The organism is Mycobacterium sp. (assembly GCF_035314665.1).
In the GTDB taxonomy this organism is placed as follows: Bacteria; Actinomycetota; Actinomycetes; order Mycobacteriales; family Mycobacteriaceae; genus Mycobacterium.
Window position 1 is genome coordinate 1 of the sequence record NZ_DATFZD010000004.1, and the last position, 44,488, is coordinate 44,488.

Sequence of the window (44,488 nt, forward strand, 5' to 3'; positions counted from 1 at the left end):
ATCGAGAAGATCCTCGCCGTCGACGAGGCGTTGGAGCCGACGCTGCCGATCGCCGGCACCACCGGTTACGACGCGCTTCGGGAGATCGGCGGACTGTTCATCGATCCGACCGGGGAACCCGCTCTCACAGCGCTTTACGAGTCGACCGGTGTCGACTACCGGGCCACACCCGCGCTGCTACGCGATCTCAAGGCGACCGTGGCCACCGGCACGCTGGGCAGCGAAATGGCCCGGCTCCGACGGACCGTCGCTGCCACCACCGGGACCGACCACCCGCAACTTCCTGACGCGGTGGCCGCGTTGCTCGGTCACATCGACGTTTACCGCAGCGACTACCGGGGGCTGGCGGCCATGATGCCGACTGCGTTGGCCGAAACCGATTCTGCCGCACCGGATTTGCGCGCACCGCTGCGAGTGCTCGCCGCCGCACTTGCCGCCGGCGGCGAACCGGACACCCGGTTGCAGCAACTATGCGGCGCGGTGACCGCCAAATCCGTTGAGGACTGCCTGTTTTATCGCGACGCGAGGCTGGTCTCGCTCAACGAAGTCGGGGGCGAGCCGCAGCGCTTCGGTGTCGGCACCGCAGAGTTCCACCTGGCCGCCGCCACCCGCGCTCGGCTGTGGCCACAGGCGATGACGACGTTGACCACCCACGACACCAAACGCGGAGAGGATGTCCGCGCTCGCATCGGGGTGCTGTCGCAGGTGCCGTCGCTGTGGACCGAATTCGTCGCGCGCTGGGAAAGCCTGGCCCCCTCGCCCGACAGTGCGACCGGGCTGTTCCTGTGGCAGAACATCTTCGGTGTCTGGCCGCCGACCGGCGAAGTCACCGACGAACTGCGGGACCGGCTGCACGGCTACACCGAAAAAGCGATCCGCGAAGCCGCATCGCATACCACCTGGAACGAACCGGACACCGAGTTCGAGTCTGCGGTGCATCGCTGGCTGGACTCGGTGCTGGACGGACCGGTGGCCGCACAGCTGACCGAGCTTGTCAGCCAGCTCGAACCGCACGCCGAGAACGACGCACTGGGCCAGAAGCTGCTGGCGCTGACCGTGCCCGGCGTACCCGACATCTACCAGGGCACCGAGCTGTGGGACGACAGCCTGGTCGACCCGGACAACCGTCGCCCAGTGGACTACACCGTCCGGCGGGATGCACTGAAGTCGCTGCAGCACATCAAGATCCGTGTTGTCACAGCGGCTTTGCACCTACGCCGCGCCCGTCCGGACAGCTTCCTGCGGGGTGGCTACCGCCCGGTGCTCGCCACCGGAACGGCCGCCGACCACGTGCTTGCGTTCCGGCGCGGCGAGGACGTGTTGGTCGCGGTCACCCGCTGGACGGTGCACCTGGAACAGACCGGCTGGGGTGACACCGTGGTAGAGCTGCCCGACGGCTCGTGGACCGACGCGCTGACCGGCGCGACAGTCACGGGGACGGTGCCCGCCGCCGAGCTGTTCACCGAGTTGCCGGTCGCGCTGTTGGAGCGTAGCGATGGCTGAATTCGCTGTGTGGGCGCCCAAACCCGAGCAGGTCCGCCTGGACGTTGACGGCGAGGTGTGTCGGATGACGCGGGGCGACGACGGCTGGTGGTGGGCCACCGTCGACGCGACACCGACCGCCCGCTACGGGTATCTCCTCGACGACGATCCGAAGGTGCTGCCCGACCCGCGATCACCCCGTCAACCCGACGGCGTGCACGGTTGCTCGCAGTTGTGGCAGCCGGCGGCGCAGGCATGGACGGACGGCGGCTGGACCGGCCGTTCGGTGCAGGGCGCGATGATCTACGAACTGCACATCGGCACCTTCACACCGGCAGGCACCTTCGATTCCGCAATCGAAAAGCTCGACCATCTGGTGGATCTCGGGGTCGATTTCGTCGAGGTGATGCCAGTCAACGCGTTCTCCGGCACGCACGGCTGGGGATACGACGGCGTGCTGTGGTACGCGGTGCACGAACCCTACGGCGGCCCCGACGGACTAATCCGGTTCGTCGACGCGTGTCATCGCCGCGGCCTGGGTGTGCTGATCGACGCGGTGTTCAACCACCTCGGCCCGTCGGGCAACTACCTGCCCCGGTTCGGCCCGTACCTGTCGTCCGCGAGTAACCCCTGGGGAGAAGGCATCAACATCGCCGACGCCGACTCCGACGAAGTACGTCGCTACATCATCGACTGCGCGCTGCGCTGGATGCGTGATTTTCACGCCGACGGGCTGCGCCTGGATGCCGTGCACGCACTGGTGGACACCACCGCGATCCACATCCTGGAAGAGCTCGCGGGCGAAACCGAGGCGCTCGCCGGGCAACTCGACCGTCCGCTGTCGTTGATCGCCGAGAGCGACATGAACGACCCCCGGATGATCACCCGCGCTCGCAGCGGCGGCTACGGGATGACCGCGCAGTGGGATGACGACATCCACCACGCCATCCACACCGCAGTGTCCGGGGAGCGCCAAGGCTACTACGCCGACTTCGGTTCGCTGGCCACGCTGGCAAAGACGTTGCGCAACGGCTTCTTCCACGCAGGCACATATTCGTCATTTCGAAAGAGGCGGCACGGACGGCCCTTGAACACAGCGGAGGGCTCAGGGATTCCGGCCACCCGGCTGCTGGCCTACACCTGCACGCATGACCAAGTCGGTAACCGTGCACTCGGAGATCGCCCGTCACAGAACCTGACCTATGGTCAGCTGGCGGTCAAGGCCGCACTGGTGCTCGGGTCGCCCTACACCGCAATGCTTTTCATGGGCGAGGAGTGGGGCGCGTCGACGCCGTTTCAATTCTTCAGCTCGCATCCGGAGCCGGAGTTGGCGCGGGCCACCGCCGAGGGACGCAAGAAGGAGTTCGCCGACCACGGCTGGGACGCCGACGAAATTCCCGACCCCCAGGATCCGCAGACCTTCCAACGCTCGAAACTGGACTGGGCCGAGGCCGACGTCGGTGACCACGCGCGACTGCGACGCCTCTATCACGACCTGATCGCATTGCGGCGCAGTGAAACTGACCTGGCCGACCCGTGGCTGGACCACATGGCGATCGACTACGACGAAGACTGGCACTGGCTCGTCATGCGCCGTGGCCGATTGGCGGTCGCCTGCAATCTGGGCGCCGAGGCAGTTGATGTTCCGGTCACCGGCGAGGTGGTGTTGTGCTCCGAGCTGCCCAACGCCACTGCCACCAGCACAGAACTGCGGCCGTATTCGTTCGCGATCCTGCGGTCTGTGGATAGCTGACTACCCGCGGCGTCGGCGACCGCCGATGATGCCCGGATGAGTCATCGCGACCTGTTGCCGATTCCGCCCATCGAGACCGCCAGCGATCCGATTCACTGTGCTGCCGATCTGCGCCAGCGGTGGCGGGCGCTGATGGGGCCGCTGGGATTTGACGAACGGCTGCTGTGGTTCGGCCTCATCGGGCCGGATCGTTGCTTTGCCAGGAAGCTGAGCCGCGTGCCGGTGCTCCCGCGGCCACAGGGCCGAATCTTGTGGAACCTGATGTCGGCGCTGCGCACGCTGCTCGACGACCTGGAACCGCGAAATACGGTGGCACTGCTGCTCACCCGGCCCGGGCGCGGCCCCGTCACTCCAACCGACCGGGTGTGGTCGAAAACGTTGACGGACATGGCCGAAAGGTTCGCGGTCCCGTTGGAACCGATCTTTCGCGCCAACGACGAATCGCTCGAACTGGTCGACGCGGCCAACTTTGGCAATTCCCGGCGCTGAACGGCGTCGCTGGCAACACCGATTTGCCGCGACTCCTCGGCGTAAAAAGCGGACGCCGAGGAGCCACGGGCAGGACGCGCTCATGCGACGATGGCGACCACTTCCACAACTGCCCCGACGACTTGGCCTGCTGCTTTGATCCCGGAAATGACGGAATTGACTGCGGCTTGCATGTCCCAGTTCACATGGGCGCTCCACTGCCAGTGCCAACCAGCAGCGAGCTTCGACCAGTTTTGCTTGATGGCCGGACTGACCTGGGATTTATTCCAGTTGAAGTCGCGAGAACCCGACTCGAACGTGCCATGCACCTTGCCGCTGGCGGTAAACGTGTAGGCGTTGCCACCCGAGTCGACGACCACCCAGGCGAATTCCACCTTGTAACTCGGCGCACCCGATACGTGGAAATGACCGCTGAATTGGCAGGTACCGTCGGAATGAAGCGTTAGCGAAGCAAAGCCTCCGACGGGTACACCGTTGTGGAACGTTATGGAGTTCGTGTTGAACGGTCCGATTGTGGTCGGAAGGGGGGCGGCTGTCGGCGCATGCAAAGCTTTTTTGAGATCAACTAGCTTCGCAATATGTGGGTGAGCGTCTTGAACTTCTCGCAGGCTCTTGAGCTGCGTTACTTCCGCCGAGCCGCCCGCACTGGCCGTGACAGCCAGTTGTGCCGCCGAGCGACGAGTGAGGTGATCTACCCGGGCCTCGCCGTCATGCTGACCGGATTTTGGCGTCGCGAGTTTCTGTGACATTTCTGTCGCCTCTCTTGCCTTTAGATACAACTCGGGCGATGGATTCCCGAGTGTGCCGGTGCTTCCGGCATCTCGAATGGTGAAGGCCTGGCGATCGATACGGCAGAGTAGTGCACTACTCGAATGAAAGAATCCGCATGACGTTAGGCACGGATAAGTGTCGGCTGCACCAGCGGGGACGGCGCATGGCGTCGCTGCAGCCGAAGCTTTCTCACACGCATCGGTGGGCTGGCACCGACAATCCTGGAGGTCTTCGGTACCAACGGGCCGCATCGGCTGGGGCGCTGAGCGGCCTTCTTGAGCCGATTACTCGTAATCTCCAAGCGTCAGCCTGCCGTTCGCCTGCCAGGCGTGCCGACTACGTGGTGGCCGGCATCGTCAATTCGAGTAGTTGGCTACGCGTGTCAACCCGTTGACCCAAGGGCATAGTGCTACTGAACACGCGCGCTGCGACACCCGCCGACCACCGAGAAAGGATGCCACCATGCCAGTCACCCGTGCCACCAGTGAGCTCATTGCAGTCAACGCATTCCGGGGGGATGCCAAGACCCTCCTCGCCTTCGATCTGAGCACACCCGCGGCACGGGATCAGCTGGCAGGTTTCACCATCGAAGTCCGGCCCCCGAGTGCCACCTCCTACTACGTCGAGAACAACCTGCGCCTGGGACCGTCACAGGGCCACGCTCAAGTTGCCGGCGAGTCGCCGTTTTCGAGCGTCAATGCTCCGATCCACAAGTTCCGATGGGTGCACGTGCCGGGACTGGTGCACCAGGACGGGTCGCCGACCGTCGGTACCTACACCTACGTGGTGACGCCGCGCTATTTCGACGACGCTAAAACGCTGCAGGCGTTGGACACGTCGACCAGCGTCACAGTTGACGTGGAGGTCGCCCCGTTCCAAAAGGGCTCTCTCACCGTGGGCTTCACTCGTGGTTACGTCCAATCTCAGGCCTTCGTAAGGCATTTCGGGCCCAGCATGCATATCCGGCCCGACGGCGATGACTTGATCTATGACACCGGAGCGGTTGCGGGCAGCAACGGTAGCGGCCAGACCTACAGCTACAACGACGAATACCAATGGCTCGGATTTACTGCCCGCCAACAGATCCTGGATGTCCTCGCAGAAGTTCAAGCCGACCCGACACTGTCGCTGGATATGTTCGCTTATGACCTCAACGAACCCGAGGTGTGCTCGTCATTGCTCAAACTGGGGGCTTCCGGACAGATCCGGATCATCCTCGACAACGCGGCGCTACACCACAACGCCGCGAAGCCCACCCCGGAGGACAACTTCGCCGACGAGTTCACGGCGCAGGCCGCGGATGCGCTCAAACGCGGCAAGTTCGGCCGCTACGCCCACGACAAAATCCTCATCGTGTCCGACAAAGATGGCCCGCGTACCGTCCTGACCGGCTCGACGAACTTCTCAGTGACCGGGCTCTACGTCAACGCCAATCACGTACTGACCTTTGACGATCGCGAGGTTGCCACCACCTACTCGAATGTGTTCAACGAGGCATGGTCTGATGACGTTAAAGCCGCTAAGTTCGCCGCCTCGACGTGGGCTGGCCAGACGTTCAACTTTGGCGGAGCAGCGAGTTCCACGCCGCCAACGTCGATCACTTTTTCTCCGCATCCTCAAGACGTCGCTGCGCAGATTCTCGGCGATCTTGTCAGCAGAATCCAAGCCGAGGCCGCAGTCGCGGCACCGCAGCATGGCTCGGTGTTCTTTGCGGTGATGGAGCTCAGCGGAGCCGGTGAGAACCCGGTGTATGACGCGCTCAACGACATCCACAGCAACACAGCCGTGTTCAGCTACGGAATCTCTGACGCCCCCAAAAGCGTGTCGCTATACCTACCGGGCAACAACACCGGCATCCTGGTCAGCGGACGCCCCGGCAAGGAGCTATTGCCGCCGCCGTTTAACCAGGTGCCGCAGTTCCGCGGCCACGAGATCCATCACAAGTTCGTGGTATGCGGATTCCGCGGAGATGACCCGGTCGTTTATTGCGGATCGTCGAACCTAGCGCTGGGCGGTGAAAAGGCCAACGGCGACAACCTATTGGCGATACGGGACGCCGACGTCGCGACGGTGTTCGTCATCGAAGCGCTGGCGTTGGTCGACCACTACGAGTTCCTGAACACCCTGAGCAACAAAACGGGCTCAACACCGGCCGCTGCCGCGAAGCAAACCGACAAGCGCGCCGCGGCCAGCGCCGCCGGGTGGGTGCTGGGTACCACCAACGCCTGGACCGAAAAATACTTCGACCCTAACGACCTGCACTACGCCGATCGCGAATTGTTTGGGACTTAAAGGGATATGGCGCCCCGATCAATCCGGTAACTTGCCGATGTGACGAGCCCATAAACCACCTGCAAGCGAGGGTCGCATAGTGAGCGATATTGACATTGCTGCCAGAGCCCGCCTCGACTACATCGAACAGCAGCTCCAAGCTCTGTTCCCCGATCGCTACGTCCCATTCGCGGCGGCCAGCGCCGTCGGGATGCCACCGGGGGTGGTCGAGCTTGCCCGCAACGGCAAGACGATCGCCGCGATCCAGGAATACCGCAACGCCACCGGCGCCGGGTTGAAAGAGGCAAAAGCGGCCGTCGAATCCATCCGCTGAACCCGGGCTATAGGAGATAGCGGTAGGCCGCCGAGCCCGGCTCGATGGTTTCGATTTGCATCTCGGTGGCACGCATCCGCTGCAACAGGCCGTCGAAGTCGGCGGCCGAGCCCAGCTCGATACCCACTAGCGCCTCACCGGTCTCCCGGTTGTTGCGCTTGACGTACTCGAACAGCGTGATGTCGTCGTTGGGTCCCAGCACCTCGTCCAGGAACCGGCGCAGCGCCCCGGGCTCCTGCGGGAAGTCGACCAGAAAGTAGTGCTTGAGACCCAGGTGAACCAGCGAGCGCTCCAGCACCTCGCCGTACCGGGACACGTCGTTGTTGCCGCCGGACACCAGGCACACCACGGTGCTGTCCGGCTCGACGTCGGCTTCCAGCAGACCGGCGACCGACAACGCGCCCGCCGGCTCGGCGATGATGCCCTCGTTTTGGTACAGGTCCAGCATGGCGGTGCACACCGCGCCCTCGTCGACGGTGGTGATCGACACCATGTTGCCGGCGGCGGCCAGCGTGGCATAGGTCACCGTGCCCGCCCGTCTGACCGCGGCGCCGTCGACGAACTGGTCGACGTGGTCCAGGCTCACCGGCTCCCCGGCAGCCAGCGCGGCCATCATCGCCGCGGCACCGGCGGGCTCGACGCCCAGCACCGCGGTGTTGTTCGTCCGCTCGGCGAGGTAGGTGGTGATGCCGGCGATGCAGCCGCCACCGCCGACCGGGACCACGACCAGGTCCGGTTCGCCGTCCAGCTGGTCGAGCAGTTCAACGGCGATCGTGCCCTGCCCGGCGATGGTGCGCGGGTCGTCGAACGGCGGGACCAGGGTGGCGCCGGTGCGCGCCACGTCAGCGTTCGCGGCCTCGGCCGCCATGTCGTAGGTCGATCCGCCGACGATCAGTTCGATGAAGTCCCCGCCGTGATAATGGATGCGATCCCGCTTTTGCTTCGGGGTCTTGGCCGGCACGTAGACGCGGCCGTGCACCCCCAGCGTCCGGCAGGCGAATGCGAAGCCTTGCGCGTGGTTGCCCGCCGACGAGCACACCACGCCCGCGGCCAGCTCCTCGTCCGACAGCTGCACCAACAGGTTGTAGGCACCGCGCAGCTTGTATGAGCGCACGGTTTGCAGGTCTTCGCGCTTGAGGTAGACGCTGGCCCCGGTCGTCGCGGACAACCGATCGCTGAACTGGAGCGGCGTGGGGGTCACCACCCCGGCAATTCGCTTGGCCGCAGCATCGATCTCGGCCGCGCATAGCGGCCCACCAGGCGGGGTGCCGGGGCTTTGGCTCAGTTCAGCGGACACCGATCAATGGTGCCACCCAGCTGCAAATTCAGTGCACAGGGGTGAGCACGAAGACCGGAATCTGCCGATCGGTGTTCTTCTGGTAGTCGGCGTAGTCCGGGTAGGCCGCCACCGCCCGCTCCCACCAAACGGCCTTCTCGTCGCCGAATACCTCGCGGGCGTCGTAGTCGTGGGTGACGCTGCCATCCTGCAGCTCGACGCGCGGGTTCTTGGCGACGTTGTAGTACCAGACCGGGTTTTTCGGCGCCCCGCCCAATGAGGCGACGATCGCGTACTCGCCGTCATGTTCGACCCGCATCAGCGGAGTCTTGCGAAGCTTGCCGGTCTTGGCGCCCACCGTGGTCAACAGGATGATGGGCATGCCCTTCATATCCGCGGCGTCAGTTCCCCCGGATTCGGCGTACTTCTCGGCTTGTTCTCGGGACCAATCCCACGGGCTAGGGGCGTATTCACCTTCAAGCGGCATGACTCCACCTTAATCGCGCTGAGGCCGGGGTGTGACGCCCGCCGTGTAGAGTCTGCAAGCGATGCCGGCGGCGTAACGCCGACAAAGCAGGTGCACCGGGACAGCAGCGCCCCGCTGAACTGAAGTCGCACAGATGCTCGACCCACGCGGGTGAACATCCGCCTAAACAGATCGGACGTGACCCGCCATGTTGGGGTGCTCAAATCGTGCCCGCGCGCCTATCAGCGCGCGAACACGGCGACCCGCCAGCCTGCCCGAATCCGGGTAAGCGTCGGTGGCCATCACCGAAGTACCCGAATACGCCCATCTGAGCGACGCGGATGTCATCGCGCTCGCGGCCGAATTGGACGCGATTCGTTGGGACATCGAGGAGTCGCGCGGCGCAGAAGAACGTGAATACATCCAGCGTGCTATCGCCTTTCAGCGAGGCCTCGAGGCCGCGGCAAGGCTGACCATCCTCGCCAGCAAAACCAAGGTCGGCTGGCTTACCGGAACCGTCGCGCTGGCTGTGGCCAAGTGCATCGAGAACATGGAACTCGCCCATAACATCACCCACGGTCAGTGGGATTGGATGAACGACCCGGAAATCCATTCCGCTACCTGGGAATGGGACATGGTGGGCCCCTCGTCGCACTGGATGTCTTCGCACTACCACCGACATCACAAGTTCACCAACGTCGTCGGCGTGGACGACGACCTCGGCTTCGGAGTCATGCGGGTCACCCGCGACCAGGAGTGGCGGCCGAGCAATCTATTGCAGCCGTTGCGCGCGGTGCTGCTGGCGATCGCCTTCGAATGGGGTGTCGCAATGCACGGCCTGTACTCGGTGCAGGATCGCGAGCACACAGAGGCCGGTAAATCAGCCCATAAGAAGACGATGATCCGCAAGATGGTCCGCCAGGCGATCAAGGATTATGTTGTCTTTCCTGCTTTGAGCCGCCGACGGTGGCGTCGCACACTGGGAGCCACCGTGGTGGCCAACGGACTTCGCAACGGATGGGCCTACGTCGTCATCGTTTGCGGGCACTTCGCCGACGGCGCCGAGAAGTTCACCGCGTCGGTTTTGGAGGACGAGACACAACCGGAGTGGTATCTGCGCCAGATGCTGGGTACCGCGAACTTCCGGGCCGGGCGGACGCTGGCCTTCATGAGCGGAAACCTTTGCTACCAGATCGAACATCACCTGTTCCCTGACCTGCCCAGCAATCGCTTACCCGAGATCGGCGAACGGGTCCGCGCGCTGTGCGTCACCTACGACTTGCCCTACACGACAGGGTCATTCGTTCGCCAGTACCTACTGACGGTACGCACGATCTGCAAATTGGCGCTGCCGGCCCGGTTTCTTTCCGCGTCCTGCGACGACGCACCAGAAACGGCTTCCGAGAACAAGTTCCGGAATGTCAAGAAGCGATCGGACGTGTCACATGTCGGGGACGATGCGCGGCGACGCGGGTTGGCGACGGCACTCCTTGCCCGCCGCAACCAACGCCAGCCCGGAGTACGCCCTTAGGCGGTCACGCCGGTTGCGCGGTCGATGCGTTCCCGGGCTCGTGCACATCCGGGCCCGGCTCGCTGGCATACAGTTCCTCGATCTCGTCGGCGTACTTGGCCATGATCGGCCGACGTTTGAGTTTCATCGTCAGGGTGATCTCGTCACCGCCGGGCTCCCACAAGTTGGGCAGCACCCGGAAGCGTTTGATCTGCTCAACGCGCGACAGTTTGGCGTTGCCCTCGGCCACGCCCGCCGCGATCCGGGCGAGCACCTCCGGGTGGGCCGCCAGCGCCTCGGCGGAGGCGTCGGCGAGACCGTGCTGGGCCGCATATGGGCCTACCGAGTCGGCGTCGAAGACCAGCAGCGCGGTGTTGTACGGGCGGCCGTCGCCGATCGCGAGCATCGCGCCCACCATCGGGCAGGCGGCGATCACGGTGGTCTCGATGTTGGCCGGCGACATGTTCTTTCCGGCCGCGTTGATGATCAGCTCCTTCTTCCGGTCGACGATCCGCAGATAGCCTTCGGCGTCGACGTCCAGGATGTCGCCGGTGTGCAGCCAGCCGTCGGGGTCGATGGCCTCGGCGGTCTTCGCCGGCTCGCCGCGGTAGCCTTTCATCACCAGCGGTCCACGCACTAAATATTCGCCGTCCGCGGCGATCTTGCCCTCCAGCCCGGGCAGCAGCCTGCCCACGCTGCCCAGTCGCGCATCGGCTGGATGACTCACGCTGGCAACGCAGCTCAGCTCGGACATGCCCCACACCTCGGCGATCGGGATGCCGATACCGGCGAAAAAGGCCAGCGTTTCGTTGGGAATCGGCGCCGCACCCGACACCGCCCACCGCAGCTGGTCCAACCCCAGCCTGGCGCGCAGCTGCGACAGCACCAGCTCGTCGGCTTTGTCCCATTCGGCGGCCGCGTCGTCCGAAAGTGGCTCGCCGGCAACCATCGCCGCGGCACGTTTCCCGGCAACCGACATGGCCCACTGCAGAGCCTGACGCTTGGTCTCGTCCTGCTCGTGGGAGACGGCGAATTCGATTGCCGCTTTGAGCTTTTCCCAGACCCGGGGCACGGCGCCCCAGATGGTCGGGCGCGCATCGGCCAGCGCCGCCGCGATCGCACGGGCATCGGAAACCACCGTGATCTGGGCCCCGAACACCTCTTGGTTGTACAGCGCCATCGTGCGGTCGGCGATGTGTGCCGTCGGCAGGAACGAGGTGACGCGATCACCGAATTGAACGCCCAGGACGGCTTCCAGCGCTTGGGCCTCGAACAGCAGGTGGGCATGCGTCATCTCCACGCCCTTGGGATTTCCCGTCGTCCCGGAGGTGTAGATGAGTGTCACCACATCGTCGGGCTGTACCGCCCGCCAGGTCGACTCGAAATCGAAGTCCTCTGTGCCGGCGGCGTAGAGGTCATCCAGCGAGAGCGTGCCGTCCGGCGAACCGTCGATGCAGACGATGTGCTCGAGCTGCGCGCCACTGGCCCGGATCCGATCGACGTACTGCTGCTCGCAGATCAGCACTTTGGTGCCGGCATTGTCGAAAACGTAGGTGAGTTGTTCGGCGGGCAGCGTGTTGTACACCGAGAACGAGGTGGCGCCGAGGTGCTGCGCACCCACTTCTAGCGGGTAGAACTCGATGCGGTTGGCCATCATCAGCGAAACCGTGTCGCCACGACGGATCCCGAGGCCGGCCAGGCCGGCCGCGACCCGGCGCACGTCGGCCGCGTACTCCCGCCAGGTCATCGTCTGCGTGTCGCCCGGGGTGCGCAGCGCGACAGCGTCCGGGTCGATCGCGGCATTGCGCTGAAATGCCTCGCACAGCGTGGTCGGCGGCTCGGAGGTGTATTTCGAATCGATCACCCAGCCGAGGGTAGTCCGGGAGTACCTTGCCGGTGTGACTTCTCTGACGGCTGAAGCCGCCAGCTTCTTTTCACGCCGCTTGGGCATGATGGGCCAGTCCGGCCCGCAGGATGTTGCGTGCGGCGTGTTCGTCTGCCGGTGCGGTGTGACCGCAGTGTTGGCAGGCGAATTCCGCTTGCGTGACGCGGTTCGCGCGCGCTGTGTGCCCGCAGCGCTCACACCCGTCGGAGGTGTGCTGGGGGTTGACCTCAATCCAAGCACGCCCAGCCTCTTCCGCTTTGGCGCGCAAAATCGAGACGAACTGGCCCCAGCCAGCGTCACTGATCGAACGGTTGAGCCCCGTTTTCGCCGTGGCTCCATTGGGCAGGAACATGCCGGGATTGTCGGGATCCGGGACGGGTCTGGCCCGGCGCAGCATGCTCGCGATCTTCAAATCCTCCACAACGATCAGGTCGTAGCGGGCGACGAGCTCGCGGGCTTGTTTATGATGAAAGTCCTTACGCTGGTTCGCGATCTTGCGATGCCGGGCGGCGACGGTTTCCCGTTTGGCCGCACAGTTCTTCCCACCACGGCGGCCTCGTTGGAGCCGCTGCTGGGCTGCGGCCAGCCGCCCCGCCGCAGCGCGCGCCCAGCGCGGATTGTCGACGTGTGCCCCGTCGCTGGTGGTGGCAAAGCTGACGACGCCGACGTCGATGCCGGCCTGACGACCGGTCACGGGCAACGGATTGGTGGGGACGTCATCGTAGGACAGCACCAATATCCAGCGCCGCCCTTGTCGTTTGATCTGGATCGTCTTCACCCGGCCCGCCACCTCGCGGTGCAGATCAACCTTGACCTGGCCGATGCCCTGCAGATACACCCGGCGCTGCTCGGGGAGCCAGCGGGCACCGTCACCGTCTTTGGGCCACTCCACACTGTCGAACCGGCCAGCACCCTTAAAGCGTGGATACCCCGCCGTCTGCCCAGCCTTGACCCGGCGGAAAAACCCGGCAAACGCCTTATTCAACCGCCGCAACGTCGCTTGCTGACTCGAGAACGACCACACCGCTTGATCCGGGCGCCCCGCGCGCATCTCAGTCAGCTGCGCCGACTGATCCCCATAGCTGACCCGAGTCTTGCTGGCGTGCGACCAGCCATCCCTGCGTTCCTGCAACGCCGCGTTATACAGCTCACGGTGCGCCTCCACACAGGCCGCCAACGCCACATGCTGGCGGCCGGTCGGCCGCAACCGAAACACGTACGCCCGCCTCACTACAGATACACTCCGCTACGAGGAAAACGACGGCTCAACATGACCGCACCCTATTCAACGACACCGACAAAACCTGCCAGGCCACGCTGTTCACCAGCCCAGACTCCCCCGACGGCTAAAGCCGCCGGCCCCCTCGGGGCACACTGATGGGAATTGCGATCACCAAGTTGACACCCGTCGAACGGACCGCGTTCGTGACCGCATACGCCCGTGCAGTCGACAGCCGTTGGCCGAGGCCGATACTCGGCGACACCCTCTCCGACGAGATCGTGGCCAAGATCGACTACGACTTCCAGGCGTTGGGCGTGCCAGCCAGCGCGATACGCCAGACCGCGCTGCGCGCCAAGATGCTCGACGATCGGACGCGCAGTTTCATCGCCGAACATCCCGACGGCGTCGTGGTATCGCTCGGCGCGGGGCTGGACACCGGCATGCAGCGGGTCGAGCCGCCGGCCACGGTGGACTGGTACAACGTCGATCTGCCCAACGTGATCGCGTTGCGGGATGACGTGCTGCCCGCCGATGAGCATGCCTACTCGGTGGCGGCGTCGCTGGCCGACGATGACTGGACCGACCAGATCCCGTCGGACCGCCCGACCATGCTGGTCGCCGACGGCTTACTGGCGTTTCTGTCCGAGCCGGTGATCATCAACCTGTTCCGCTATATTCCCGAGCATTTCCGGTCCGGTGAACTGGCGCTCAACGACTACGGACGCGTCAGCCGGTCAAGCCTGCTGGCGATGAAAGTTGTGTTCAGTGCGGTCGGAAACCAATGGGACTACCGGGGTTTCAAGGACGCCCGGGTTCCCGAGACCTGGAGTCCCCGGCTGACGCTGGTCGAGGAGACCAGCCTGTCCCACGCTCCCGAGGTCGACCTGTATCCGGCGGGTGCGCGCGTGTCGACCCGGCTGATGGGGATGACCAAAGGCGGCGCCCGTACGGCGCGAATCTTGCGCTACCGCTTCTGACACCCGACAGGAGACCACGATGGCGGCAACGCTGATCACCGGTGCGAACGTATGGGACGGCATCTCGGCCCAGGCTGCGCCGGGACAGGTGCTGGTCGTCGATGGCCGTATCCAGCAAGTCGCCGACGTCATCGAGGCGCCGCCCGACGCACGGGTAGTGGATCTTTCCGGGCACACCCTGACGCCGGGCTTTATGGACTGCCACGTTCACGTGACGTTGGCGCCACCGGTCGGCGTGATGATGGCGCTCGAATCGAGCAACGCCAAGACGTTGAAGTCGTTGCCGAGGCTGCGAGCCCTGCTGATGAACGGGTTCACCACGATTCGCGATTTGGGCTGCGGAGATGTCGATTACCCCACGATCGAACTGCGCAACGCGGTGGCGGACGGCATCGTCGAGGGCCCCCGAATGGTGGTGGCGCCGCACATGATTTCGGCGCGCGGCGGACACGGCGACTTCAGCGGAATGGTCGCCGACGAATACCAAGGATGTTGCAGACCACTGGAATTGGCGGCAGCCGACGGCGGCGACGAGATCCGCACCCGGGTCAGGCAGGAAATCCGGGCCGGCGCCAACTGGATCAAGTTCGCGGCCACCGGCGGGTTCGCCTCACCGTCGGACGACCCCGGCCCTGCCACCTACAGCCAGGAAGAGATGAATGTTCTGGTCGCGACGGCCGCCGACCTCCACATCCCGGTCACACCGCACAGTTACGGCGACGAAGGCATCCAGCGCGCCGTCCGGGCGGGGGTCCGCAGCATCGAACACGGCAACCTCGCATCGCCCGAGACGATGCGGATGATGCAGGACGCCGGGGTGTTTATGGTGCCCACCCAACACACCATCCTGTCCGGCGCCCGCCGCGACGAAGGCGACGCGTTGTGGGCCGCCATGCCGGAGCACTCGCGCCGCAAGATGCAGAAATACCGCGGCGCCTTGTTGGACGCAGCGGAGCACCTGGCGGCCAGCGATGTTCGGATCGCGTTCGGCACTGACGCCGGAATGTTTCCCCACCAGGACAATTGGCGTGAGTTTCCGATGATGGTGTCGACCGGTATCACCCCGTTGCGCGCCCTGCGCGCCGCCACCAGCGCGGCGGCCGAGCTGCTGCAACTCGACGATCTCGGCGTGATCGCCGATGGCAAGACCGCCGATCTGATCGCCATGCCCGGCGATCCCTTCGCCGACATCGAAGTCACCGGACAGGTGGACTTCGTCATGAAAGACGGTGTGATCTATAAGGATCCGACCAAGGCTAGCGACTCTTAGCCGCCCAAGCAGCCAGGGCCGAGCAGCGCCTTCAGATCGCCCATCAGCGCCGGGGACGGCGTCACCCGCAGCGATGCATCCAATTCGAGCGTGGTGATCCGGTCCCCGCTGACCAACCGCAGATGCACCTGCGACGTGCCGGGGTGTTGTGCCAGCACCTGTTTGAGCGCGCTGACCTTATCGATAGTGCATTGCCGCGTCGGCAGGCTGACCGCCAGCGGCCGGTTGACCTGCGTGTTGGAAAAGTCCGGCACCACAAGGTCGTTGGCGATCAGTGTGGTCCGGTCATCGCGGATCGCGACCTTCGCGGTGACCAGCACCACCGCGTCGTCGACGACGTCGGCACCGAAAGCGGAGTAGGTGTGCGGGAAGAACATCACTTCGATACCACCGGTGAGGTCTTCCAGCTGGGCTGACGCCCAGGGCATGCCGTTCTTGTTGACCCGCCGGTTCACCGACGCCAGAATGCCGCCCACCTTCACCAGGGTGTCGTTGGGGACGTCGCCGTCGAGCACCGCCGGGATTGCGGTATCGACCTGAGTCGCCAGCAGATGCGCCACCCCGTTGAGCGGATGTCCGGACACGTACAAGCCCAGCATCTCGCGCTCCAGCGCGAGTTTGTGCTTGTCGTCCCACTCCTCGTCGGGAACCCTGATGGTGAACACCGCGTCGGCTCCCGCTCCCCCGTCATTGGGGTCGCCGCCGAACAGGTCGAACTGTCCCATCGCTTCGGCCTTCTTGGTGCCCAACACCGAGTCGACCGCGTCGGTGTGCACCAGGAACAGGCCTTTACGAGGATGCTTCAGCGAGTCGAATGCGCCGGCTTTGATCAGCGATTCGGTGACCTTCTTGTTACACGCCGCGATGTCGACCTTGTTGAGGTAGTCGGAGAAGTCGGAGAACCTGCCCTTGTCGGTGCGGGTATTGATCAGCGAGGCAACCACATTGGCACCAACGTTGCGCACGGCACCCAGCCCGTAGCGGATGTCGGTGCCGACCGAGGCGAAGTTCAACACCGACTCGTTGACGTCCGGCGGCAGCACGGTGATCCCCAGCTTGCGGCAGTCGGCCAGATAGACCGCGGCCTTGTCTTTGTCGTCACCGACCGAGGTGAGCAGGGCGGCCATGTATTCGCCCGTGTAGTTCGCCTTCAGATAGGCCGTCCAATACGACACCATGCCGTATCCGGCGGCATGCGACTTGTTGAACGCATAGTCGGCGAACGGCAAGATGGTGTCCCACAACGCCTTGATGGCCTTGGCGGAGAAACCGTTGGCCTGCATGCCTTCCGAGAAGCCTTCGAATTCCTTCTCCAGCACCTCGCGCTTCTTCTTGCCCATGGCCTTACGCAGAATGTCGGCTCGGGCCAACGAGTAGCCGGCCACCTTCTGCGCGATGCGCATGATCTGCTCCTGATACACGATCAGGCCATAGGTCTCGGCGAGGATGTCGCGCAGCGACTCCTCGAGTTCGGGGTGAATGGGCTTGATCGCCTGCCGGTTGTTCTTGCGGTCGGCGTAGTCGTTGTGGGCGTTCATGCCCATCGGGCCCGGCCGGTAGAGCGCGATCACCGCTACGACGTCTTCGAATCCGGTGGGCTGCATGCGGCGCAGCAGGTCACGCATCGGCCCACCGTCGAGTTGGAACACGCCGAGCGTTTCGCCGCGGCCCAGCAGCTCGAACGTGGCTTTGTCGTCCAGCGGCACGGATTCCAGGTCAAGGTCAATTCCCCTGTTGGCCTTGATGTTCTCGATCGCGTCGCCGATGATCGTCAGGTTGCGCAGACCCAGGAAGTCCATCTTCAGCAGGCCGATGGCCTCGCACGACGGGTAATCCCAGCCGGTGATGATGGCGCCGTCTTGCGGTCGCTTCCACAGCGGGATCGCCTCGGTCAGCGGCTCGCTGCTCATGATCACCGCGCAGGCGTGCACACCCGCGTTGCGGATCAGGCCTTCGAGCCCGCGCGCGGTTTGGTAGATGGTCCGCACGTCGGGGTCGGTGTCGATCAGGCCGCGGACCTCGGCGGCCTCCTTGTAGCGCTCGTGGTTGGGGTCGGTGATGCCCGACAGCGGGATGTCTTTGGCCATGATCGCGGGCGGCAGCGCTTTGGTGATCCGGTCGGCGATCGCGAAACCGGGCTGCCCGTAGTGGATACGGGCGGAATCCTTCAGTGCCGCTTTGGTTTTGATGGTGCCGAAGGTGATCACCTGGGCAACGCGGTCATGTCCCCACTTGTCGGCGGCATAGCGCACCATCTCGCCGCGGCGGCGGTCGTCGAAGTCGATGTCGATATCGGGCATCGAGGTGCGTTCGGGGTTGAGGAACCGCTCGAACAGCAGCCCGTGCGGAATCGGGTCGATGTCGGTGATGCCCAGCGCGTAGGCCACCAGCGAGCCGGCCGCCGAGCCGCGGCCCGGGCCGACCCGGATGTCGACCGACCGTGCATAGTTGATCAGGTCGGCGACGATCAGGAAGTAGGACGGAAAACCCTTGTCGCAGATGACTTTGATCTCGTAGGCGGCCCGCTCGGCATACCCGTCCGGCGCACCGGCGGGAAACCGTCGGCGCAGACCGGCGTCCACCTCGTGGCGCAACCACGAGGCTTGGTCGTGCCCGTCGGGCACCGGGAACACCGGCATCCGGTCGCGGGGTGCCCACACGTCGGCATACGAGCTCACCCGCTCGGCGATCAGCAGCGTGGAGTCGCACGCCCCGTCGACCCGGCCGTCCCAAATCGCTCGCATCTCGGCGGCGGACTTCAGGTAGTAGCCGTCGCCGTCGAACTTGAACCGGTTGGGATCCGACAGCGTCTTGCCGGTCTGCACACACAGCAGTGCCTCGTGGTTGTGCGCGGCGTCGCGGGTGACGTAGTGGCAGTCGTTGGTGGCCAGCGGCGGGATGTTCAGCGTGCGGCCGATTTCCAGCAGCCCCTCGCGGACCCGGCGTTCGATGTCCAGGCCGTGGTCCATCAACTCCAGGAAGTAGTTCTCGGCCCCGAAGATCTCCCGCCATTTTGCGGCGGATTCGAGCGCTTCGCGGCGCTGCCCGAGCCGCAGCCGGGTCTGCACCTCCCCGGAGGGGCAGCCGGTGGTGGCGATGATGCCGGCCGCGTGTTCGGCGATCAGCTCGGCGTCCATCCGCGACCACTTGCCCAGCTGGCCCTCGAACGACGCCCGCGACGACAGCTTGAACAGGTTCCGCAGGCCGGTGGCGTTCTCGGCGACCATGGTCAGGTGGGTGTAGGAGCCGCTGCCGGACACGTCGTCGCTCTTCTGGCCCGGGTCGCCCCACAGGATGCGCCGGGTATTAAAACGAGAATCGGGTGCCACATACGCCTCGACGCCGATGATCGGCTTGATGTCCGCCGCCGTGGCCGCGTTGTAAAACTCACTGGCGCCAAACATGTTGCCGTGGTCGGTCATCCCGATCGCGGACATCTCCAGCCGCTGCGCCTCGGCCAGCATCGGCGCAATCTTCGCAGCACCGTCCAACATCGAGTACTCGGTGTGGTTATGCAGGTGCACGAAGGATTGGTTCATAGAGACGCCAGTCTATGGCCGTGCACCGACGACTCCCCGGCGTGTCGGCGTGTGTGTCTTGCGGCCGTTACCCGTACAGCGTGACGAACTGCTTCAGCGATTTCTCGACGTCTCCTTTGACGGCGCGAGCCGCAGCCGAGCCCACCGGGCCGAACAACGGACGCCCACCCAGCTCAAGGCGTAAACCCAGGGCAGACCCCTGTTTTGTGGGCTTCACGGTAAGCGTGACCGAGTACTTCGCGCCGCCCTTACCGGGATCCCGAGAGCGCGACCCGATGCGGCGGCTCCCACGTGGTCACCGTCCATGTCACCCGGTTGCGGAGACCCTTGGCGCGCGCGACGCCGATGACCTGCGTTCCTTTGCTCAACTCATCGGGCAGTTCGCTGCGCCATCCCTCGTGCATCACCAGCCAATCACCCAGATTGGACAGGTCGGAGACGTGGTCCCACATTTCTTCAGGGCTCATCGGCACGTCGGCGGCCATGTCGACAGCGGCCATCAGCGGCTGGGTCCGCCGCGGAAGCGGTTTCCGATCCGGATCCCGGGCAGCAACAGGGTGCGCGGCACGAATCTGCCGCCAATACTCACGGCCTTCGGCACGACGCCCGGCACCACGCTGCGCTTGCCGGACAGCATCCCGCCGATGGCCTCTTCGGCGACGTCGTGCGGCGAGACCTGCGCAAGGGGGATGCTGAACCGCTCGGCATTGGCGATCTCGCCCCACTCGGTGGGCACCGGGCCCGGACACAACACCGTGACCGAGACGCCCGTTCCGTGCAGCTCCTCGTGGACGGCTTCGGAGAAGGTCTGCACAAACGCCTTGGTGGCCGAATAGACGGCCATGTAGGGAATCGGCTGGAACCCCGCGATCGATGCGATGTTGAGCACCGCCCCGGCTCCGCGCTCGACCATGCCGGACAGCACGGCATGGGTGAGTTCCATCAACGCCAGTGAGTTGAGGACGACTTCTTCGCTTTCCCGTTCGATCGGCAGTGTCTGGAAGACCCCGCTGGTGCCGAAGCCGGCGCTGTTGCACAAGCCGGCGACCGGTTCGCTGCGCAGCCGCTCGGCCAGTTGTTTTCGCGACCCGGCGTCGCCGAGGTCCAGAGGCATGACATCGACCCCAACGGAGTACTGGGTGCGCAGCTCGTCGGCGAGTTCATCGAGGCGTTCCCGACGCCGGGCGACCAGCACCAGCGGATAACCGCGCCGGGCCAGACCGCCGGCCAGCTCGGTGCCGATGCCCGAGGAGGCACCGGTGACGACAATGGGTGCCTGGTTGCTTGGTTTCGGAAGACCCATGATCGCCTCACCAGTGGATTCCGCGGGTAGCCCGCACGAACGTCTCGCTTCGCGCATCGAATTCCGGTGCGCGGCTGTCGGATTCGTCTCCCCTGGCCGCCGACGAGTCACCGAACATGCCGAACGCGCGGTTGCGCACCCGGTCCATGACGGCCGGGTTCACGGCGTCGGCGACGACGGCGAGCTGCCCGAACGGTGAGCTGGCCCGCCGGGGTCGGTGCACGATCGCATCGGTGATCACGCCGGCCGCCTGGTCCGGCGTCAGCGCCGGGAACTTGTCATACATCTTGGTCGGGCTGATCATCGGCGTACGCACCAGCGCCATATGCACGGTGGTGAACTTAATGTCATCGCTGACGACCTCGGCCTGCAGCGCATCGCACAGGCTGTCCAACGCTGCCTTGCTGGCGATATAGGCTCCGAACCGCGGCGCGCGGGTCTGCACCCCGACCGAGGACACGTTGATGATCTGTCCGAACCCGCGCTCTCGCATGCCGGGGATGAACTTGAGGATCAGCTGTACCGCGCCGAGGTAATTCAGCTGCATCGTCCGCTGGTAGTCGTGGATCCGGTCGTAGGACAGCGCCAGCGAGCGCCGAATCGACCGTCCGGCGTTGTTGATGAGAATGTCGACGCCGCCGATATCGGCGAGCACCTTGTCGGCCATCGCGGCGATGGCATCCATGTCGGACAGATCGCACGGGTAGACATGCGCGGTGCCGCCACTGCTGCGGATTCCGTCGGCGACCTTTTCCAGGTTTTCCTGGGTACGCGCGACCAGGACCACCTCGCCGCCGGCTTCCGCGATCTTCTTCGCCGCTGCTTCGCCGATGCCCGACGATCCGCCGGTGATCAGGGTGATCGTGCCGTCGACAGCGTCGTCCAGGGTGCGCCCCTGCACCGCGTCGAGCAGGTTACGGAGGTAGAACGGTCGATATCGGCCCGCCGAGTTCGGGGTGTTGAGGAGGTCGGACACCGCGGCGAACGGCTTTTCGACGAGACCGGTCAGGTCACCCAGATTCATAGGTTTCTCGCTCCCCGTGATGTTCTCCGTGGATTCCCCACCGAGTCTGCTACACCGGGTGCCGAGTTCTGGTGATTCTGTGGCAATCCGGTTGTTACGCCGGGTAATCGCTCGGTGACGACGCCCTAACTGCCGGGCAATCGCCGGATGGTCCGCTATCGGCATGGGAATGCTCACCCTTTTCCGCAAGCACAAGACCGACACCATCTACGACAAGATCGGCGGCCACCAGGCCCTCGAAGTCATCGTCGAGGACTTCTACTGCCGCGTGCTTGAGGACGATCACCTGTCAAGCTTTTACGCCGAGTCGGACATGCGACGGCTGAAACGCAAGCAGGTCGAATTCTTCGCCGGCGCGCTCGGCGGCCCCGAGGCATACGCCGGCGCACCGATGAAGCACGTTCACAAGGGCCGCGGGATCACGATCCACCACTTCAACCGGGTTGCCGGACACCTGAAGGACTCGCTCACCGCGGCCGGCGTGCCCGAGACGACGATCGCCGAAATCCTTGGCGTCATTGCACCACTGGCCGCCGACATCGCATCGGACCACGCCACGGCCCACGTCTGATCACCCCTCGCGCTTCGCCGAGCGTGCCTCGTCCGCGAATTCTGTCGGCCTGGGTCTCGCGTCGACCGCACGCTCGGCGAACCTCATTGCGGTAGCGCGGCCAGCTGCGCGCGCAGGTATTCGGCCACCGCGGGCTCGCTGGTCAGGTCTATGGCTCGCCGGTAGGCCTCCGCGGCGGCCACCTGCCGGCCGGCTCGGGCCAGCAGGTGCCCGCGCGTCGTCCACGCCGGCTGAAACCGCTGCACCGCCGGATCGGTGATCGCATCCAGCGTCCGCAAACCCGCATCGGGTCCGTCGATCTCGGCATCGACGGCGGCCAGGGCAACCGCCCCACCCAATGACGGCGCGACCCGAAGCAAAGCACGATGCAGGCGACGCAGCGCAGACCAGTCCACCGGCCTGCTGCAATGTGCCGACTGGATCGCGGCCTCGTATTGGTAGCGGCCCGGCCGACCCAAGCCGTGGGCCCGGTCCAGCAGAGCCTCGCCGCGGGCGATCAGCGTCGAGTCCCACATCGCCGGGTCCTGTTCGTCCAGCGGCACCAACACGCCACCGCCGGTGCGCCGGGCGGCTCGACGCGACTCCGACAAGCACACCAGCGCCGCCAGACCCAGCGCCTCGGGTTCGTCGGGCAGTAGCTCGGCGAGCACCAGCGCGAGATGAAGCGCCTCCGCGCACAACGATTCGATTCCAGCACCCGCCGCCGGCCAGTCGATCGCGTACGCGCCGTAGACCGCCTCCAGCACCGCGGGCAACCGCTCGTCGAGGTCGGCGCGGCCCGGCAACACGAACGGGATGCGGGCGTCGCGGATCCGGCGCTTGGCGCGAACCAGCCGCTGCGCCATCGTGGCTGCGGGCACCGCGAACGCCTCCGCGATCGCCGCGGCGTCGACGCCCAGCACGGTCTGCAGCATCAAGGGCGTGCGGCAGGCGGCGATCGCCGGGTGAGCGCACACCAGCATCAGCTCCAGCCGCCGGTCGGGAATCGCGTCGACGTCCAACTCAGTTGCGTCGCAAACAATTTCGGGCAACGGGTCGGTCATCCGGTAGGCGTGCGACTTCCAATGGTCGCGCAGCCGGTTGCGGGCCACGGTCAGTACCCAGCCTTCCGGGTTGGCGGGAATGCCGTCGGCCGGCCATCGGGTCAGGGCACGCTCCAGGGCGTCGGCGATGGCGTCCTCGGCGGCGGCAATGTCGCCGCTCCGCGCGGCGAGCAACGCCAGCAGTCGGCCGTAGCTGGCGCCAACCAGCTCGGCGACTCGGGTCCGCGCCTCACTCAGGGGTGTACCAGCCTTTGCCGCTGGCATAGGTGACCGCGACGGGACGGATCTCGACGGATCCCCAGTCGACGGCCGGGCAGCGCTTGGCCCATGCCAATGCGGCGTCCAGGTCGGGGACATCGATGACGAATACCCCGCCGAGGCGCTCTTTGGTGTCGGCGAACGGGCCGTCCTGGATCGTGGGAGTGCCGTCGCGCGCGGTGAACGTCGTCGAGGCGACGGCCGACTGCAGCACTTGTGTGCCGATCAGCACGCCGGCGGCGTCGAGGTCGTCGGCATAGCGGGCGAACGCTGCGCGCGCCGGCGCCATGTCCTCCTCGGTCAGGCCGATCTCCGGGCCCTCCGGATAGTGCATGAGCAGGCAGTACTGCATAGTGGTGTCCTTTCTGGGTCGATGATGACACCTGAATGACGATTGACACCGCACCTAATCGACAACGCATCGTCACCACGCCTATTCATGCAACGATCAGCACCATGAGCATGGCGGGCATGGGCGTGATGGGTCTGGTGGCCGGCGCGTCAACAGCGGGCGCCTTGGGCATTGTCCGGCTTGTCACCGACACGTGGTTCCCGTGGATGAACGCGCACTCGGAGCAGAAACACCAGCTGATGGCCAACCTGCATTCGCAGCGCGCTGACGCGATTGCCCGGTGGCGGGCCGGCTTGGCAGGTGCGCGAGATGGCTACCGCCAGTGGGCCGCCGGCCCTCGCGACCATGACCCGCCGAACGTCGTGGGCGACGAATGGTTCGAGGGCCTGCGCCCCCATCTGCCCAATACTGGCGAGACCGCAAAATACCGCAACGCGCACGAAATCAGTTGCGACAACCAGACAGTCGTACTGCTGTCGCTGGAAATCGGCCGAGTCGAAAAGCAATGGATGGAAGAGGCTAAGGGCAACCCACGTCGGCCGCGAAACTAGCCCTCGTCGCGTAACACGTCCAATGCGTGCTGCAGATCCGGCGGGTAGGGGCTGACGATCTCCATTTGCCTTCCGTCGGCGGGATGGGTGAACGCCAACGATCGGGCGTGCAGCCATTGACGTTCCAGCCCAAGCTTTTTCGCGAGCTTCGGGTTGGCGCCATAGGTCAGGTCGCCGCAGCAGGGGTGATGCAGCGCCGCGAAATGCACCCGAATCTGGTGTGTACGGCCGGTTTCCAGATGCACGTCGAGCAGACTCGCGGCAACGAAGGCTTCGATGGTGTCGTAGTGAGTCAGGCTGTGCCGGCCGGCTGCGGTGACGGCGAACTTCCAGTCATGGCCGCGGTGACGGCCGATCGGCGCATCGATCGTGCCGCTGGACGGATCCGGGTGTCCTTGCACCAGCGCGTGGTAACGCTTGTCGACCGTGCGCTGCTTGAACGCGCGCTTGAGCACGGTGTACGCCCGCTCGGAGATCGCGACCACCATGGCTCCGGAGGTGCCGACGTCGAGGCGATGCACGATGCCCTGCCGCTCGTGCACACCGGACGTGGTGATCCGGTAACCGGCCGCGGCCAGCCCACCGAGCACTGTCGGCCCGGTCCAGCCCACCGACGCATGCGCGGCGACGCCGGCCGGTTTGTCGACCGCCACGATGTCGTCGTCGGAGTACAGGATCGTCATGCCCTCGATCTCGACGGGTGTGTTCTCCAACGGCGCGGGCGGCTCGGGCAGCCGCACCTCCAGCCACGCCCCCGCGGCCAGACGATCCGACTTGCCGGCCGCTACGCCGTCCAATTCGACACTGCCGTCTTCGGCCAGCGCAGCGGCGGCGGTGCGCGACAGACCCAGCAGCCGGGACAGCCCGGCGTCCACACGCATTCCCGCCAGGCCCTCCGGCACCGGCATCGATCGGTCGGTCACAAGCGCCGCTACCGCTGGTCTGCCTTAGACACGTCAACGGCGCCGTCCTGGGGCTCGTCGCCGCGGACGCCCGCGGCGGGCGCGCCCGGTGTTTCGGTGCCGTCGGGCGCGGCGGCAGGGTCGACCGCGTCGTCCGCTTTGCGCCGGCCGACAGTGTCGAAGTCGTAGCCCATCGCCGACAGCGTGACCAGCAGGATCGCCCCGCCGACCACCGACGGGTCGGCGACGTTGAACACCGGCCACCAGCCAATCGACAAGAAGTCCACGACATGTCCGCGCAGTGGGCCCGGTGATCGGAAAAACCGGTCGACCAGGTTTCCCGTGGCCCCGCCCAGAATCATCCCGAGGCCGATGGCCCACCACGGCGACACCAGCCGCCGTCCCATCCAGAAGATCCCGGCCACGACGCCGGTGGCGATCAGCGTCAGCATCCAGGTGTATCCGGTCGCCATCGAAAACGCGGCGCCGGAATTGCGGACCAGCGTCCAGGTGACGGTGTCACCGATGATCGGCACCGGCTGCCCGGGGGTGAGCAGTTTGACGGCAAGGACTTTGGTGACGATGTCCAGCGCCAGCACGACAGCAGCGACCGACAGCAGCAGGGGCAGTCGCCGTCGCGGCGCGGGAGCGTCGGTCTCCTCGCCCGTCGGTGCCCCGGTCACCGGCTCGGCCGGTCCCGTTGTTTCGTCAGTCACTCCTACATCATCCACTACATCGTTCGGCGGCGACCCGCCGCGCCCGGCTCCGCCGCGCGGAGATGCGGGATGATCTCTCCCATGAGCCGCGTGACCGTCATCGCCACCGGTGGGACTATCGCTACGACTACCGACGCCGACGGGGCGCGGCGGCCGACGCGAAGCGGCGCGCAGCTGACCGACGGCCTGGACGTCGATGTCGTCGACGTCCTGGCCCTAGACAGCTCACAGCTGGCCCCACCCGACTGGGATGTGATCGCTGCGGCAGTGCGGGCTGCGGCCCAAGGCGGTGCCGAAGGCGTGGTCGTGACACACGGCACCGACACCCTCGAGGAAACGGCGCTGTGGCTGGAAATCGTCTACGCCGGCGATGTTCCGGTGGTGCTCACCGGCGCCATGCGCAGCGCGGACGCGCCCGACGCGGACGGCCCGGCAAATCTGCGGGACGCCATTGCGGTGGCGTCGGATCCCGGCGTCCGCGATCTGGGTGTGCTGGTGTGCTTCGCCGGCCGCGTGCTGAGGCCTTTGGGTCTTCGCAAGGTGGCGACACAGGACGGTTTCGTCGGCGAACTGCTCGGCAGCGCGCACGGCGGGGTGCTCAACCGGCCCAAGCAACGCGCATTCCTGGGCGAGCTGAGCGCGGCAAATGCCCCTCGGGTCGACATCATCGCGGCCTACCCGGGCAGTGACGCCGTGGCCATGGATGCCTGTGTGGCGGCCGGTGCCGGCGGTGTCGTGCTGGAATCGCTGGGTGCGGGCAACGCCGGGGCCGCGGTGGTCAACGGGGTACGGCGACACTGCAGCAACGGAGTGCTGGTAGCGGTGTCCACCCGGGTTCCCGGCGGACGCGTCCGCCCCGATTACGGCCCGGGGCGGGAGCTCGCCGACGCGGGCGCGGTGATGGTGTCGGGGCTGCCGCCGAGTCAGGCGAGGGTGCTGGCGATGGCGGCGCTGGCAGCGCGGCTACCGCTGCGCGACGTCGTCGACCGGCTGCGCTGAGGTGTTCTCGCTCAGCGCAGCGACGTAGTCGGGCCAGTCGAGACTGTCGACCGGGTTCGCCGGCACGATCTCCGTGGTGTCGGACGGAAACGTTCGGGCCAGGCCCGGTCCCGAGCCGCGGGTTTCGAATCGCACCGTGACCACGCCGTGGCCGGCGCCTTGCACCCAACCGTGCCCGAGGTCGCGGTGTGTTACGTCGTCACCCACCCGCCACCCAGTGGCCTCATCCGCCCGCGGGGTGGCCTTGTCGGGCTCGACCGTCGCCGCGTCCGTCGGCGCGTCGGCACCCGACATCGTCAACTCCAGATCGGGGAACAGCGACTCTTGGCGGACGTTGCTGAGCCCGGAAAACCCCACGCCGAGTAGGCGAATCGGCCCGATCTGGTGTGGATCGAGCAGCAGCCGCCGGGCCAGCGCCGCCAGCGCGGCACCGTCGGTGGTCGCGTACGGCAGCGTGGCCGAGCGGGTCAGCGTGCTCATGTCGGATTTCTTCAGCTTGACCGTGACGGTGCGGGCGCCGCGGCCGTCGCGGCACAACCGTTGGTGGGCGTGCTCGGCGATCGGGCCGACCGCCTCGCGCAACTCGTCGAGCGTGGTCAAATCGGCCGCGAAGGTGGATTCGGCGCTGATCTGCTTGGCCTCGGCGCGCTCGGCGACCGGGCGGTCGTCGATCCCGCGGGCCAACCGGTGCAGCGCGGGCCCGATCGTCACACCCAGGATGCTGGCCACTTCCGCTTCGTTCAGCGCCGCCAACTCCCCGATTGTCTCGATGCCGAGCCGGTGCAGCTTCTCCTCGGCCACCGGCCCGATTCCCCAGAGTCTGCGCACCGCGAGGCCGCCCAGCAGCTGTGGCTCCTCGGCCTGCCGGACCACCCGGATCCCGTCGGGCTTGGCGATACCCGACGCGATCTTGGCGATCTGCTTACCCGAGCCCGCGCCGACCGAGGCGACCAGGCCGGTCTCCTCGCGCACCCGTCGCCGCAGCTCCTCGCAGAAGTCCTCGACATCGGCCGCCGACGCGCCTACCAGTTCCGGCGGCTCGCCGAACGCCTCATCGAAGGAGAGCTGCTCGACGACGGGCACCACCGCGCGCACGGTGTCGAAGACCCGGCGGCTGGCGACTCCGTAGACCGCGCCGCGCGGCGGCAGCACCACCGCCGTCACGCCGACCAATCGGCGCGCCTGGTGCATCGGCATGGCCGACCGGGCCCCGAACACCCGGGATTCGTAGCTCGCGCCGGCCACCACGCCGCGCCCGCCCAGCCCGCCGACCAGCACTGGACGGCCCCGCAACGTGGGCCGGGTGAGCTGCTCGACGGACGCGAAGAACGCGTCCATGTCGAGGTGCAGCACCCAGCGCGAGTCCACAATTGTCGATGCTATTTGGGCTAGCGTCTGATTCCATGGCGATGAACTTGTGCCACCGCATGTGTTGCAGTTCCGACCGCTACTTCAAGGCTGTCGAAGACACGCCGCTGCCGTGGGTTCTCGGCGACGTCGATCTCGGCGACAACGTGCTGGAGATCGGGCCCGGTTACGGCGCCAACATCCGGGTGCTGATCGACAAAGCGCCGCACTACACCGCTGTCGAGATCGACCAGCCGATGGCGGATCGGCTGAAGGGCAAGTACGGCGACCGGGCCCGGATCATCCAAGGCGACGGAACCGACACCGGCCTGCCGTCCGACGAGTTCAGCTCGGTGGTGTGTTTCACCATGCTGCACCATGTTCCGACGCCCGAGCTGCAGGACCGGTTGTTCGCCGAGGCATTTCGGGTGCTGCGTCCCGGCGGTGTGTTCGCCGGCAGCGACAGTGCGGACTCGACCCTGTTCCGCCTCTTGCATTTTCGCGACACCTGCAACCCAGTACATCCGCGAACGTTCCCGGAGCGGTTGCGGAAAGCGGGTTTTGACGATGTGCGTGTCGAGGCCAACGGTCACCGGCTGCGCTGGCACGCGAGCAAGGCCAATTGATGGAAGCCCCGACGGGCCGAGGCTCGGCCCCTGCAGAGCATCCCGACCAACGGGACAGGCGATGGTGGGTGCGGGTTCGCGACGAATGGCACGCGCGGCTCGAACCCGGTGAGCAGGCCACGGTATTGGCCTGGACGTCGTTCACCGTCACCTTTATCGGCCTGCGCGCGCTCACCCATTGGATCCGTGCCGGCCACGGGCCGTCGGGCGGAGGTGTAAGCCTGGGCGGCAAGCACTTTCATCACTACAACATCGGGATTGCACTGCTGTCGACGGTGGCGGCGGTGGGCCTGCGTGGATCAGAGCAGCAGCGGCGCCACCCCATGGCCGCGATCGCCTTCGGGTCGGCGAACGCGATGATCGTCGACGAGTTGGCTCTGCTGCTTGACCTGCAGGACGTCTACTGGTCGACCGACGGCCGCGAGAGCGTCGACGCCGCCGTCGGCCTCATCGCTGTCGGCGGCACGATTGTGGCCGGCATGCCATTCTGGCCACACGCCCGCCGGGCACTACAGGCGGTCCGCTGAACACACCAGCGGTCAGCCAGCCGCACCCACCTCGCACCGCGCCGGTGCGGCTCGCCCTGATCGGGCTGGGAAATATGGGAATGGCGCACCTGGCTATCTTCAAAAGCCTGCAGCCGCGGGCGCAGATCGGCGCGGTTGCCGACAGCCACGTACCGTTCGCCGAACGCGCCGCTGCTGATGTGCCGGCCGCCGCTGTTTTTCACGACGCCCTGGACTGCGTACAGAACGCCGACGTCGACGCCGTGGTAGTGGCGACCGCTGACGACACCCACCGCGAGATCGTGCACGCGTGCATCGAGCGTGGCCTGTCTGTTCTTTGCGAGAAACCGCTTACCACGTCAGCAGACCAGTCGCTGCAGTTGGTCAACGCCGAACGTGCGACCGGTCACCGGCTGGTACAAGTCGGCTTCATGCGCCGCTTCGATCCCGACTACCAGAACATCTATCGCACTTTGCAATCCGGCCGCGTTGGTGAACCCGTCCTGATCAGTCAGCGCCACCATAATCCCTTGGCTGTCATCACGTTTGATGACCAACAACTCGTATCGAGCTCTGCCTCCCACGACATCGATGCGTTCCGTTGGCTCACCGGTGAGGAGATCAAACAGGTTGCATTGGTAGCTAAAACCAGCCGAGATGGATCCACCGTCACCGTTGTCCTCACACTGACCTCCCAGTCGGGTGTCGTCGGCGTTATCGAGCTTGGCCGCGGGCCGGGGATGCATTACGACATCGGCTGCGAGGTCGTCGGCAGCGGTAGTTCAGTTACCCTCGACTCGCCGGCCCTCGCCGCCGATTGGATGGAACGCTTCCACGGCGCCTATCGCGCTCAGGACGCCGCGTGGCTGGCAGCAGTGGCCGCAGGGTCGAACACCGGACCGTCGGCCTACGACGGGTATGCCAACAACGCTGTCGTCGATGCGGCCCTGGACTCGCTGGCCAGTGGCCGCGCGCAGTCGGTACAGCAGGAGACGGAAGGCACTCTCGTCCGCAGAAAAGTCTGAGGTGAGCGCAATCGTCGGGCCCCCATCGCCGACGTGGTAACGGACGTACGTTCAATCCTGACCGCCCCTCCGGTTTGTCAGCAGCACGCGGATCGTGGTGATGTGCAGGATGGTCGAGAAGGGCACCAGGTAGGCCGGGAAAAGGACCATCGGCCATTGGGTGAACGCCGACGTCGGTGGGTCGGTATGCACCACGGCGAGAGCTTGGGATGCCAGGAATCCGGTGCCCACCGCCCCGACGAAATCAAGAAGGCCGAGCACCGACCAGGCAACGGGAATACTGGCCGAGGTCGACCAGATCAGGGCGATCACGGCGACGCAGGCAGTGACACCGACGGAGATGTCGCCGAACGCGGCTGGGTAGGCGAAGAAACCGGGAAGCTGACCGCCGACCTCCAACACCAGGAACACACACCCCAACCAACGAGCGGTCTGTGTGATGAGCAGCTCGGCGAGCGTTCGCCGATCGGCCAACAGCTCATCCAACGATGACCAGCGTGCCACCGCAATGGGTCCAATGATGACGAGCGCGAAGAATAAGTAGACGAGCCAGGGTGGCCGGTCCGGACCATCGTGAAAAGCCTCAACCCGGGTGCATCCCGCTGACAAGCCGAACCAGATTGCGAAGACGGCCAAAAGGACACCCGCCGGCCTCAGCGACTCACTGATCGAACGACCATGACGTATCGCAGCGCGATACATAATCACCGGCACCCACACGGTGAACACAACAGCTACGGATACAACCAAAACCGTGATGGTCACGGGTACGTCAGGAATCGGATGATCCACCGCTTCCTCCTCCACCAGTCCGTTCCGCGACACGGCCGGACAAGGACTGCCGATCGACCGCCGTTACGATGTCGCCTCGGCCCATGCGATATGCCCTTGGAAACCAAGCGTTTTGGCCATGTCGCGGTAGCGATCCCGATAGTCGCGATAGGCGGTGTCGTCGCCGTGGGCTCGTGCCAACAGTGCGCGCAGCCGCAACAGCCAAGTTTCACGCATCACCAGACCCTCATCGGCTCGTGCGGCTGCCAACCGCTCGATCGCGGCCCGGGCTTCGGCCGTATCGGCGGCGGCCCCGCGATCGAGCAGCATTTCCACCAATACACCCGTCGCAGGAATGCCCCAGGCCAGCAGGTGTTCGTCGCGAAACAGATGGTCGACGGCGGCGCGGATGTGCTATGGCCGTCATGCGACCCTCCGCCGATCCCGGGCCCCAGCGTTTCCAGGGTGCTCTAAGAATAGGCGGTCAGACACTCCGCAAGGAGCCCTCGGCATTCAGGGTGATTCCGACAGACTTTTGAGAGCCTCGTGCACTGACCCCGCCTTCGCGCATGTACCGCCGGCAGCCGAGCGGTGTGTCAAGACGTCGTCTTCAGCTGCCCTATTCCTGACGACGGATGGTTGCGGGCTCTTCAGATTGTCAAAGGAGGCGCTGCCCGCTTGGGCGCGACGTACTATGACGCCTTCCACGACAATCCGGGGTTTCACAGTGTTTACCTCGCTGGTCTTGATGGCATGGAGTTTCGCTTTGGCACACAGGTGCCCTCATCGTTGACCGCGAAGTCGGATTGCCGCATCGTCACCGACGACTAAGCAACTCACGGGCTCGAGAATCCGGAGAAGGTCGGTTGCGGATTTGCGATGGTCTCATAAAAGACCACATAAAGAGCTAGCCGTGAAACTCCGTGACCGGCAGATCTGTACCGCGCCCTGCGGCCTTGGCGAGTGAGACCCGCACGCCGTCACCGATCTCCGCGGCGCCCGACCCTGGCTCGCCGAATTCGAAACTGGTAGCGAGGATTTCCCCGGCGATCAGGTCGCGATGCGTTTCGGCCCAGTCGGCGCGTTGCGGCGGCACCGACATCACCACGCTGATCCGGTCGGAGACGTCCAGCCCGGTCGACTTGCGTAGCTCCTGCAGTTCGCGAATGCGATCCTTGGCCCAGCCCTCGGCCTCGAGCTCGGGCGTCACGGTGGCGTCCAGCACCACCAGCCCGGCCCCGCCCGGTAGCGGGGCGGTGTAGTCGGGGTCGGCGGCCACCAGCCGGGAGCTGTACTCGTCGGGTTGCAGCACCGCCGGGCCCGCGGTCAGCGTGCCGTCGGCGTTGACGACTCCCTCGCCGGCCTTGACCGCCTTGATCGCCGCCTGCACATCCTTACCCAGTCGCGGCCCGGCGACCCGGGCGTTCACGGTCAGCTCGAAACGACCGTAGCTGTCGATGTCCTCGGTGAGTTCGACCTTCTTGACGTTGAGCTCGTCGGCGATCAAATCCGTGAACGGTTCCAGCCGCTGTGGATTGTCCACGGCCACCGTGAGTTTCTGCAGCGGCAGCCGCACCCGCAACTTCTTCGCCTTACGCAGCGACGACGCCACCGAGCACACCTCGCGCACCTGATCCATCGCGATAACTAGTTCGGCGTCCGCAGGCAGCACGCCGGCCTCCGGCCAGTCGCTCAGGTGCACCGACCGCTCGGCAGTCACACCCCGCCAGATGATCTCGGTTGTTATCGGCAACAGCGGCGCGGCCAGCCTTGCCGTCACTTCGAGTACGGTGTGCAGCGTGTCGATGGCGTCGGGATCTTCTTCCCAAAACCGCGAGCGGGACCGTCGCACATACCAATTCGTCAGAGCCTCGGTGAACTGCCGCAGCTGCTCGCATGCCCCGGAGATGTCGCAGACGTCCATCGCGGCGGTCAGGTCGTCGCGCAGCACCGCAAGCTTTGCCAGGATGTAGCGGTCGAGGACATGCGGTGAATTAGTGCGCCAAGTACCGACTTTCGGCGCGTAGAGGGCCAGGAAACTGTAGGCGTTCCAGAACGGCAGCAGCACCTGACGTACGCCGTCGCGAATACCCTGTTCGGTGACGATCAAGTTCCCGCCGCGCAGGATTGGCGACGCCATCAAAAACCAGCGCATGGCGTCGGAGCCGTCGCGGTCGAACACCTCGCTGACGTCGGGATAATTGCGCAGCGATTTGCTCATCTTCTGGCCGTCGCTGCCCAACACGATGCCATGCGCCACACAGGTTTTGAACGCCGGTCGGTCGAACAGCGCGGTGGCCAGCACGTGCAGCGTGTAGAACCAGCCGCGGGTCTGCCCGATGTACTCGACAATAAAGTCGCCCGGGTAATGAGTCTCGAACCAGTCGCGGTTCTCGAACGGATAGTGCACCTGGGCGTAGGGCATCGAGCCGGAATCGAACCATACGTCGAAGACATCGGCGATGCGCCGCATCGTCGACCGCCCGGTCGGGTCGTCGGGATTGGGCCGGGTCAGCTCGTCGATGTACGGCCGGTGCAAGTTGTCGGGACGCACGCCGAAATCGCGCTCCAGCTCCTCGAGGCTCCCGTAGACGTCGATACGGGGATAGGCCGGGTCGTCGGAAAGCCAGACCGGAATCGGCGTGCCCCAGTAGCGGTTTCGCGAGATCGACCAGTCGCGGGCACCTTGCAGCCACTTGCCGAACTGACCGTCCTTGACATGCTCCGGATACCAGGTGATCTGCTGGTTGAGCTCAACCATGCGGTCCCGGAATTCGCTGACTTTAACGAACCACGACGACACCGCGCGGTAGATCAGCGGATTGCGGCACCGCCAGCAGTGCGGATACGGGTGATCGTACGTCTCTTGGCGAATCAGCACCGCACCGTTGGCCGCCGCCGGACCGGTGTGGTTTTTCAGGTCCCGAATGATGTGCGGATTGGCGTCGAAGACGTGCTGGCCTTGGTAATCCGGCACGGTGGTGTCGAATCGGCCCTTGGCGTCGACGGGCGTCACCGGCACGATGCCGGCTTTGTCGGCGGTATCCTTGTCGTCCTCGCCGTAGGCCGGCGCCAGGTGCACGATGCCGGTTCCGTCGTCGGTGGTGACGAAGTCGGCGGCGAGCACCCGAAAGGCGTTGGGCGAGTCCATGAAATACGGGAACGGCGGCAGGTAGCCGATGCCCACCAGATCGCTGCCGCGGTAACTGCCCAGCACTTCCGGTTCGTCGCCCAATTCTCGCGAATAGGCGGCCAGTCGGGCCTCGGCCAGAACCAGGCGGCGCTCCCCCGCCCGCACCTGCACGTAGGTGACGTCGGGATTGACGGCGACCGCCTGGTTCGACGGCAGGGTCCACGGTGTGGTCGTCCACACCAGCAGGTGAGCGCCCGCGAGCTGGCCGTCCGGCACGGCGAATCCGACGGTGAGCGCCGGGTCTTGCCGACTCTGGTAGACGTCGTCGTCCATCCGCAGCTCGTGGTCGGACAGCGGGGTTTCGTCCCGCCAGCAGTACGGCAGCACCCGGTAGCCCTCGTACGCTAAGCCCTTGTCCCACAGCTGTTTGAACGCCCAGATCACCGATTCCATGTAGGGCAGATCGAGCGTCTTGTAGTCGTGGGCGAAGTCCACCCATCGGGCCTGACGGGTCACATAGGCCTGCCATTCGTCGGTGTAGCGCAACACCGATTCGCGGCAGGCTTCGTTGAACGCCGCGATGCCCATCGCGTCGATCTGGGACTTGTCGGTGATCCCGAGCTGTCGTTCGACCTCGAGTTCGGCCGGCAGTCCGTGGGTGTCCCAGCCGAAGCGGCGCTCCACCTTGTAGCCGCGCATGGTGCGATACCGCGGCACGATGTCCTTGACGTAGCCGGTGAGCAGGTGACCGTAGTGCGGTAAGCCGTTGGCGAACGGCGGTCCGTCGTAGAACACGTACTCCGGGGCGTCGGCTCGTCGTGCGATGCTGGCCCGGAACGTGTCATCGCTCGCCCAATGGTCGAGGACCTCGAGTTCCAGCGCCGGTAAGTCAGGTGCACCGCCGGCCAGCTTGGGGTAGGCGTTGTCGGTCACTGCGTGCGTCGTCTCCATGTGCGGCTCTTCGGCCGGGGACGACGTTGCGCCGGTGCGCGAACGCCGCGGTACCACCCCGCTTGCCACGCCTGGGCGTGGCCGCTCGTTGGAAGGCTGTGACGGGCCCTGCCCGTTCGGGTCTACTGGGCCGGCTCTAAACCAGAAGCCGGCTGTTCTTCCGAAGGCTCCCCGGTGATCGCCGGATCGACGCCGCTGCAGGTGATTCTACGGGCCGCGGCAAATCAACCTCAGGCCAGCGCGGCCTTGGCGTCGGCGAGATTGTCCGCGCCAAGCACCAAACGGGTGTTGGTGGCGAGATAAGCGGTTTCCAGGTTGATCTTCGCGGCGCCGAGTTTGTGGACGACTTCGCCCAGCGCGCCGGGGCGGTCGGTGATGTCGAGGACGATTACCTCTTGCTCCTCGGCGATCTTGATGCCGGCGCCCTCCAGCGCTTCGAAGGCGGAGGTGGCATCGTGCACCAGGATGTGCACCTCCGCGTGCCCGCCCCCGCTGGTCAAGGCGCACAAACCGGCGATGTTGACGCCCGCCTTGCCCAGCACGTCGCCGATCAGGGCCAGCTCCCCCGGCTCATCGTCGAGATAGAGCGTCAGATCGGTCGCCATGACGGGCCCCCTTTGCACCGGTTGTTGGCGGACAGGTCAACGCTACCGCCGGCTCGCGGCCGAAGATCCATGAATCTCGGAGCGGTTTTCCTACACTGCGGCTGTGGCGTTTGACGCGGCATTTGCTCGCGACGTGGTGTTGCCGCTGGCGGAGGCGGCTTACATGGTGATGGGTGGTGGCACGGCCACCCTCCCGTCCGGTTACGCCCAGACCAGTTTGATCCAGGCCGACGCCGCCGTGCTCACCGCGATGGCGAGCCCCCACCCCGCGGTGACTGCGATGATCAAGAACACCGACATCTTCGGGCTGATGGGCCGTAACCCGACCACCGGCACCGCATTTGTGTCATTTCGCGGCACTTCGGACGTCGAGGATTGGCTCGCGGACCTCGACGCCGTCCCCGATGACTACCTTCCGGTCGCCGGCTTCGGGCAGGTGCACGCGGGCTTTCAGGACGTCTACGAACTTGCCCGGAAAAGCATCGCCGCGAACTTGGCCACCGCGGCAGCCGGCTGTAATCAGATCCTGATCACCGGGCACAGCCTCGGTGCGGCACTGGCCGTGCTTGCGGCGCCGGACGTCTTCCGGAGCATGCCGCCGAACAAGATCGAACCCCGGCTGATCACGTTTGCCGGCCCGCGGGTCGGATTGAACGACTTCGCCGACGCGTTCAACGCCGCCATCGAGAGCTGTTTTCGGGTGGTGAACTTTCTCGACATCGTGCCGTACGTCCCGCCGACGCCCTACGTGCACGTTGGCGCCCAAATCAACGTCGACAGCGGCGGGCCGGTCCAGATCGCCTGGCGGCACAGCCTCATCGCTTATCGGAACGGACTATCCGCCCTGATCGCGGCTCAACAATGACGACGCTCCCGGCACCGAGGGACAACACACCTCAAGTGCCGGGAGCGACAGTCGTTAGCGCTGTCCGCCTCCTCCTCGGGCCGTACACGGCCCGCATCGTCGCCGGACGTTTGTTAGGCGCCAACCTCCAACACGCCGGCGCGCCACAGCGCGGCGTAGAGCTGGCGCAACGGAACGCAGAGCAACCGCGCGGCTCCCACCACCAACGGGTCGCCGCCGATGAGCTGCTCCAGCTGGTCTTGGGGCCGCCTGGAGGTCCGCTTCGGCGCGGGCACTGGCATCGGCGTTGGGGCAGGCACTGCCCTGAGCCAGCGTGCGGGCGCCGCCGTTACCACTTCGTCGTACGGTACCGCGGTCATGATCGCCTCCTCGGCGGAAAGTCAAACGGGCATAACGGGATTCGATGTCCGTCCGAATCGGCGTCCGATGAGGCAACGTGCTGTCTAGGCCAAAGAAGGCTCAGCTACGAGCGACGCGCCCGGGGGCCGGATCGGGACGACACAGAGCCCGGATATCGATCCGGACTAGAACTGGAACTCATTCGTCCCTCACCTCCTCGCGGTCGCGCCACGTGCGGGTTATCGCACAATTCACACGCAAGCAGGAGCATGGAGAACCCGAAAACTCGGGAAACCGCACCCCACTCGTCACAGCTTTGGCAATACACGGCGTGTCCGGAGATTCCGGAAGCCACTTGGGCTCAACCCTTAAGCCGGGAGGAGCTGTCCTGACCCTGGGCGTCTCTCGACGTTCGGGGTCAGTGGCCTGTATCCGCGTAGACGCCTCACCTAACGAGGTGCTTACCCCGTCGATGATGCACGAACATTCCGCCCGGGTCAATTCGCCACACCTGAAAGTTTTCTGAGCGGCGTTAGGGCCCTGACCAGCCGTTATAAGTTCGTGACCGTCTCGATGCGCACCTCACCCCTCGGACGGGCGCAACCCCTTGATGACCAGCGAGACGACGAAATCGGCGGCTTCGGCCGCGGAGATGCCGTCGTCGGTGGTCAGCCGCCGGTGGGCCATGTGACCGATCAGCGCCGTCAGCGTGTAGGCGACCAACCGGGGCGGCGCGGCTACCACTTCGCCGCGCTGCTGGGCGGCGGCGATAAGAGTTGCGATGTCGTTGATGAATCGCTCATAAATGCCGCCGAGGTGCTGGTCGAAGCGGCTGTCCAGCGCATAGGCATCGCGGAACAGTAGCTTGGCGGTCGCCGGATTGGCTTCGAAGAATTCGAACGTCGCGCACAAGATGGCGCGAAATGGCGCCTCTGCGTAGCCGAATCGTGCGCCGCTCTGGGCCAGCGCGACCGCAACGTGAGTGCGCAGGGCATACTCCTCGGCGGCGATCAACTCGTGGAACAAGTCGTCCTTCGAGTCGAAATACCAGTACACCGAGCCGTAGGCCAGCTCCGCCTCGTTGGCGATCTCGGCGATCGTGGTGGCGTGAAAGCCGTTGCGGGCAAAGACTTTCTTGGCAGCGGCCATGATCTCATCACGCCGCCGCGACTTGTCCTCTGCACTGACCGCGGGGCGCCGACGCGTGCGGGTGCCGTCAGTCACCATCGATGAACTCGTCGAGACGTCCGACGGCGTCGATGAACTCCGAAACCATGTCCAGCACCACCGATCCCGCCGGTTGCACTTTGTTCAGCGAACCGACAACCTGGCCGACGAAGTAGGTGGCCAGCTCGCGAGCCTTGGAGTCAGGCTGGCCGGCAGCCTGGTTGATGCGCACCTGCGGGTCGCCGATCAGCGCACTCTGCAGCGGCATGCCGAGCGGGTCGGGACTGCCGGGCCGCTCCCACTCGTCGGTCCAGGCGGTGCGCAGCATGCGGGCGGGCTTGCCGGTCAACGATCGTGATCGCACGGTGTCCGACGACGTGGCGGCCAGGAACTTGTCCTTGACGACGGTCTGCGTCTCGGCTTCCTCGGTGGTCAGCCAGACCGACCCGCACCACACGCCTTCGGCGCCCAAGGCCAACGCCGCGGCGATCTGACGGCCGCGGGCGATCCCGCCTGCGGCCAACACCGGCACCGGAGCCACCGCATCGACCACCTCGGGGACCAGCACCATCGTCGCCACCTCGCCGGTGTGTCCGCCGGCCTCGGTGCCCTGGGCCACGATCAAGTCGACGCCGGCCTCGGCGTGCCGCCTGGCGTGCTGGGTGGTTCCGGCCAACGAAGCTACCAGTACATCGTGGTCATGGGCCCGTCGGACCAGGTCGGCCGGGGGCGGGCCCAGCGCGCTGGCGATCAGCCGGATGCGGTGAGCGAAGGCGACGTCCAGCAGTGGCTCGTAGCCCTTGGGCGAGATGTTGAGCTCGCCGGGCGGTAGACGCTCCTCGTCGGTGGGGACGGCGATGCCATAGCGGACCAGCAGGTCGTCGACGAATGCCCGATGCTGTTCGGGCAACAGCTCGCGCGCCTGCCGGGCGTCGATCCCGCCCCGGTCGGCGCCGACGTATTTGTGCGGCAGCAACAGGTCGACGCCGTACGGCTTGCCGTGAGTCTGCTCCTCGATCCAGGTCAGTTCGCTATCCAGCTGCCTCGGGCTGTGCGCGACGGCACCGAGGATGCCGAACCCGCCCGCATTGGACACGGCGGCCACCACATCCCGACAGTGGCTGAACGCGCAGATCGGGAACTCGACGCCGAGCATCTCGGCGACTCTGGTGCGCATGCCGGGAACCTATGAGTCAGTGACTGACGCGTCAATCACTCTTTACAGTTTCTTAACGGGTCGGCGGCTGGCCGTCCGGTGGCCAGCTCGCTAAGCCGTCTTCCAGCGGAACCTGCAGGCTGTGCAGGATCGACGCGACCATTCGCCACGCACCGATCGCGGTGACAAGCTCGACCAGCAGGGCCGGGTCGGCACCCAATTCGCGCTGACACGCCGCCCAGCTGTCGGCGCTCACCGCGCCGTCGCGCACCACGTCGTCGGTGGCCGCCAGCACTGCCCGCTCCACGGGCCCGAACGCCGGGTAGGCCTGCCAATCGCGGACGCCAAGCAAGTCTTCAGCGCTGACCCCAAGCCCCTGGGCCACCCGCCAATGCTGCGTCCATTCGTAATCGCTGGCGGTGAGCCAGCCAATGCGCATGATGAGCAGTTCGCGCAGCCGCGAGTCCAGCATCCCGCGCCAGAGCATGGTGGCGAGCAGGTCGTTGAGGGCGCACGCCAGCTTGGGATGGTTCAGCAGCACCTGGAAGATGGCGAGCTCGGCCATGTAATCGGGTACGCCGGCTTCGTCGGCGGCGGCCTTGGCCTCGCTGACCGGCAACCGAGCAACTCGGGAGTCTCTCGTCGGCGGTGTCATGAGCCGCTGGGAAAATCGCGTAAACCGTTAACCGGCAACGGCCCCCGGCTCGGAGAAGGGTGAACCGAAGTCGGCCACCCTCTCAAACCCGCGTCTGCGGGCCGTGTCGGCGGCTCGGCGGATCAAAGCGTTCGTCACGACGAAACCGGCGTGATCCGTTACCACGAACGGAGACAGCAGCCGGTTATGCACGAAACCGACCGCGAGCCCGCTGGCAGGATCGGCCCACCCGAGCGAGCCGCCGAGCCCGACGTGACCGAATCCCGGCATCACGCTGAACGGCAGCGTGTGGTATCCGAGATGGAAACCCAATGGCACCACGAGGTTTCGGTCCAGTCGCAGACTCTTTCGTCCGGTCAGACCCGCCACCAGCTCACGAGAGAGAAACTGGATGCCCTCGATCTGGCCGCCGTTGGCGATCGCACCGTACATCCGGCCCAGACCGCGCGCGGTGACCACGCCATTGGCTGCCGGGATTTCGGCGTCCATCATCGGGATATCTCCTTGCACAAAGGCTTTCATTCCAGGGAAATACATGGAGCCGAACCCGCCTGACATTGGCAACGCAGCGATTGCCGGTGCCACCGCGTTGAACACGGGATTGGGAATGGCGCGCTGCGGCATGATGATCTGCGCGGGCCGGGTCGGTGAGTCGACCGGTGGGCGGCCGAGGTGTATGCCGTCGGTGTGCAGCGGTTCCGCCAGCTCCTGGCGGAAGAGCTCGCGCATGCCCTGGCCGGTGACCGCGCGGGCCAGACCCGACATCAGCCAGCCATAGGTCAAGGCGTGATAGGCGGGTTTGCCGAACGCGTAACCAGCGGGCGACGCCGCTAGACGGTCTTCCATCACTTCGTGATTCAGCAAGTCTTCCTTGCTGGCGCCGCGCAGCGCGGACAGACCGGCTCGGTGCCGCATCACCTGGCGGACAGTGATATCCGCTTTGCCGTTGGCGCCAAACTCCCGCCAGTACTCGGCGACGGGCGCGTCGTAGTCGATCAGTCCGCGATCGACGAGCCGGTGAATGACGGTCGAGGCCATGCCCTTTGTCGCCGAAAACACCATGGTGGCGGTGTCAGCCGACCACCGCACCCGCCCGCGCCGGTCCGACCAGCCGGTCCACACGTCGACGACGGGTTCGCCGTCGAGGTAGACCGCCATCGCCCCGCCGCCGAAGCGACGGTGCGGGAACATGCTGGCGAAGCTGCGCACCGCGCAGGCAAAGTGTGGATCGGCTGCGCCGTGAACACCGCGCGGCAGCACTGACCGGCGATTGCCCACCACTTCGAGGGTCATACCGTTGAATTTACCGTTCGCGTCCGCAAACAACCTGGAAGTTACCCTTCCGTTATCGATGCGAGCTTAAGTATTTGCTGTGCCGCCAGGGCCGGCGTCAATTCCCCAGCGAGCACCCGCCGCTCGACTTCGGCACGACCTTTGCGGACCGCGGGGTTGGACAGCACCCGGTCCAGCACCGTGTCGCGGACCATCTGCCAGGTCCAGTCGACCTGCTGAGCTCGCCGCCGCGCCTCAAACTCCCCGGCCTCGCTAAGCACCTTTTGATGCCGCTCGACGGTCTCCCAAAGCTCCTCCAGCCCGGTACCTTCCAGCGCGCTCATGGTGAGAACCGGTGGACGCCAGAGAGTTTCGCGTGGATAGATCAGCCGGATCGCTCCGGAAAGCTCGCGTGCGGCTTTGCGCGCCTCACGCAGGTGCTCGCCGTCGGCTTTGTTCACCACGACGATGTCGGCGAGTTCCAACACACCCTTCTTGATGCCCTGCAGCTGATCGCCGGTGCGCGCCAGGGTCAAAAAGACGAAGGTGTCGACCATGTTGGCGACCGCCACCTCGGATTGGCCGACGCCGACGGTCTCCACCAGGATCACGTCGAACCCGGCGGCCTCCATCAACACGATGGTTTCCCGGGTGGCCTTGGCCACCCCGCCGAGGGTGCCCGATGTCGGTGACGGGCGGATATAGGCGTCCGGATGCACCGCCAGCCGCGGCATCCGGGTCTTGTCGCCCAGGATCGATCCACCGGTGCGGGTGGACGACGGGTCAACGGCCAGTACGGCGACCCGATGTCCGCGCTCGATCAAGTACATGCCCAGCGCTTCGATGGCGGTCGACTTGCCCACCCCGGGCACCCCGGTGATGCCGACATGGTGAGCGTTTCCGGCCGTCGGCGTCAGTGCCAGCAGCAGCTGCTGTGCCTGCTGGTGATGATCCGGACGGGTCGACTCGACCAATGTGATGGCTCGCGCCAGCGCCGCACGGTCGCCGCTGCGGACAGCTGCGGCGAGGTCGTCGATGCTGCCGCCGTTATCAGTTGCCATGTGGCTAGAGGGTGTACCCGAGACGCTCGGCCAGCTTCTTCAGCAGATCGATTGCCGCGTCCGCGATTACCGTACCCGGCGGGAAGATCGCGGTGGCCCCGGCGGCGTACAGCTCGTCGAAGTCGCCCGGCGGGATGACCCCGCCGACCACGATCATGATGTCCGGCCGGCCTACCTCGGCCAACGCGTCGCGCAGTGCGGGCACCAAGGTCAGGTGACCGGCCGCCAGCGAGGACACCCCCACCACATGCACGTCGTTGTCCGCGGCTTGGCGGGCCACCTCGTCAGGTGTGGAGAACAGCGCGCCGACGTCGACGTCAAACCCGATGTCGGCGAACGCCGTTGCGATCACCTTCTGCCCGCGGTCGTGCCCGTCCTGACCCATCTTGGCCACCAGAATTCTGGGCCGACGGCCGTCGGCCTCGGCGAATTTCTCGACGAGTTCGGTGGCGCTGACCATGTTGCCGGCCTTTCCAGCTTCGTCGCGGTAAACCCCGGCGATGGTGCGGATCTCGGCCTGGTGACGCCCGTAAACCTTCTCCAGTGCGTCGGAGATCTCGCCGACCGTGGCCTTGGCCCGAGCGGCGTCGACGGCCAGTGCCAACAGATTGTTGCCGAGTCCATCCTCGCCCGCACGGCCGTGGGCGGCGGCCGCGCGCGACAACTCTGCCAGAGCGGCATCGACGGCCGCCTGGTCCCGATTTGCCCGCAGCTCTTGCAGTTTGGCCAGCTGTTCGGCACGCACCCGACTGTTCTCGACCTTGAGGACCTCGACCTCCTGATCCTCTTCGACCTGGTACTTGTTGATCCCGATCACCGGCTGGGCCCCGGAGTCGATGCGGGCCTGGGTGCGCGCGGCGGCTTCCTCGATGCGCAGCTTGGGGATGCCGTCGTTGATGGCCTGCGCCATCCCGCCGTGCTCGGCGACCTCGGCGATGTGGGCACGGGCTCGCTGCGCGAGTTGATATGTCAGCCACTCCACGTAATAGGAGCCGGCCCAGGGATCGATCGGCCTGGTGGTGCCGGACTCTTGCTGCAACACCAGCTGGGTGTTGCGCGCGATGCGCGCGGAGAAGTCCGTCGGCAACGCCAGCGCCTCGTCGAGTGCGTTGGTGTGCAGCGACTGGGTGTGACCCTGGGTTGCGGCCATCGCCTCGATGCAGGTGCGCGCGACGTTGTTGAACGCGTCCTGGGCGGTCAGCGACCAGCCTGAGGTCTGCGAATGGGTGCGCAACGACAGCGATTTGGAACTCTTCGGGTTGAACTGCGCGACCAGCTCGCTCCACAGCAGCCGGCCTGCCCGCAGCTTGGCCACCTCCATGAAGAAGTTCATCCCGATGCCCCAGAAGAAGGACAGCCGCGGCGCGAACTTGTCGATGTCCAGCTCGGCGTCCAAACCGGCTTTGATGTAGTCGACGCCGTCGGCCAGGGTGTAGGCGAGCTCGAGATCCGCTGTGGCACCGGCTTCTTGGATGTGGTAGCCGGAAATCGAGATCGAGTTGAATTTCGGCATCTTGGCGCTGGTGTAGGCAAAGATGTCGGAGATTATGCGCATCGACGGCTTCGGCGGATAGATGTAGGTATTGCGCACCATGAACTCTTTGAGGATGTCGTTCTGAATGGTGCCGGCGAGCTTCTCCGGGGCCACGCCCTGCTCCTCGGCCGCCACGATGAAGAGCGCCAGCACCGGAAGGACGGCGCCGTTCATCGTCATCGAGACCGATATCTGATCGAGCGGGATGCCGTCGAAGAGGACTTTCATGTCCTCGACCGAGTCGATCGCCACGCCGGCCTTCCCCACGTCGCCGGCCACGCGCGGATGGTCGGAGTCGTAGCCGCGGTGCGTCGCCAGGTCGAAGGCGATGCTGAGGCCCATCTGCCCGGCCGCGAGGTTGCGGCGGTAGAAAGCGTTCGAGTCTTTCGCGGTGGAGAACCCTGCATACTGCCGGACCGTCCACGGGCGCAGGACGTACATGGTGGGGTACGGTCCGCGCAGGAACGGCGGCATGCCCGGCATGGTGTCGAGGTGATCGACCTCGGCGAGG

Annotated in this window: 39 protein-coding genes, 2 pseudogenes and 1 riboswitch; of the genes and pseudogenes, 16 read left to right on the top strand and 25 right to left on the bottom strand. The window is 65.7% G+C overall.

Features of this window, described 5'->3' with window-relative positions:
- From treY to VKI00_RS00140, 3 genes are all read left to right on the top strand, one after another.
- A partial coding sequence (gene treY / locus VKI00_RS00130; protein ID WP_324434314.1) for a malto-oligosyltrehalose synthase occupies positions 1-1,503 on the top strand: 1,503 nt, incomplete at its 5' end.
- Complete coding sequence (gene treZ, locus VKI00_RS00135; RefSeq protein ID WP_324434316.1) at positions 1,496-3,235, top strand: malto-oligosyltrehalose trehalohydrolase; 1,740 nt, start codon at positions 1,496-1,498, stop codon at positions 3,233-3,235. The genes treY and treZ, both read left to right, overlap by 8 nt.
- 36 nt (positions 3,236-3,271) lie before the next feature.
- The gene (locus VKI00_RS00140; protein WP_324434318.1) at positions 3,272-3,724 is read left to right on the top strand and encodes a hypothetical protein; all 453 of its coding nucleotides are present in this window, start codon (positions 3,272-3,274) and stop codon (positions 3,722-3,724) included.
- A gap of 80 nt (positions 3,725-3,804) precedes the next feature.
- Here the strand turns inward: VKI00_RS00140 and VKI00_RS00145 are convergent, their stop codons facing one another.
- The gene (locus VKI00_RS00145) at positions 3,805-4,473 is read right to left on the bottom strand and encodes a hypothetical protein (RefSeq protein ID WP_324434319.1); all 669 of its coding nucleotides are present in this window, start codon (positions 4,471-4,473) and stop codon (positions 3,805-3,807) included.
- A gap of 484 nt (positions 4,474-4,957) precedes the next feature.
- Between VKI00_RS00145 and VKI00_RS00150 the strand changes: the two genes are divergently transcribed.
- A complete protein-coding gene (locus tag VKI00_RS00150; RefSeq protein WP_324434320.1) occupies positions 4,958-6,787 on the top strand; it encodes a phospholipase D-like domain-containing protein in 1,830 nt (609 codons plus the stop codon).
- Between the two features lie 79 nt (positions 6,788-6,866).
- Positions 6,867-7,100 carry a hypothetical protein gene (locus VKI00_RS00155; RefSeq protein ID WP_324434322.1) on the top strand — a complete coding sequence of 78 codons (234 nt, stop codon included), beginning with the start codon at positions 6,867-6,869 and terminating at the stop codon, positions 7,098-7,100.
- Positions 7,101-7,107: 7 nt separating this feature from the next.
- Here VKI00_RS00155 and ilvA read toward each other — a convergent pair whose 3' ends face one another.
- Both ilvA and VKI00_RS00165 read right to left on the bottom strand, forming a co-directional pair.
- Positions 7,108-8,397, bottom strand: a complete 1,290-nt coding sequence (gene ilvA, locus VKI00_RS00160; protein WP_324434324.1) for a threonine ammonia-lyase — start codon at positions 8,395-8,397, stop codon at positions 7,108-7,110.
- Between the two features lie 28 nt (positions 8,398-8,425).
- Positions 8,426-8,863, bottom strand: coding sequence for a nitroreductase family deazaflavin-dependent oxidoreductase (locus VKI00_RS00165; RefSeq protein ID WP_324434326.1), 438 nt, complete (start codon positions 8,861-8,863; stop codon positions 8,426-8,428).
- A gap of 274 nt (positions 8,864-9,137) precedes the next feature.
- Here VKI00_RS00165 and VKI00_RS00170 point away from each other — a divergent pair, with 274 nt between their 5' ends.
- Positions 9,138-10,373, top strand: coding sequence for an acyl-CoA desaturase (locus tag VKI00_RS00170; protein WP_324434328.1), 1,236 nt, complete (start codon positions 9,138-9,140; stop codon positions 10,371-10,373).
- A 4-nt stretch (positions 10,374-10,377) separates the two neighbouring features.
- Here VKI00_RS00170 and fadD11 read toward each other — a convergent pair whose 3' ends face one another.
- Both fadD11 and VKI00_RS00180 read right to left on the bottom strand, forming a co-directional pair.
- Positions 10,378-12,216 (bottom strand): fatty acid--CoA ligase FadD11, encoded by a 1,839-nt coding sequence (gene fadD11 / locus VKI00_RS00175; RefSeq protein WP_324434329.1) that lies wholly within the window; start codon positions 12,214-12,216, stop codon positions 10,378-10,380.
- 70 nt (positions 12,217-12,286) lie between these two features.
- Positions 12,287-13,468, bottom strand: coding sequence for a transposase (locus VKI00_RS00180; protein ID WP_324434331.1), 1,182 nt, complete (start codon positions 13,466-13,468; stop codon positions 12,287-12,289).
- 146 nt (positions 13,469-13,614) lie between these two features.
- Here VKI00_RS00180 and VKI00_RS00185 point away from each other — a divergent pair, with 146 nt between their 5' ends.
- The gene (locus VKI00_RS00185) at positions 13,615-14,436 is read left to right on the top strand and encodes a class I SAM-dependent methyltransferase (protein ID WP_324434333.1); all 822 of its coding nucleotides are present in this window, start codon (positions 13,615-13,617) and stop codon (positions 14,434-14,436) included.
- Between the two features lie 19 nt (positions 14,437-14,455).
- Positions 14,456-15,706: an amidohydrolase family protein gene (locus VKI00_RS00190; RefSeq protein ID WP_324434335.1), complete on the top strand. Its 1,251-nt coding sequence runs from the start codon at positions 14,456-14,458 to the stop codon at positions 15,704-15,706.
- On the opposite strand, the gene dnaE is transcribed toward VKI00_RS00190, so the two are convergent.
- From dnaE to VKI00_RS00210, 4 genes and pseudogenes are all read right to left on the bottom strand, one after another.
- Entirely contained in the window at positions 15,703-19,245 is a 3,543-nt protein-coding gene (gene dnaE / locus VKI00_RS00195) for a DNA polymerase III subunit alpha (protein ID WP_324434337.1), read from the bottom strand. The genes VKI00_RS00190 and dnaE overlap by 4 nt on opposite strands.
- 67 nt (positions 19,246-19,312) lie before the next feature.
- Positions 19,313-19,745 (bottom strand): annotated as a pseudogene (locus tag VKI00_RS00200) (type II toxin-antitoxin system Rv0910 family toxin).
- Positions 19,745-20,548, bottom strand: coding sequence for an SDR family oxidoreductase (locus VKI00_RS00205; protein ID WP_324434338.1), 804 nt, complete (start codon positions 20,546-20,548; stop codon positions 19,745-19,747). Before VKI00_RS00205 ends, VKI00_RS00200 begins: the two are co-directional and overlap by 1 nt.
- A gap of 7 nt (positions 20,549-20,555) precedes the next feature.
- Complete coding sequence (locus tag VKI00_RS00210) at positions 20,556-21,572, bottom strand: SDR family NAD(P)-dependent oxidoreductase (RefSeq protein WP_324434340.1); 1,017 nt, start codon at positions 21,570-21,572, stop codon at positions 20,556-20,558.
- Between the two features lie 163 nt (positions 21,573-21,735).
- Here VKI00_RS00210 and VKI00_RS00215 point away from each other — a divergent pair, with 163 nt between their 5' ends.
- Positions 21,736-22,143 (top strand): group 1 truncated hemoglobin, encoded by a 408-nt coding sequence (locus VKI00_RS00215; protein WP_324434341.1) that lies wholly within the window; start codon positions 21,736-21,738, stop codon positions 22,141-22,143.
- A gap of 83 nt (positions 22,144-22,226) precedes the next feature.
- Here the strand turns inward: VKI00_RS00215 and VKI00_RS00220 are convergent, their stop codons facing one another.
- Entirely contained in the window at positions 22,227-23,450 is a 1,224-nt protein-coding gene (locus tag VKI00_RS00220; RefSeq protein WP_414687081.1) for an RNA polymerase sigma factor, read from the bottom strand.
- Complete coding sequence (locus VKI00_RS00225) at positions 23,416-23,796, bottom strand: YciI family protein (protein WP_324434342.1); 381 nt, start codon at positions 23,794-23,796, stop codon at positions 23,416-23,418. Before VKI00_RS00225 ends, VKI00_RS00220 begins: the two co-directional genes overlap by 35 nt.
- Before the next feature lie 35 nt (positions 23,797-23,831).
- Between VKI00_RS00225 and VKI00_RS00230 the strand changes: the two genes are divergently transcribed.
- Positions 23,832-24,347: a hypothetical protein gene (locus VKI00_RS00230; RefSeq protein WP_324434343.1), complete on the top strand. Its 516-nt coding sequence runs from the start codon at positions 23,832-23,834 to the stop codon at positions 24,345-24,347.
- On the opposite strand, the gene VKI00_RS00235 is transcribed toward VKI00_RS00230, so the two are convergent.
- Both VKI00_RS00235 and lspA read right to left on the bottom strand, forming a co-directional pair.
- A complete protein-coding gene (locus VKI00_RS00235; RefSeq protein ID WP_324434345.1) occupies positions 24,344-25,270 on the bottom strand; it encodes an RluA family pseudouridine synthase in 927 nt (308 codons plus the stop codon). The genes VKI00_RS00230 and VKI00_RS00235 overlap by 4 nt on opposite strands.
- A gap of 8 nt (positions 25,271-25,278) precedes the next feature.
- Entirely contained in the window at positions 25,279-25,965 is a 687-nt protein-coding gene (gene lspA / locus VKI00_RS00240) for a signal peptidase II (protein WP_324434347.1), read from the bottom strand.
- Between the two features lie 81 nt (positions 25,966-26,046).
- Between lspA and VKI00_RS00245 the strand changes: the two genes are divergently transcribed.
- On the top strand, positions 26,047-26,964 hold the full coding sequence (locus VKI00_RS00245) for an asparaginase (protein WP_324434349.1): 918 nt from the start codon (positions 26,047-26,049) through the stop codon (positions 26,962-26,964).
- Here the strand turns inward: VKI00_RS00245 and VKI00_RS00250 are convergent.
- Positions 26,929-28,317, bottom strand: coding sequence for a DNA polymerase IV (locus VKI00_RS00250; protein ID WP_324434376.1), 1,389 nt, complete (start codon positions 28,315-28,317; stop codon positions 26,929-26,931). The genes VKI00_RS00245 and VKI00_RS00250 overlap by 36 nt on opposite strands.
- Before the next feature lie 50 nt (positions 28,318-28,367).
- Between VKI00_RS00250 and VKI00_RS00255 the strand changes: the two genes are divergently transcribed.
- The 3 genes from VKI00_RS00255 to VKI00_RS00265 are packed head-to-tail and all read left to right on the top strand — an operon-like array spanning position 28,368 to position 30,468.
- On the top strand, positions 28,368-28,937 hold the full coding sequence (locus VKI00_RS00255; protein ID WP_324434351.1) for a class I SAM-dependent methyltransferase: 570 nt from the start codon (positions 28,368-28,370) through the stop codon (positions 28,935-28,937).
- The gene (locus tag VKI00_RS00260; RefSeq protein ID WP_324434353.1) at positions 28,937-29,464 is read left to right on the top strand and encodes a hypothetical protein; all 528 of its coding nucleotides are present in this window, start codon (positions 28,937-28,939) and stop codon (positions 29,462-29,464) included. Before VKI00_RS00255 ends, VKI00_RS00260 begins: the two co-directional genes overlap by 1 nt.
- Positions 29,465-29,508: 44 nt before the next feature.
- Positions 29,509-30,468, top strand: a complete 960-nt coding sequence (locus tag VKI00_RS00265) for a Gfo/Idh/MocA family oxidoreductase (RefSeq protein WP_324434355.1) — start codon at positions 29,509-29,511, stop codon at positions 30,466-30,468.
- A gap of 51 nt (positions 30,469-30,519) precedes the next feature.
- On the opposite strand, the gene VKI00_RS00270 is transcribed toward VKI00_RS00265, so the two are convergent.
- Positions 30,520-31,260, bottom strand: a complete 741-nt coding sequence (locus VKI00_RS00270; RefSeq protein ID WP_324434357.1) for a hypothetical protein — start codon at positions 31,258-31,260, stop codon at positions 30,520-30,522.
- 63 nt (positions 31,261-31,323) lie between these two features.
- Complete coding sequence (locus VKI00_RS00275; RefSeq protein ID WP_324434359.1) at positions 31,324-31,569, bottom strand: hypothetical protein; 246 nt, start codon at positions 31,567-31,569, stop codon at positions 31,324-31,326.
- 255 nt (positions 31,570-31,824) lie between these two features.
- On the opposite strand from VKI00_RS00275, the pseudogene VKI00_RS00280 reads away from it, so the two are divergent.
- Positions 31,825-32,070 (top strand): annotated as a pseudogene (locus VKI00_RS00280) (LppA family lipoprotein); the annotation flags it as partial.
- Positions 32,071-32,146: 76 nt separating this feature from the next.
- On the opposite strand, the gene ileS reads toward VKI00_RS00280, so the two are convergent.
- On the bottom strand, positions 32,147-35,305 hold the full coding sequence (ileS, locus tag VKI00_RS00285) for an isoleucine--tRNA ligase (RefSeq protein ID WP_324434378.1): 3,159 nt from the start codon (positions 35,303-35,305) through the stop codon (positions 32,147-32,149).
- 248 nt (positions 35,306-35,553) lie between these two features.
- Positions 35,554-35,928 carry an amino acid-binding protein gene (locus tag VKI00_RS00290; protein WP_324434361.1) on the bottom strand — a complete coding sequence of 125 codons (375 nt, stop codon included), beginning with the start codon at positions 35,926-35,928 and terminating at the stop codon, positions 35,554-35,556.
- Between the two features lie 103 nt (positions 35,929-36,031).
- On the opposite strand from VKI00_RS00290, the gene VKI00_RS00295 reads away from it, so the two are divergent.
- Positions 36,032-36,793, top strand: coding sequence for a lipase family protein (locus tag VKI00_RS00295; protein WP_324434363.1), 762 nt, complete (start codon positions 36,032-36,034; stop codon positions 36,791-36,793).
- A 113-nt stretch (positions 36,794-36,906) separates the two neighbouring features.
- Here the strand turns inward: VKI00_RS00295 and VKI00_RS00300 are convergent, their stop codons facing one another.
- The 7 genes from VKI00_RS00300 to scpA form a co-directional block, all read right to left on the bottom strand.
- The gene (locus VKI00_RS00300; protein WP_324434365.1) at positions 36,907-37,152 is read right to left on the bottom strand and encodes an Rv1535 family protein; all 246 of its coding nucleotides are present in this window, start codon (positions 37,150-37,152) and stop codon (positions 36,907-36,909) included.
- Between the two features lie 273 nt (positions 37,153-37,425).
- A riboswitch (M-box (ykoK) riboswitch) is annotated at positions 37,426-37,596 on the bottom strand.
- Between the two features lie 118 nt (positions 37,597-37,714).
- Positions 37,715-38,359, bottom strand: a complete 645-nt coding sequence (locus VKI00_RS00305) for a TetR/AcrR family transcriptional regulator (RefSeq protein WP_324434366.1) — start codon at positions 38,357-38,359, stop codon at positions 37,715-37,717.
- Positions 38,349-39,476: a nitronate monooxygenase family protein gene (locus tag VKI00_RS00310; RefSeq protein ID WP_324434368.1), complete on the bottom strand. Its 1,128-nt coding sequence runs from the start codon at positions 39,474-39,476 to the stop codon at positions 38,349-38,351. The genes VKI00_RS00305 and VKI00_RS00310 overlap by 11 nt, the downstream gene beginning before the upstream one ends.
- Before the next feature lie 52 nt (positions 39,477-39,528).
- Positions 39,529-40,110, bottom strand: coding sequence for a carboxymuconolactone decarboxylase family protein (locus VKI00_RS00315; RefSeq protein WP_324434369.1), 582 nt, complete (start codon positions 40,108-40,110; stop codon positions 39,529-39,531).
- 27 nt (positions 40,111-40,137) lie between these two features.
- Positions 40,138-41,403, bottom strand: a complete 1,266-nt coding sequence (locus VKI00_RS00320; RefSeq protein ID WP_324434370.1) for a serine hydrolase domain-containing protein — start codon at positions 41,401-41,403, stop codon at positions 40,138-40,140.
- A gap of 41 nt (positions 41,404-41,444) precedes the next feature.
- Complete coding sequence (gene meaB, locus VKI00_RS00325; RefSeq protein WP_324434371.1) at positions 41,445-42,443, bottom strand: methylmalonyl Co-A mutase-associated GTPase MeaB; 999 nt, start codon at positions 42,441-42,443, stop codon at positions 41,445-41,447.
- A gap of 4 nt (positions 42,444-42,447) precedes the next feature.
- On the bottom strand, positions 42,448-44,488 hold a 2,041-nt coding region (scpA, locus tag VKI00_RS00330), incomplete at its 5' end, for a methylmalonyl-CoA mutase (RefSeq protein WP_324434372.1).

What these genes read in the sequence shown, in the direction of transcription:
- VKI00_RS00165 (WP_324434326.1), bottom strand. Translation starts at nt 8,863, where the DNA reads ATGCCGCTTGAAGGTGAATACGCCCCTAGCCCGTGGGATTGGTCCCGA.
- VKI00_RS00315 (WP_324434369.1), bottom strand. Translation starts at nt 40,110, where the DNA reads ATGACACCGCCGACGAGAGACTCCCGAGTTGCTCGGTTGCCGGTCAGC.
- VKI00_RS00205 (WP_324434338.1), bottom strand. Translation starts at nt 20,548, where the DNA reads ATGGGTCTTCCGAAACCAAGCAACCAGGCACCCATTGTCGTCACCGGT.
- VKI00_RS00190 (WP_324434335.1), top strand. Translation starts at nt 14,456, where the DNA reads ATGGCGGCAACGCTGATCACCGGTGCGAACGTATGGGACGGCATCTCG.
- VKI00_RS00275 (WP_324434359.1), bottom strand. Translation starts at nt 31,569, where the DNA reads ATGCTGCTCGATCGCGGGGCCGCCGCCGATACGGCCGAAGCCCGGGCC.
- VKI00_RS00220 (WP_414687081.1), bottom strand. Translation starts at nt 23,450, where the DNA reads ATGCCAGCGGCAAAGGCTGGTACACCCCTGAGTGAGGCGCGGACCCGA.
- VKI00_RS00185 (WP_324434333.1), top strand. Translation starts at nt 13,615, where the DNA reads ATGGGAATTGCGATCACCAAGTTGACACCCGTCGAACGGACCGCGTTC.
- treZ (WP_324434316.1), top strand. Translation starts at nt 1,496, where the DNA reads ATGGCTGAATTCGCTGTGTGGGCGCCCAAACCCGAGCAGGTCCGCCTG.
- VKI00_RS00140 (WP_324434318.1), top strand. Translation starts at nt 3,272, where the DNA reads ATGAGTCATCGCGACCTGTTGCCGATTCCGCCCATCGAGACCGCCAGC.
- meaB (WP_324434371.1), bottom strand. Translation starts at nt 42,443, where the DNA reads ATGGCAACTGATAACGGCGGCAGCATCGACGACCTCGCCGCAGCTGTC.
- VKI00_RS00150 (WP_324434320.1), top strand. Translation starts at nt 4,958, where the DNA reads ATGCCAGTCACCCGTGCCACCAGTGAGCTCATTGCAGTCAACGCATTC.
- VKI00_RS00305 (WP_324434366.1), bottom strand. Translation starts at nt 38,359, where the DNA reads ATGGTGACTGACGGCACCCGCACGCGTCGGCGCCCCGCGGTCAGTGCA.
- VKI00_RS00255 (WP_324434351.1), top strand. Translation starts at nt 28,368, where the DNA reads ATGGCGATGAACTTGTGCCACCGCATGTGTTGCAGTTCCGACCGCTAC.
- VKI00_RS00215 (WP_324434341.1), top strand. Translation starts at nt 21,736, where the DNA reads ATGGGAATGCTCACCCTTTTCCGCAAGCACAAGACCGACACCATCTAC.
- VKI00_RS00210 (WP_324434340.1), bottom strand. Translation starts at nt 21,572, where the DNA reads ATGAATCTGGGTGACCTGACCGGTCTCGTCGAAAAGCCGTTCGCCGCG.
- VKI00_RS00290 (WP_324434361.1), bottom strand. Translation starts at nt 35,928, where the DNA reads ATGGCGACCGATCTGACGCTCTATCTCGACGATGAGCCGGGGGAGCTG.
- VKI00_RS00320 (WP_324434370.1), bottom strand. Translation starts at nt 41,403, where the DNA reads ATGACCCTCGAAGTGGTGGGCAATCGCCGGTCAGTGCTGCCGCGCGGT.
- VKI00_RS00245 (WP_324434349.1), top strand. Translation starts at nt 26,047, where the DNA reads ATGAGCCGCGTGACCGTCATCGCCACCGGTGGGACTATCGCTACGACT.
- VKI00_RS00300 (WP_324434365.1), bottom strand. Translation starts at nt 37,152, where the DNA reads ATGACCGCGGTACCGTACGACGAAGTGGTAACGGCGGCGCCCGCACGC.
- dnaE (WP_324434337.1), bottom strand. Translation starts at nt 19,245, where the DNA reads ATGAACCAATCCTTCGTGCACCTGCATAACCACACCGAGTACTCGATG.
- VKI00_RS00225 (WP_324434342.1), bottom strand. Translation starts at nt 23,796, where the DNA reads ATGCAGTACTGCCTGCTCATGCACTATCCGGAGGGCCCGGAGATCGGC.
- VKI00_RS00310 (WP_324434368.1), bottom strand. Translation starts at nt 39,476, where the DNA reads ATGCGCACCAGAGTCGCCGAGATGCTCGGCGTCGAGTTCCCGATCTGC.
- VKI00_RS00230 (WP_324434343.1), top strand. Translation starts at nt 23,832, where the DNA reads ATGACGATTGACACCGCACCTAATCGACAACGCATCGTCACCACGCCT.
- VKI00_RS00145 (WP_324434319.1), bottom strand. Translation starts at nt 4,473, where the DNA reads ATGTCACAGAAACTCGCGACGCCAAAATCCGGTCAGCATGACGGCGAG.
- VKI00_RS00260 (WP_324434353.1), top strand. Translation starts at nt 28,937, where the DNA reads ATGGAAGCCCCGACGGGCCGAGGCTCGGCCCCTGCAGAGCATCCCGAC.